The organism is uncultured Brachyspira sp., from assembly GCF_944393015.1.
In the GTDB taxonomy this organism is placed as follows: Bacteria; Spirochaetota; Brachyspiria; order Brachyspirales; family Brachyspiraceae; genus Brachyspira.
Genome location: NZ_CALXYQ010000022.1, coordinates 1 through 51,500, shown reverse-complemented (window position 1 = coordinate 51,500; position 51,500 = coordinate 1). Strand labels below are relative to the sequence as shown.

General features: G+C 27.1%; 60 protein-coding genes and 1 CRISPR repeat array. Of the genes, 15 read left to right on the top strand and 45 right to left on the bottom strand.

All coding sequences use genetic code 11. From position 1 onward, the window contains the following. Nucleotides 1-183: 183 nt before the first annotated feature. From Q0K19_RS08835 to priA, 7 genes are all read left to right on the top strand, one after another. On the top strand, nucleotides 184-645 hold the full coding sequence (locus Q0K19_RS08835; RefSeq protein WP_297247306.1) for a hypothetical protein: 462 nt from the start codon (nucleotides 184-186) through the stop codon (nucleotides 643-645). A gap of 3 nt (nucleotides 646-648) precedes the next feature. After that, nucleotides 649-1,485 (top strand): pantoate--beta-alanine ligase, encoded by an 837-nt coding sequence (panC, locus tag Q0K19_RS08830; protein ID WP_297247304.1) that lies wholly within the window; start codon nucleotides 649-651, stop codon nucleotides 1,483-1,485. An 89-nt stretch (nucleotides 1,486-1,574) separates the two neighbouring features. After that, complete coding sequence (locus tag Q0K19_RS08825; RefSeq protein ID WP_297247302.1) at nucleotides 1,575-1,748, top strand: hypothetical protein; 174 nt, start codon at nucleotides 1,575-1,577, stop codon at nucleotides 1,746-1,748. A 230-nt stretch (nucleotides 1,749-1,978) separates the two neighbouring features. After that, nucleotides 1,979-2,434, top strand: coding sequence for a 50S ribosomal protein L13 (rplM, locus tag Q0K19_RS08820; protein ID WP_020064479.1), 456 nt, complete (start codon nucleotides 1,979-1,981; stop codon nucleotides 2,432-2,434). A 13-nt stretch (nucleotides 2,435-2,447) separates the two neighbouring features. Beyond that, nucleotides 2,448-2,846 (top strand): 30S ribosomal protein S9, encoded by a 399-nt coding sequence (gene rpsI / locus Q0K19_RS08815; protein WP_008723492.1) that lies wholly within the window; start codon nucleotides 2,448-2,450, stop codon nucleotides 2,844-2,846. Between the two features lie 44 nt (nucleotides 2,847-2,890). Continuing rightward, a complete protein-coding gene (locus Q0K19_RS08810) occupies nucleotides 2,891-3,256 on the top strand; it encodes a TraR/DksA C4-type zinc finger protein (RefSeq protein ID WP_014488908.1) in 366 nt (121 codons plus the stop codon). 2 nt (nucleotides 3,257-3,258) lie between these two features. Further along, nucleotides 3,259-5,244, top strand: coding sequence for a primosomal protein N' (priA, locus tag Q0K19_RS08805; protein ID WP_297247299.1), 1,986 nt, complete (start codon nucleotides 3,259-3,261; stop codon nucleotides 5,242-5,244). A 7-nt stretch (nucleotides 5,245-5,251) separates the two neighbouring features. Here priA and Q0K19_RS08800 read toward each other — a convergent pair whose 3' ends face one another. After that, nucleotides 5,252-5,860, bottom strand: coding sequence for a response regulator (locus tag Q0K19_RS08800; protein ID WP_048593403.1), 609 nt, complete (start codon nucleotides 5,858-5,860; stop codon nucleotides 5,252-5,254). 288 nt (nucleotides 5,861-6,148) lie between these two features. Between Q0K19_RS08800 and Q0K19_RS08795 the strand changes: the two genes are divergently transcribed. Continuing rightward, complete coding sequence (locus tag Q0K19_RS08795; RefSeq protein ID WP_297247296.1) at nucleotides 6,149-7,213, top strand: mannose-1-phosphate guanylyltransferase; 1,065 nt, start codon at nucleotides 6,149-6,151, stop codon at nucleotides 7,211-7,213. A 3-nt stretch (nucleotides 7,214-7,216) separates the two neighbouring features. Here Q0K19_RS08795 and Q0K19_RS08790 read toward each other — a convergent pair whose 3' ends face one another. From Q0K19_RS08790 to Q0K19_RS08740, 11 genes are all read right to left on the bottom strand, one after another. Then, entirely contained in the window at nucleotides 7,217-8,062 is an 846-nt protein-coding gene (locus Q0K19_RS08790) for a hypothetical protein (RefSeq protein ID WP_297247294.1), read from the bottom strand. A gap of 12 nt (nucleotides 8,063-8,074) precedes the next feature. Continuing rightward, nucleotides 8,075-9,070: a hypothetical protein gene (locus Q0K19_RS08785; protein WP_297247293.1), complete on the bottom strand. Its 996-nt coding sequence runs from the start codon at nucleotides 9,068-9,070 to the stop codon at nucleotides 8,075-8,077. A gap of 81 nt (nucleotides 9,071-9,151) precedes the next feature. Beyond that, nucleotides 9,152-10,006 carry a 4-(cytidine 5'-diphospho)-2-C-methyl-D-erythritol kinase gene (gene ispE, locus Q0K19_RS08780; RefSeq protein ID WP_297247291.1) on the bottom strand — a complete coding sequence of 285 codons (855 nt, stop codon included), beginning with the start codon at nucleotides 10,004-10,006 and terminating at the stop codon, nucleotides 9,152-9,154. A 294-nt stretch (nucleotides 10,007-10,300) separates the two neighbouring features. Continuing rightward, nucleotides 10,301-10,711, bottom strand: a complete 411-nt coding sequence (locus tag Q0K19_RS08775) for a hypothetical protein (protein ID WP_297247289.1) — start codon at nucleotides 10,709-10,711, stop codon at nucleotides 10,301-10,303. 15 nt (nucleotides 10,712-10,726) lie between these two features. Then, entirely contained in the window at nucleotides 10,727-11,212 is a 486-nt protein-coding gene (locus Q0K19_RS08770; protein ID WP_297247287.1) for a hypothetical protein, read from the bottom strand. After that, nucleotides 11,209-12,378 carry a chemotaxis protein CheB gene (locus Q0K19_RS08765; protein ID WP_297247285.1) on the bottom strand — a complete coding sequence of 390 codons (1,170 nt, stop codon included), beginning with the start codon at nucleotides 12,376-12,378 and terminating at the stop codon, nucleotides 11,209-11,211. The genes Q0K19_RS08770 and Q0K19_RS08765 overlap by 4 nt, the downstream gene beginning before the upstream one ends. 25 nt (nucleotides 12,379-12,403) lie before the next feature. Further along, a complete protein-coding gene (gene lnt / locus Q0K19_RS08760; protein ID WP_297247283.1) occupies nucleotides 12,404-14,749 on the bottom strand; it encodes an apolipoprotein N-acyltransferase in 2,346 nt (781 codons plus the stop codon). A 100-nt stretch (nucleotides 14,750-14,849) separates the two neighbouring features. Next, on the bottom strand, nucleotides 14,850-15,308 hold the full coding sequence (locus tag Q0K19_RS08755; RefSeq protein WP_200859219.1) for a bacteriohemerythrin: 459 nt from the start codon (nucleotides 15,306-15,308) through the stop codon (nucleotides 14,850-14,852). An 80-nt stretch (nucleotides 15,309-15,388) separates the two neighbouring features. After that, entirely contained in the window at nucleotides 15,389-16,750 is a 1,362-nt protein-coding gene (gene hslU, locus Q0K19_RS08750) for an ATP-dependent protease ATPase subunit HslU (protein WP_297247278.1), read from the bottom strand. Between the two features lies 1 nt (nucleotide 16,751). Beyond that, nucleotides 16,752-17,282 carry an ATP-dependent protease subunit HslV gene (hslV, locus tag Q0K19_RS08745; protein WP_020064472.1) on the bottom strand — a complete coding sequence of 177 codons (531 nt, stop codon included), beginning with the start codon at nucleotides 17,280-17,282 and terminating at the stop codon, nucleotides 16,752-16,754. A gap of 223 nt (nucleotides 17,283-17,505) precedes the next feature. Then, complete coding sequence (locus tag Q0K19_RS08740; RefSeq protein WP_297247276.1) at nucleotides 17,506-19,569, bottom strand: ankyrin repeat domain-containing protein; 2,064 nt, start codon at nucleotides 19,567-19,569, stop codon at nucleotides 17,506-17,508. 218 nt (nucleotides 19,570-19,787) lie between these two features. Here Q0K19_RS08740 and Q0K19_RS08735 point away from each other — a divergent pair, with 218 nt between their 5' ends. Genes Q0K19_RS08735 through cas2 form a run of 3 tightly spaced genes read left to right on the top strand, consistent with a single transcriptional unit; the run spans nucleotide 19,788 to nucleotide 22,256 of the window. Next, nucleotides 19,788-20,975, top strand: a complete 1,188-nt coding sequence (locus Q0K19_RS08735; protein WP_297247274.1) for an iron-containing alcohol dehydrogenase — start codon at nucleotides 19,788-19,790, stop codon at nucleotides 20,973-20,975. Then, nucleotides 20,975-21,970 (top strand): CRISPR-associated endonuclease Cas1, encoded by a 996-nt coding sequence (gene cas1, locus Q0K19_RS08730; protein WP_297247272.1) that lies wholly within the window; start codon nucleotides 20,975-20,977, stop codon nucleotides 21,968-21,970. Before Q0K19_RS08735 ends, cas1 begins: the two co-directional genes overlap by 1 nt. A gap of 7 nt (nucleotides 21,971-21,977) precedes the next feature. Then, nucleotides 21,978-22,256 (top strand): CRISPR-associated endonuclease Cas2, encoded by a 279-nt coding sequence (cas2, locus tag Q0K19_RS08725; RefSeq protein ID WP_297247270.1) that lies wholly within the window; start codon nucleotides 21,978-21,980, stop codon nucleotides 22,254-22,256. 268 nt (nucleotides 22,257-22,524) lie between these two features. Continuing rightward, nucleotides 22,525-23,025: direct repeats of the CRISPR family, unit length 35 nt; unit sequence GTTTTTAAACTCATTCCCCGAAAGGGGACGAAAAC. Nucleotides 23,026-23,626: 601 nt separating this feature from the next. Here cas2 and Q0K19_RS08720 read toward each other — a convergent pair. From Q0K19_RS08720 to cas10, 13 genes are all read right to left on the bottom strand, one after another. Beyond that, the gene (locus Q0K19_RS08720; RefSeq protein WP_297247268.1) at nucleotides 23,627-24,103 is read right to left on the bottom strand and encodes a hypothetical protein; all 477 of its coding nucleotides are present in this window, start codon (nucleotides 24,101-24,103) and stop codon (nucleotides 23,627-23,629) included. Between the two features lie 18 nt (nucleotides 24,104-24,121). Further along, nucleotides 24,122-25,462, bottom strand: coding sequence for a hypothetical protein (locus Q0K19_RS08715; protein ID WP_297247266.1), 1,341 nt, complete (start codon nucleotides 25,460-25,462; stop codon nucleotides 24,122-24,124). A 485-nt stretch (nucleotides 25,463-25,947) separates the two neighbouring features. Continuing rightward, a complete protein-coding gene (locus Q0K19_RS08710; RefSeq protein ID WP_297247264.1) occupies nucleotides 25,948-26,169 on the bottom strand; it encodes a hypothetical protein in 222 nt (73 codons plus the stop codon). 562 nt (nucleotides 26,170-26,731) lie between these two features. Continuing rightward, the gene (locus Q0K19_RS08705) at nucleotides 26,732-28,099 is read right to left on the bottom strand and encodes a hypothetical protein (protein WP_297247262.1); all 1,368 of its coding nucleotides are present in this window, start codon (nucleotides 28,097-28,099) and stop codon (nucleotides 26,732-26,734) included. Between the two features lie 2 nt (nucleotides 28,100-28,101). Further along, on the bottom strand, nucleotides 28,102-29,004 hold the full coding sequence (locus Q0K19_RS08700; protein ID WP_297247260.1) for a hypothetical protein: 903 nt from the start codon (nucleotides 29,002-29,004) through the stop codon (nucleotides 28,102-28,104). 74 nt (nucleotides 29,005-29,078) lie between these two features. Continuing rightward, complete coding sequence (locus Q0K19_RS08695; RefSeq protein WP_297247308.1) at nucleotides 29,079-29,510, bottom strand: hypothetical protein; 432 nt, start codon at nucleotides 29,508-29,510, stop codon at nucleotides 29,079-29,081. A 41-nt stretch (nucleotides 29,511-29,551) separates the two neighbouring features. Further along, the gene (locus Q0K19_RS08690; protein ID WP_297247258.1) at nucleotides 29,552-29,902 is read right to left on the bottom strand and encodes a hypothetical protein; all 351 of its coding nucleotides are present in this window, start codon (nucleotides 29,900-29,902) and stop codon (nucleotides 29,552-29,554) included. 8 nt (nucleotides 29,903-29,910) lie between these two features. Then, a complete protein-coding gene (cas6, locus tag Q0K19_RS08685; protein ID WP_297247256.1) occupies nucleotides 29,911-30,684 on the bottom strand; it encodes a CRISPR system precrRNA processing endoribonuclease RAMP protein Cas6 in 774 nt (257 codons plus the stop codon). A gap of 1 nt (nucleotide 30,685) precedes the next feature. After that, nucleotides 30,686-31,966: a type III-A CRISPR-associated RAMP protein Csm5 gene (gene csm5, locus Q0K19_RS08680; RefSeq protein WP_297247254.1), complete on the bottom strand. Its 1,281-nt coding sequence runs from the start codon at nucleotides 31,964-31,966 to the stop codon at nucleotides 30,686-30,688. After that, nucleotides 31,967-33,010 carry a type III-A CRISPR-associated RAMP protein Csm4 gene (gene csm4, locus Q0K19_RS08675; protein WP_297247252.1) on the bottom strand — a complete coding sequence of 348 codons (1,044 nt, stop codon included), beginning with the start codon at nucleotides 33,008-33,010 and terminating at the stop codon, nucleotides 31,967-31,969. A gap of 14 nt (nucleotides 33,011-33,024) precedes the next feature. After that, the gene (gene csm3, locus Q0K19_RS08670; RefSeq protein ID WP_297247250.1) at nucleotides 33,025-33,783 is read right to left on the bottom strand and encodes a type III-A CRISPR-associated RAMP protein Csm3; all 759 of its coding nucleotides are present in this window, start codon (nucleotides 33,781-33,783) and stop codon (nucleotides 33,025-33,027) included. 3 nt (nucleotides 33,784-33,786) lie between these two features. Then, nucleotides 33,787-34,344 (bottom strand): type III-A CRISPR-associated protein Csm2, encoded by a 558-nt coding sequence (gene csm2 / locus Q0K19_RS08665; RefSeq protein WP_297247248.1) that lies wholly within the window; start codon nucleotides 34,342-34,344, stop codon nucleotides 33,787-33,789. A gap of 25 nt (nucleotides 34,345-34,369) precedes the next feature. Next, entirely contained in the window at nucleotides 34,370-36,865 is a 2,496-nt protein-coding gene (gene cas10 / locus Q0K19_RS08660; RefSeq protein ID WP_297247246.1) for a type III-A CRISPR-associated protein Cas10/Csm1, read from the bottom strand. A 227-nt stretch (nucleotides 36,866-37,092) separates the two neighbouring features. On the opposite strand from cas10, the gene fabZ reads away from it, so the two are divergent. The 4 genes from fabZ to Q0K19_RS08640 are packed head-to-tail and all read left to right on the top strand — an operon-like array spanning nucleotide 37,093 to nucleotide 40,325. Continuing rightward, entirely contained in the window at nucleotides 37,093-37,557 is a 465-nt protein-coding gene (gene fabZ / locus Q0K19_RS08655) for a 3-hydroxyacyl-ACP dehydratase FabZ (protein WP_297247244.1), read from the top strand. Nucleotides 37,558-37,584: 27 nt separating this feature from the next. After that, nucleotides 37,585-38,379 (top strand): acyl-ACP--UDP-N-acetylglucosamine O-acyltransferase, encoded by a 795-nt coding sequence (gene lpxA / locus Q0K19_RS08650; RefSeq protein ID WP_297247242.1) that lies wholly within the window; start codon nucleotides 37,585-37,587, stop codon nucleotides 38,377-38,379. A 9-nt stretch (nucleotides 38,380-38,388) separates the two neighbouring features. Continuing rightward, on the top strand, nucleotides 38,389-39,519 hold the full coding sequence (lpxB, locus tag Q0K19_RS08645) for a lipid-A-disaccharide synthase (protein WP_297247240.1): 1,131 nt from the start codon (nucleotides 38,389-38,391) through the stop codon (nucleotides 39,517-39,519). Further along, nucleotides 39,516-40,325, top strand: a complete 810-nt coding sequence (locus Q0K19_RS08640; RefSeq protein ID WP_297247238.1) for a hypothetical protein — start codon at nucleotides 39,516-39,518, stop codon at nucleotides 40,323-40,325. Before lpxB ends, Q0K19_RS08640 begins: the two co-directional genes overlap by 4 nt. A 354-nt stretch (nucleotides 40,326-40,679) precedes the next feature. On the opposite strand, the gene Q0K19_RS08635 is transcribed toward Q0K19_RS08640, so the two are convergent. The 20 genes from Q0K19_RS08635 to rplN all read right to left on the bottom strand — a co-directional run. Next, on the bottom strand, nucleotides 40,680-41,261 hold the full coding sequence (locus Q0K19_RS08635) for a Smr/MutS family protein (protein ID WP_297247236.1): 582 nt from the start codon (nucleotides 41,259-41,261) through the stop codon (nucleotides 40,680-40,682). A gap of 22 nt (nucleotides 41,262-41,283) precedes the next feature. Next, the gene (gene rho, locus Q0K19_RS08630) at nucleotides 41,284-42,783 is read right to left on the bottom strand and encodes a transcription termination factor Rho (protein ID WP_297247234.1); all 1,500 of its coding nucleotides are present in this window, start codon (nucleotides 42,781-42,783) and stop codon (nucleotides 41,284-41,286) included. A gap of 126 nt (nucleotides 42,784-42,909) precedes the next feature. After that, the gene (gene rplQ / locus Q0K19_RS08625; RefSeq protein ID WP_297247233.1) at nucleotides 42,910-43,296 is read right to left on the bottom strand and encodes a 50S ribosomal protein L17; all 387 of its coding nucleotides are present in this window, start codon (nucleotides 43,294-43,296) and stop codon (nucleotides 42,910-42,912) included. 41 nt (nucleotides 43,297-43,337) lie between these two features. Further along, nucleotides 43,338-44,312 (bottom strand): DNA-directed RNA polymerase subunit alpha, encoded by a 975-nt coding sequence (locus tag Q0K19_RS08620; protein WP_012671639.1) that lies wholly within the window; start codon nucleotides 44,310-44,312, stop codon nucleotides 43,338-43,340. Between the two features lie 30 nt (nucleotides 44,313-44,342). Continuing rightward, nucleotides 44,343-44,969 (bottom strand): 30S ribosomal protein S4, encoded by a 627-nt coding sequence (gene rpsD / locus Q0K19_RS08615; protein WP_297247231.1) that lies wholly within the window; start codon nucleotides 44,967-44,969, stop codon nucleotides 44,343-44,345. Nucleotides 44,970-45,011: 42 nt separating this feature from the next. Continuing rightward, on the bottom strand, nucleotides 45,012-45,380 hold the full coding sequence (gene rpsK / locus Q0K19_RS08610) for a 30S ribosomal protein S11 (RefSeq protein WP_047117487.1): 369 nt from the start codon (nucleotides 45,378-45,380) through the stop codon (nucleotides 45,012-45,014). A 58-nt stretch (nucleotides 45,381-45,438) separates the two neighbouring features. After that, nucleotides 45,439-45,828 carry a 30S ribosomal protein S13 gene (gene rpsM, locus Q0K19_RS08605; protein WP_008723417.1) on the bottom strand — a complete coding sequence of 130 codons (390 nt, stop codon included), beginning with the start codon at nucleotides 45,826-45,828 and terminating at the stop codon, nucleotides 45,439-45,441. A 22-nt stretch (nucleotides 45,829-45,850) separates the two neighbouring features. Further along, the gene (gene rpmJ, locus Q0K19_RS08600; RefSeq protein WP_008723415.1) at nucleotides 45,851-45,967 is read right to left on the bottom strand and encodes a 50S ribosomal protein L36; all 117 of its coding nucleotides are present in this window, start codon (nucleotides 45,965-45,967) and stop codon (nucleotides 45,851-45,853) included. Between the two features lie 24 nt (nucleotides 45,968-45,991). Then, complete coding sequence (gene infA, locus Q0K19_RS08595) at nucleotides 45,992-46,210, bottom strand: translation initiation factor IF-1 (protein WP_014488934.1); 219 nt, start codon at nucleotides 46,208-46,210, stop codon at nucleotides 45,992-45,994. A gap of 6 nt (nucleotides 46,211-46,216) precedes the next feature. Continuing rightward, nucleotides 46,217-47,557, bottom strand: a complete 1,341-nt coding sequence (secY, locus tag Q0K19_RS08590) for a preprotein translocase subunit SecY (RefSeq protein ID WP_297247228.1) — start codon at nucleotides 47,555-47,557, stop codon at nucleotides 46,217-46,219. Nucleotides 47,558-47,568: 11 nt separating this feature from the next. Further along, complete coding sequence (rplO, locus tag Q0K19_RS08585; RefSeq protein WP_012671634.1) at nucleotides 47,569-48,060, bottom strand: 50S ribosomal protein L15; 492 nt, start codon at nucleotides 48,058-48,060, stop codon at nucleotides 47,569-47,571. Nucleotides 48,061-48,071: 11 nt separating this feature from the next. Beyond that, nucleotides 48,072-48,251, bottom strand: coding sequence for a 50S ribosomal protein L30 (gene rpmD, locus Q0K19_RS08580; protein WP_014488935.1), 180 nt, complete (start codon nucleotides 48,249-48,251; stop codon nucleotides 48,072-48,074). After that, nucleotides 48,251-48,733 carry a 30S ribosomal protein S5 gene (gene rpsE / locus Q0K19_RS08575; protein ID WP_014488936.1) on the bottom strand — a complete coding sequence of 161 codons (483 nt, stop codon included), beginning with the start codon at nucleotides 48,731-48,733 and terminating at the stop codon, nucleotides 48,251-48,253. Before rpsE ends, rpmD begins: the two co-directional genes overlap by 1 nt. 47 nt (nucleotides 48,734-48,780) lie before the next feature. Further along, entirely contained in the window at nucleotides 48,781-49,137 is a 357-nt protein-coding gene (gene rplR / locus Q0K19_RS08570; RefSeq protein ID WP_048593376.1) for a 50S ribosomal protein L18, read from the bottom strand. A gap of 10 nt (nucleotides 49,138-49,147) precedes the next feature. Further along, nucleotides 49,148-49,720 (bottom strand): 50S ribosomal protein L6, encoded by a 573-nt coding sequence (gene rplF / locus Q0K19_RS08565; RefSeq protein WP_014488938.1) that lies wholly within the window; start codon nucleotides 49,718-49,720, stop codon nucleotides 49,148-49,150. 24 nt (nucleotides 49,721-49,744) lie between these two features. Then, entirely contained in the window at nucleotides 49,745-50,146 is a 402-nt protein-coding gene (rpsH, locus tag Q0K19_RS08560) for a 30S ribosomal protein S8 (RefSeq protein WP_012671629.1), read from the bottom strand. A gap of 16 nt (nucleotides 50,147-50,162) precedes the next feature. Next, complete coding sequence (locus tag Q0K19_RS08555; RefSeq protein ID WP_008723403.1) at nucleotides 50,163-50,348, bottom strand: type Z 30S ribosomal protein S14; 186 nt, start codon at nucleotides 50,346-50,348, stop codon at nucleotides 50,163-50,165. Further along, on the bottom strand, nucleotides 50,348-50,911 hold the full coding sequence (rplE, locus tag Q0K19_RS08550; protein ID WP_012671628.1) for a 50S ribosomal protein L5: 564 nt from the start codon (nucleotides 50,909-50,911) through the stop codon (nucleotides 50,348-50,350). The genes Q0K19_RS08555 and rplE overlap by 1 nt, the downstream gene beginning before the upstream one ends. A 17-nt stretch (nucleotides 50,912-50,928) precedes the next feature. Next, the gene (gene rplX, locus Q0K19_RS08545) at nucleotides 50,929-51,270 is read right to left on the bottom strand and encodes a 50S ribosomal protein L24 (RefSeq protein ID WP_008723393.1); all 342 of its coding nucleotides are present in this window, start codon (nucleotides 51,268-51,270) and stop codon (nucleotides 50,929-50,931) included. A gap of 2 nt (nucleotides 51,271-51,272) precedes the next feature. Beyond that, a partial coding sequence (gene rplN / locus Q0K19_RS08540) for a 50S ribosomal protein L14 (protein WP_297247219.1) occupies nucleotides 51,273-51,500 on the bottom strand: 228 nt, incomplete at its 5' end.

The following is a 51,500-nucleotide window of genomic DNA, read 5'->3' as shown; positions in this document are numbered from 1 at the left end:
TTCTAGCAATTTAAATTATAAGGGATACCTACTTTTTTTAAACTAAAAGTGTGCAATATCTGTGGCTCTTAAACATTTTTAATTTATTATAATAGTTGACAATTTTACAATTTATAAATATGATTATTTTTTAAACAATAGTTACGATAATATTGACAATAAAGAAGGAGCTATTCTAGAACTATGGCTAAAACTATTAAATGTAAATCTTGTAAAACGGTGAATGATAAATACGCTAAACAGTGCAGATCATGCGGAACTTTACTTTATCCTGAAATTTCACATAAAAAAGCTGAACTTATTACAATTATATTAGATGCAATATTTGCTTTTATATATTTGTTTGGTATATATCTTTTTATAGTTAATTGCAATAATAATGAAACACCTAAATATATTACTATATTACCAGCACCAAATACATTGCCTTATTTTTTAATAATATTACTGTTTGCGGCATTTGCTGCTAGTAAAATACTTTATATAGTGAATGTATTTGCACTTAAAAAAGATATTATATACACTATAAGAAGATTTAGTATGTTTATTGAAGCTATTATAATGTTTCCGCTTCAGACTATACTGGCATTATATTTTTATGAGCCTGCAACAAATCAGGATAAAATGAATAAAAAAATGGATTAATATATGTATTTAACTATATTAAAAAATATAAAAAGTGCATATAAATTTATTAATGATAATAAGGATAAATCTATAGCTTTAATTCCCACTATGGGAGCTTTACATGAAGGACATGCGGCTTTAATAAAAAAAGCAAAAAAAGAATGTGATATTGTAATCGTGAGTATATTTCTTAATCCTCTTCAATTTATGAAAGTAGAAGATATAGAAAAATACCCTCAAGATTTAGATAAAGATAAAAAACTTTTAGAAGAATGTCAGGCAGACGTATTATTTTTACCATCTGTAGAAGAGATGATACCCGATGATTATTCTATTCATATAAATATAGAAAATAGTAAATTTAATATTATTTCAAGACCTATATATTATAAAGGCATAATAATAACAGTATTAAAACTCTTTAATATAATATCGCCTACAAATGTATATTTTATTGAATATGATTATCAGGAAGTATTTATAATAAAAAAAATAATAAAAGATTTGAATTATAATATAGCATTAAAAACTATTCCTATAGTAAGAGATGAAAATATGCTCTCTTTAAGCGGTTTAAATACTTTATTAAGCGATAGAGAAAAAGAAGAAGCTACTATAATATATAAACTTCTTAAAGAGGCAAGAGAAGAGTTTAAAAAAGGCGGTACCAAATCATCATACTTAATAGATATAATAAAGAATAATTTGAAATCTCATAAAATGCTTAAGCTAGAATATGTTTATATAGCAGACAAAGAAACACTAACTAATGTAGAAACAGCAAATAAAAATTCAATAATACTCATATCCTGCTACTGCGGCTCTACTAGATTATTAGATAACATTTATTTAAAATAATACCTAATACAGCATTAAAAAATATATTTATATTGAAATAAACACTATTATATATTACAATATAAAAAAATATATAAAGGCTTATAAATATGTTTAATAAGACTAAAGATAATATTAGTAATATAATTAATATTATGAATATAATAGGAAAAGATAGATTAATAGAAATTATCAAACTAATAAAAATTAAAGACATATCTAAAATAATTGATATAAACAACAATATAAAAGATAAAAAATATCTTGATTTATTAAAAAAATAGATAAAAACGATCTGGAGAAAATTATAAAAATAGTAAATATAGTTGGTTTTGATGATATATTAAAAATAATTAAAAATACAAAAAAATAATCAAATTAAATATAAGAATATATTTAATTTATAAATTAAATTTGACTTTACAGTATATTCATGTTATAATTACGCACCGTTACATTTTTAAGATAAAAACTACCAAATTTTTTTTAAACGTTAAATCAAGGTGTGTATGTTATGGATAAAAAAACATTAAAAACAAAAAACAGTACTTACGTTTTATCACAAAAAGATATAAAGCAAAATTGGCTAATAATAGATGCCAAAGGTAAGTCATTAGGAAGAGTAGCAAGCAGAGCAGCTTATATGCTTAAAGGAAAACATAAAGTAGACTATGCATACAACTTAGACAATGGTGATTATGTTATCATCATCAATGCTAAAGACATAGTTTTAACAGGAAATAAAAAGAAGGGAAAAATTCACTATAGACATACAGGTTATCCAGGCGGTATAAAAGCTATAAGCTACGGCGAATTATTAGAAAAAAATCCTGAAAGAATGGTAAAAATAGCTGTAAAAGGCATGCTTTCGCATAATCCATTAGGAAGACTTCATCTTAAGAAGTTAAAAGTATATGCAGGAAGCGAGCATCCGCATGAAGCTAATAAACCTACTGTAGTAAATATATAATTAGGAGATAAAAATGGCAGCTAAACAATTAACTATTTTTACTGGAAAAAGAAAAACAGCTAATGCAAGAGTTCGTATAACTTTAGGCAGCGGCAAAATTTTAATAAATGGAAAAAATTATGCTGAATACTTCTGCAATAGAGCAGCTCTTCTTAAAGTAGTAGAAGATGCTTTAAAAGTAACAGGTAATTTTGGAAAATATGATGTATTTGCTAATGTTCATGGCGGCGGTGTTTCTGCTCAGGCTGATGCAGTAAGACATGGTATCGCTAAGGCTTTAGTAGGTGAAAGTCAGGATTTCAGAACTACTTTAAAAAGAAATGGATTCCTTACTAGAGATTCTCGTGTAGTTGAACGTAAAAAATACGGAAGATCTGGTGCTAGAAAACGTTTCCAATTCTCAAAACGTTAAGATATCTTTTTATTGGGTTACTATATTGCTTAAAGGTTGGTATAATGACTGCTAAGAAGTTAAAAAAATTTAAAGATTTATTGTTAGAAGAAAAGAGAAAAACTTTAGATGAATTATTAAGCGGAAATGAAACCTATGAGGCTCTTAAAGATGATTCTCATGGTGATATGGTGGATATAGCATTTCAGGCTTATGAGAAACAAACTCTAATGAATTTCTCACAAAAAGAAAAAGATAAATTAGATATGCTTAATAATGCACTTAAAAGAATAGAAGACGGTACCTATGGTAAATGTATTGACTGTAAAGAAGAAATCAATGAAGAGAGATTAACTGCTTTACCTTATACTTTAAGATGCGTAAATTGTATGTCTAAATATGAAGATAAAAAACGTCGCGAAAAAATGTAATAATGTATGTTAAAGTTGTTTTCAATCTGCCTATAGACAGAATACTTACATACAGAAAACCAGATGAGATTAATGATAGCTTGGTAGGATGTAGAGTTGTTGCTCCTATTAAAGGTAAAAATAATAAGGGTATTGTTGTAGAAGAAGTTGAAACTATAGACGGTAACTATAAAGTATATCCTATCAAAGCTAGAATTGATCTTGAACCTATTTGTTCAGATAAAGAATTCAAATTAGCAAAATGGATGAGTAATTATTATCATTCATCTTTCGGAGAGGCATTATTTGCCGCACTTCCTGTAGGTACTCCGGCCAAAAAAGAAAAAAAAGCTAAACCAATACCTGCAAAACAAAAACCATATTTAAAACTTAATGAAGAACAAGAAGCCGTATTAAAAAAAATAAATGAAAGTATAGAATCAAATAATCCAAAAACTTTTCTCCTTCATGGCGTAACAGGAAGCGGAAAAACAGAAGTATATTTGCAGGCTATAAAGAAAGTTGTTGATATGGGTAAGCAGGCAATAGTGATACTTCCTGAAATATCTTTAACACCTCAAACTATAAAAAGATTTGCTGAAAGATTTGAAGGAAAAATAGCAGTACTTCATAGTAAATTATCACCTAATTCTAAATACAGATATTGGCAGATGATAAAAAAAGATGAGATAAAAATTGTTATAGGGGCTAGAAGTGCCATATTCTCCCCTACCCCAAATTTGGGTATAATAGTTATAGATGAAGAGCATGAAACCAGTTATAAGGCAGGAGATACTCCAAGATATCATGCAAGACAGGTTGCTTTTTATAGAAAATCTCATGAGAATGCCACATTGCTTTTAGGAAGTGCCACTCCTTCTATAGAAAGTTTTTATTATGCCTCAATAGGAAAAATAGAGCTTCTAAGCCTAAAGAAAAGAGCAGCTTCTGTTAATATGCCTGAAGTAAGAATATTAGATTTGAAAAAGGAAAAAAGAGCAGATGCTTTTCCTATGATTACTCAAAAATTGGCAGAAGAAATAAATAGAAAATTAGAAAAAAAAGAACAAATTATATTATTTCTTAATCGTAAAGGTTATGCTCCTGTAGTTACTTGTTCATATTGTCAGAGAGTTTTGGAATGCCCTAATTGTTCGGTATCTCTTACTTATCATAAAAAGAAAAATGTTGTTATGTGTCATTACTGCGGATATACTCAATATTTAGATGAGCTTTGCGATGAATGTAAAATAGGACATTTTGAGAGAATAGGAAGCGGTACTGAAAAAGTAGAAGAGCATTTAAATATACTTTTTCCAAATGCTGTAGTAGAGAGAATGGATCAGGATACAGTAGGCGGAACAAAAAACTATGAAAAAATATTCAAAAGATTTTCTGACGGAGAAATAGATATATTAGTCGGCACTCAAATGATAGCTAAAGGACTTGATTTTCCTAATGTTACTCTAGTAGGTGTTTTATTTGCCGATATGTCGCTTCATATTCCAGATTTTAGAAGTGCTGAAAGAACATTCAATCTCATTACTCAAGTTGCAGGAAGAAGCGGAAGAGGAGAAAAAAACGGTATAGTATATATTCAAACTTATTCTCCAAATCATTATAGTATAGAATGTGCTAAAAATCATGATTATATATCATTTTATAATAAAGAAATAGAAAATAGAAAAGCACCTTTAAATTATCCTCCATTTTCAAGATTAATAAGATTAGTAATAAGAGGAATAGACGAAAAAAAAGTAGAAGACGATGCCAATAAAATAGCAGATATGCTCAGAATGGAAACTTATAATGATTCTGATAAAATAATAATCCTAGGAGCTACAGCATGTGCTATGAGCAAATTAAATAAATATTACAGATGGAATATTCTTATAAAAACACCATCGCATTCACTGCTAAAAAATTTCTTTGATAAACTAAATAGTAGTTTTACAGCAGATAAAGGCAATTATATAGAAATAGACATAGACCCTATAAATATGCTTTAATAATTATTTACACATCGACATAAAATCTAATAGCATTTTTAATTCTTGCTTTAAGTTCATTTTGTCCTACAGGTTTTTTTACATAATCGCAAGCACCTTTTTCAAGCCCATTTACAACATCATCTTCATTATATCTCTTTGTAATAATAATAATTAATGATGTTCTTAAAGAAATTTCTTTCTTGATTTCATCTATTAGATAAAAATAATCCTTGTCATCTGATAAGTTAATATCCATTAGAATGATATCAGGCGAAATCTTTTTTAATTCTTTTAAAGGTGCAGCCAAATTAGATATGCAAGTAACATCATAATCATCTTTAAGCCATTCAAGATAATTTTTTCTTGTAATTTCCATAGGCTCGATTATGGCAAGCTTATATTTGGACTGTTTTCTTTTTAATTTGATTCTTTTTTCTTTTTTGTTGAAAGCCAAAAAAGCTTTTAAATCAGCATAACGAATTTTATATCTCTTACCAGGTGTAACATCAGCCTTTAAGCCATAATGTCTCACCCAATAGTTTACAGTAGTTCTTGATACTCCAACTATTTTCGCCGCATCTATAGGCGACAGCATATCATCGTCATCGTATATTAGCTCTTCAGTATTATTCATATAACCTCTCAAATTTTAAAAATTTAAAGAAAAATAAAAAATCTCCCATTACACGATAAAAGATAATACATAATGAAATTTTTGTCAAATAAAAATATTGAAATTATATTTAATATTAATGAGTTTATATTTATTAATACTATCTAAGAACTACATTTTTTACAAAAAATATATTTTTTTTATTTTAATCTATGAAATGTAAATACTTTTTTTACAATATCATTGTTTTTTATTTAATTATATATATAATAAGGTACTATAAAATAACTTTTATTAAAAGGCTTTAATATGAAAAAATCAATACTTATAATGGCGGGCGGTATAGGTGAAAGACTATGGCCTCTAAGCATGGAAAGCAAACCAAAACAATTTTTAAGTATCATAGAAAATAAATCTCTTATTGAACAGACAATAGACAGAGCATTAAAAATTACTAGCGAAGATAATATTTTTATAATCACAGGTAAAAGATATAAAGATGTATTTGCTAAATATATGCCTTCCTTTAAAAACATCATATATGAGCCAATGGGAAGAGATACAGCAGCTGCTATTGCTTTAGGTGCCATTTCTATAAAAGAAAAGATAGGAAATGCTATGATTGCAGTGCTTCCAGCAGACCCTATAATAAAAAGTGAAGACTTATTCATAAAGTCTATTGAAAATGCCATTGAAGTAAGTGAAAATACCAATGAAGTTGTAGTGGTGGGAATTAAGCCTAACAGAGCAGAAACAGGATACGGATATATAAAAATAAAAGATAATATTAAAGATGATGTATATAATGTTGATAGATTCGTAGAAAAGCCTAATTATGAAAATGCCTGCAAATTCTTAGAAGATGGTAATTATCTATGGAACAGCGGTATGTTTATATGGTCTATAGATAATATACTTAATTCAATAAAGGAATTAATGCCTGATACATACAACAAAACTATACAAACATTAGAAGCGAAAGATGATACTCAAAAAGAAGAAATATTCAAAACTATAATTAAAATATCTTTCGACTTTGGTATAATGGAAAAAATAAAAAATATCAAATGTATAAAATCTAGCTTCTTCTGGGACGATTTAGGCTCATTTTCAGCACTTGGAAGAATATATGATAAAGATGATAATAATAATGTTATAATTGGAAATGTATATGCAAAAGAAGCAAAAAGCAATATTATAATAAATGATGATAAAGATACTTTTATAGCTATAGACGGAGTTGATGATTTAACTATAGTAAAATCAAACGGAGTGCTTTTAATTTATCCGAATAATAAAGATTCAAAAATTAAAGATATATTAAAAGATATAAGAGAAAAAGATGAATTAAAAGACAAAAGAAATTTACTTTAACATCTATTTTCTTTTAGAGTATTTATTATTAAGCAAAGTTTCTTTGTACATTTTATCCTTTGCCTCTTTGATTTTTTCTAATTGAGATTCTTTTTTCTCTTTTTCTTTTCTCTCTTTTTGATTGTCATCTATAACTTTGCCGTTTATTAAAACATTTACGAATTCTATTTTTTCATTATCAACAATTTCATAAGGTATAGTTCTGCCCTTTATTTCTACATTTTCAAATTTCAATGATTTATAAAATACCATATTCCTGAAATCCGCATCACCCTCTATGATAATATTTTCAAGACTGGATTCTCCCTGCAAACTCGCATTGAGCATACTGAAATTATTTTTAAAATGAATATGATTAAATGAGAGTTTATCTATTATATCAGAATTGGCAATGGCGAAATTACATTCTGCTGTTATATTATCAATATCAATGGACTGCAAATTCGACAAGGACATATCAAAATCCATATTTATTTTAGAGTTTTTCATGATTATTTCTTTATAAACATTGGACATTGTAATAAAAAATCCGCTTTCAAAATTACTGTCTGTGAAATCTAAAGAGCCGAATAAATTAAAATTCCTCATTTGAAAAGGTCCATAAAATGAAGAATTGGTAAAAAGCATATTAGCATTTTTTTCGATTTTTAATCCATCAAAATTAAATCCGTCATAGCTTATCATATAAGAGAAATTATAAAATCCTCTATAAATATCATCTCTTATTATTCTTCTGAAAAGTCCTTCAGGTTTATCATTGCTGTTATGATGAATAATGCATAAACCGTCTTTGTACTCTTCTCTCGGACAATTTTCTGTATTAGATATTTTTTGTTTACAAATAGCCATAAAAAACCTAAATTAAAAAACAAAACTCATGCCTATATCATGAGAAATATTATCCTTACTGAAATTATCAAAACTAATAGCATAGTCAAGTCTGAATAAGTCCAAATAAATAGATAAACCCAAAGAAACACCTTTATTGCCTACTCCTAATCTAGCTAGAATACCGCTTGGAAGCTGTTGTGAAAGCCTTTTTTGTACGAAATCCGGAGCATCTAATATGCTTTCAGGCAAATCATCATACCATGCTGTTTTTTTCTTAAATAATCCCAATTTATTAAAATCTATGATCATAGCTTCAAGTCCAACAGAGAATTCATGACTTACAGAAGGTACTGATATTGTATACTGTCCTGATACAGCAAAACTTCCATCGCTTTTAGCGTATGCTACAGAAGCTGTTATATCAGTATCTGTTTTAGCAAATACATTATCATAAAATCCGAAATTTCTAACTCCAACGCCTAGCTTAAAATTAGGTGTAAATAAAGACTGCATATATGATATATCAAAAAACATACCAAAATTATTATCTTTTCCGCTATTATTAACTACGCTTTTAACATTTGCCCCTATAAAAGAACTTTCATTAATAGCATAAGCAGCACCTACATTGATTAAATAAAGTCCGTTATATATATCATTTTTTTTATTGCCTAAACTATCATAAGAATAAACTTTATTTATATCCCCTGCAAAACCAACTCCTACAGCATAAGAACCGCCTATATGAGCGTATGATGCATTGAATATATAATCATTTTGCGGATTAGATGTAAAAGTATAATTCAAATTAACACTATCTCTAAGCACTCCCATCAAAGATGAAGAGTTTTTAAATAAGGCAGATGAATCATTTCCTATCAAAAAATCTGCTCCCATCATACCTTTTGATCTTGTACTGCTTGTTTCCAAAACTGATAGTGAATGTTTTGATGATAAAGATGATAAATCAGCTGCAAAAAATACAGAAGAATAAACAAATAATATAATAAATATCTTTTTTAGCATTTTTTATAATGTTCTCTTTAATTTTTAAATATTTAATTTTTATAATAATCAGAATTATAACATAAAAAACATTAAATACAATTAAATCAAACTCAATTTATATATATCCATATTAAGTTCATTTTTTAATTTTTGAAAATCATTTTCTATCTTCTTATCATCATTATTATATAAAGCAAAAAGCGAAGAACCAGAACCGCTCATAGTTACTTTTCTATTAATTATACTTTCAGTTTTATTTTTTATTTCTTCTATTCTTTTTTCTAAATTAAAAACATTCTTCTCAAATACATTATATGTTTTTGAAACTATTCTTTCAAAATTAATATCTTTATTATCAAGCATATTCTTTATATAAAACAAATCTGATTTATTAAAATCTTCAGGAGTAAACTTTGAATAAGCTAATTTTGTGGAAACATGTATATTCGGATACATTAAAATAACATTATAAGGAAGCGTAAAATCATAATTTTGTATCTTCTCTCCAATGCCTGAAACCCAAGCACAGCCGCCTCTAATAAAAAAAGGAATATCCGCACCAAATGAAGAAAAAGATTCTATTAAATCATCATTGATATCGATATTTAATTCAGACAAAAAAAACTTAATAATATTAGCAGCATCAGATGATCCGCCTCCAAGTCCTGCCCCTGTAGGAATATTTTTTTCTATATGTATATTGTAATCATTATTAAGATTCATATTGTTTTTAAAATGATTAAATATTTTAGTTACAATATTTTCTTCTTTATCATCTTCTAAAGCATACTTACCGCTTGTTGTAATATTATATTTATCAGCTTTTTCAATATTTATGACATCATATAAATTAACTGTATGAAATAAAGATTCTATCAAATGATATCCGTCTTTTCTTTTTGAAGTTATATCAAGAGAAATATTTATTTTGCATGGTGCTTTTATTATAGGCATAATAACTTCCTTAAAATAAAACTTAATTATTTTATTTTAATATATACTAAAAATTTTTAACTTTGTCAAGCACGAGCTGTGCCACCACACCGCACGGTATAGTTTATTCTTATCTAATGTCAACTATGTGTGCGGCTGATTACCCATTACTGTACAAAAAATAAGAATTTATCTTATATATAAAACATATTTAAGCAATATGAAATAATATTTTATATTATAGAAAAATATTATTTTACATTCATAAATAACTAAAAATTGACAAAATATATTTGTTTAGGTGTATTTAATATTTTACTTTAATGGAAGTTTATCTATTGACTCTATTTTCCATTTATTTGAATTGTTCACAAGTCTTATATAATAATAAGTAGGTGAAAATTCTGTGTTTCTAACAATATAATATCCGCTTGCAGGATTAGTATTATCACCTATTGTATAATTTATAGTTACAGAATACTCTTTATTTGAAGAAGACATTAATTTTTTTAGAGAATCGGTATTATCTAATACAATATTTTTAATGTTTTCTATATTTTCTAAATCAGAATTTTTTTCTATCCAATTTATATTATCACTTAATATTTCTGTTTTCATGTCATCATAAAATGCAAATAAAGATTTTTTTCTCACGCTGTCTAAATCTTCTAAACATGATACCAATACAAATAATATCACAATCAATGTAATTAAAATTTTTCTCATTAAAAAATCCTATTTTTAAATATTCAAAAAGTTAATAGTGATTAAATTCCATTTATCATTTAAATATACCGCAACAAATTCAATAGAGTTTTCAGATATTTTATTAAAAGAAGGATATTCAATCTGAGCTATCATAATATCTTTATATTTTCTATAAGTTACATTAACATCATAATATCCTCCGTCTTTAGGAAGATAATTACAAAGAGAATCATCATTATCTGAAAATATTCTCTGATATAATGAACCTCTATTTTTTATTGACTCTATAATATTAACAGGAGTACGTTCATATATTAAACTCATCTCATTCAAAACATTGATTGTATTTTCATCTAAATTCTGAATGAAATTAGAAGTAAATTCCAATGTATCTTTATTTGCTATAAGTTTAGATATATATTTTTCATATTCATATAGGCTATATTCAGCACCATATTCCTTTTTACAAGAAGATGCAAAAGCAATTAATACAATAGTTAAAATAAAAATATTTTTCATTTAAGTTTTCCTCTCAAATACTGCACTAAAAATTCGGCAATATCATAAAGTGATAATACCACATGTGCAACCTTATTTTCTATAACACTTCTAGGCATACCATATACTGTGCAGCTTAATTTATCTTGAGCAATAGTTAAATTATTATCATTATATAATCTAGTCATACCGCTAGTACCATCATTACCCATACCAGTCATAACAATAGCAATGGCTTTATCTTTTAAAACATCATCAATAGTATTAAATAAATAATCAACACAAGGAGTATAAACAAATTTTTTATCAGGATCAGGATAAAATTTAATTCTTAATTTTCCTTTGCTGTCCATATATATCCCCATATTCTTATCACCCGGAGAAATATATACAATTGAAGGCAATATCTCCTCATCTACCTGAGCCTCTTTAATTCTAATACTAGAAATATCCTGCAGACTAGAAATAAGAGAAGATGAAAATTCCTTAGGTATATGCTGCGATATCAGTATAGGCAAAGGAAAATCTTTAGGCAAACTAGGAAGCATTATTCTAAGAGCTCTGGGACCTCCTGTAGATATACCTATTGCAACTAAAAGAGGAGTTTTAAAATCTTTTCTAAAAGATATACTCAAAGCTGTTGCAACATGTTTTTGATCATAAGGCATTATTTTTACATTATCATCAAATTTATCCATATATGTTTTTTCTTCATCTTCAATGACTTCTTTCATACTGCAGCTGTTTAATATAGCTGAATTATAATCGAAAGCTGAATCGGATTTTATAGGATTTGTTTTTATAGTTTCTAATATTACATTAAGTATATTATCTTTAACAAAATCCGCATTTATATTTCTAGGTTTATATATTATATCCAAAGCACCTAAATCTAAAGCCCTAGATGATAAATCCTTATTCTGTGCCAAAGAACTCATAATTAAAATATTAGTTTGTATATTCTCTTTTTTTAATAATTTTAATAATTCTATACCACCCATTAAAGGTAAATCTATATTCATAACAACAAAATCCGGCTTTATTGATACTATAGATTTATAGGCATCTATACCATTGTTCACAATACTTACAACTTCTAATCTATAATGATTGGCTAATACATTATTTAATAATGCACTAGTAGTTTTAGAATCTTCTGCTATAAGTATTCTGATAGCTCCCAACATATATAAATACCTTAATCCCCTTTTATTACATCTTATTCTTTTTTATATCTTTATTATTAAGGCTTTCCTCATTTTCTTCTATAATGCCTGTTAAAGCAGAAGATATCTCTGATGTATATTTATCTTTTTCAAAGATACTATAACTCTCTGAATTATTTATTATATCAGACATCTCTTTAGAATAATTTACAGTATCATCAGAAAATAAATCTATTTTTTTATTACTATCAAGTTTCTTATCTTCCTTATTTTTATTGACATTTTCTAAAGCATCAGTTTTTTTATTCACAATTATTCTTTTATTATCTGATTCTATATAAGGAGATTCTTTTTTTTCTTTTATTACTGCAATTTTATCTGCTTTATTTTCTTTAATAATATTTTCTTTAATAATATGCTCTTTAACCGTTTTAGATTCCGCTTCTTTTTTACTTACAAGATCATCTAAATCATCTAAACTAGGTAAATCATGATTATCATCATTATCAATATATTCATCAACTTTCTTTGCTGAAGGTGCGGAAGTTAATTCTACATGCTCTAATTTTTTAGCAAAGAAACGTTTTTTTACTATCTCTTTTAATTCAAATAATGTTTTAGTTGTAGCTGATAATGTAAACACTATTATAGCTATAATACAAAGATATACAAACCATTCTCCAAATCTAGTATATATAGTGATTTTATCATTAAGTGCCACATTGGCAATCAAATAATCCGGTCTCCAAAAAGGAAGTGTTGAAATAATTTTTCCTGTACTTGATATATGACCTGTAACTCCTGAATTACCATTATGCACAATATCTCTTCTATTTTCTATAGCTCTGAATACAGACATATAGAAATGCTGAAGTAGTGATTCATCGCTATAAGACCAAGCATCTTCTGTAATAACCGCTAAAGTTTGTGCCCCATTATAGACAAATTTTCTAACAAAATTACCAAAAGCACTTTCAAAACATATAACACCTGAAAAAGTATAACCATTAGGATGATTAAATACGGTAATACTCTTTCCTCTATTCCATCTATTAGCACCAGCCTTGTCAAATTGAGAATACATAAAATTAATTATATTTTTGAAAGGGAAAGTATTAAGTAAAAACTCATTATCTTGAAAAGGATAAGATTCCCCTCCTGGCACAAGTTTTATTTTAGAATACTCATCTATTACATTGCCCCTATCATTAATGAATTCCATACCATTATAATATTTATATGGGTTATAAGCATCTTTATTTGTATCTTCTTTTATTATAGTTGTTCCTAATAAATGATAAGTTTGTGTATATCTAATCATATCATAAAGTATATATGTATTATATACACCAGGATGCATATAATTAGAAGCTAAGCCATAATCAAACATATCTCTATATTCATTTATATAAAAACCATAGGAATCTAAAGTAACAGACTCTGGATACACTATTAAAGACGGTTTTGAAAGGGCTGCATCTTTTGCAAGATTCGCTATTCTTTTTACAGATATTGTACCGTTTTGAGTAACTCCGTCTGGTTTTTCTTCGCTTTTAAATTTATCAGACTTTAATAAAAATTTTTCTGCGAAACCTTGTATACCCTTAGAATTTCTATGATAAGGTTCACCTGTATATATACTGTTCCAATAAATATTAGGATCAAAAGATTTTTGTATTAATGCTATTTTAGTTTTAGGCGACAATGTTCTTTTTGATTCTTCAAGATTTATTTTAATAGCACCATAAGCAATGATCAAAACGAATGATGATATAAAAATCAAAGCAGGAATATATGGTTTTTTATATTTAATTTTATCTTTCTCAGCATATAATAACAAATAATGAGTAATAACAGAATTACAAAAATAAATAAAAAAACTAATTCCTAATACACCGAATATATCTGCTGATTGTATGAATATAGGAAAATTCCACTGCGAATATCCAATAATACCCCAAGGAAAACCAAGATATCCTACATTTCTCATATACTCCATAAATGTAAATACAACTGGTATAATAATAAAGCGAAAATCAGGTAATTTTTTAGAAAGAAATCCGCTTAGAAGCATTGCGGGAAAATAAAATAAAAATATTATTAAAAATAATATAGTAAATAAAGTTAAAAAAGAAACTATAGCTTCCGTTTCTTTTAGCATAAATGCGGTAATCCACATTAAAAGCATACCGAAAAAAAGCAGTACAAATATAGAAGATGATATCACATAATATCTAATTTTATCTGCTTTAAATATAATAATATTAAGAGGTACTAAAGCTATAAAAGACATAGGAAATAAGTTAAGCGGCGGAAAAGCCAAAAATAGAAGTATAGCACTAATAATACTTAATATAATTACACCAATTATGTATGAGTTACTTTTCGACACTTAACAAAATCCTATATTTTTTATACAATACTATTCTAAATTGATAATAACAAATTATAATAAACATTAAGATGTTTATAAATATATTAAAATAATGCTTTTATTGATTAGCTTCTTTCTTTTTTAAAGCTTCTTTAATTTCATTTACAAATTTTTTATCTTGGAAACCAATATGTTCCAAAAGCCAATCTTTTAAGAACTTAATAAACTTATTAGCTACAAAAGGCTGACCTTCTTCATATTTTCTTATCTGATCAACTATTTCAAGATAAAAACTTTTATGCATAGCTTTATGATTCTCAGCATCTGAATAATTGATTAAATCCATTATTTTTTCTTCTGTTTTGAAGTGATACTGAGTATAGTCTATACATTTCTTTATAGCTTTAATAAAAGCTTCATTTGTATTAGCATTATTATCAACAGTTGCTAAATAAAGCTCATTAACAATATTAACGAGTTCTTTATGCTGACTGTCTATAAGTTTATGCCTTGTCTCATATAGAGGCACCCATTTAATAAATACTGTACTTTCTTGTTGTTCATTGTTATTATCCATCATAAACTCCATTTTTTTTGATTATATTTACTATATTATAAAAAATAATAAAAAAATCTACTATTACTTATAAAAAAATGCTACAATATATATCTGCTTATATCGCGGTTATCCTCGATATCTTTCATAGACTCTTTTATATTATCGGCATTAATTTTTATAAATTCACCTTTATGTTCATCAGCACTAAAAGAAATTTCCTCAAAAACTTTTTCCATAATAGTGTAAAGTCTTCTTGCTCCTATGTTTTCTACATTAGTGTTGATATTATAAGCTATATCTGCTATAGCCGATAAAGCCTCTTCCTCGAATTCTATAGTTACACCCTCTGTTTTCAATAGCTCCTGATACTGTTTTGTTATGGCATTTTTAGGATTAACTAATATATCTTTGAAATCTTCCTTAGATAAAGCCTTTAACTCAACTCTTATAGGGAATCTACCCTGAAGCTCTGGAATTAAATCAGAAGGTTTATTTATATGGAAAGCTCCTGCCGCTATAAACAATATATGGTCTGTCTTTATAGGGCCATATCTTGTATTAACAGTAGTACCTTCAACTATAGGAAGTAAATCTCTCTGAACACCATGACGGGCAACATCGGCACTATCTGTTTTGTTACCGCTTGCAATTTTATCTATCTCATCTAAAAATATTATACCCATATTCTCTGTAAGACTTAAAGCATCTGATGTGATTTTATCCATATCTATAAGAGATTCTGAAGCCTCATTGATTAAATACTTTTTAGCCTCTTTAACTCTCAAACGTTTATGCTTCTTATTTGTAGGCATAATGCTTCCTACCATAGACTGGATCATATCACTTTCTTCAAAGCCCATACCAGGAATTATACCAAACATTCTATTATTTCCTGATGATATTTTGATTTCCACATAACTTTCATCAAAATCGCCATTCTGTATACGTTTTTTTATCTGTTCTTTGGCATTTTTCTTCTTTTCTGCCTCTTCTTCAGACATATTTTCATCATTTTCTTTTTTAACAGAAGGAAGAAGTAATTTAGCTAATTTATCCAAAGCTATTTCTGTAGCCTCTTTTTCTACCTCTTTCATCATAGCTGTTTTAAGATCGAATATAGCAACATTTACTAAATCTCTTACCATACTCTCAACATCACGTCCTACATAACCTACTTCTGTATATTTAGTAGCCTCAACTTTAATAAAAGGAGCATTTACTAATTTAGCAAGTCTTCTAGCTATCTCGGTTTTACCAACACCTGTAGGCCCTATAAGGATTATATTTTTAGGAGCAACCTCATCTCTCAAGTCATCAGGTAAATGTCTTCTTCTATATCTATTTCTCAAAGCTATAGCAACAGAACGTTTAGCCTCTGTCTGTCCTATTATATACTGATCTAATGCCTCTACTATTTTTCTAGGCGTAAGTTCGCTTTCTAATTTCGCATCAAATGACATCTTATTCTATTACCTCCAAAGAAATATTACTGTTAGTGTATATACATATTTTAGAAGCTATTTCAAGCGATTTTCTAGCTATTTCTTTAGCGGAAAGATCTGTATTTTCACTTAATGCCATTGCTGCTGCTTTAGCATACTGTCCTCCGCTACCTATAGCTAATATATTGTTCTCACTTTCTATAACATCACCGTTACCTGAAAGTAAAAGCATTTTTTCTTTGCTCGCAACTATAATAAGTGCCTGTAAATTTCTAAGCATCTTATCAGTTCTCCATTCGCGTGCAAGCTCAACCGCTGCTCTGGTTAAATCACCTGAAAATTCCTGAAGTCTTTTCTCAAATTTCTCAAATAATGTAAATGCATCGGCAGTTGATCCGGCAAAACCTGATATCACTTTACCGCCGTATAATTTTCTTAATTTAACTGCATTAGGCTTCATAACAGTTTCACCCAATGTAACCTGTCCATCTCCAGCTATCGCTGTAACACCATCTCTGCATACTGCACATATTGTAGTGCCTTTAAACATATTCTTAATTCCTCTCAATTAATATATTATCTTATATTGTATTATATATTTATTTCTATTGCAAATTTTATTGTACTATTTTTAAATATTATTGAGTAATAAAATAAATGTATAACAATATTAAAAAATATAAATTCTCATAAATTCATAAAAAACAATACAATAAAGGCTTGAAATTCCTAAAAATTCCAAGCCTTTCAATCACAATTATAATAAAATTAAATTACCACCATTTTTTATCCAAATTTGGCTTTTTATTGTACTCAGGAAGTATTAATTCTTGTCTATCACCTGTATTATCTTGAGTATTATTATCAGGTATATAAGCAGCACCTCTTAAATAATTAGCTATATTATTATAACCATTATCTGAAGCTAAATCAGCAGCCATATAACCATCATTATCTTTCAATGTTTTATCAGCATAGCATTTTTCTACTAATGCCACAACACTATCCATATTACCATAAGCAGCGGCATAATGTAAAGCTGTATCATTATTAGAATCTTTTATATTGACATCCGCCTTTCCATTCTGAACTAATGCTACCAAAGCATCAGTATTGTTTTCTAAAGCAGCATAATGTATAGGATACATATTTTCATTATTAGCCATATTAACGCTTGATTTACCAGAAGCAACTATATTTTTTACAACATCAGAAGATGCATACATTGCAGCATAATGTAAAGCTGTATTTCCATCAGAATTTTGTATTTTTGTATCAGCACCATATTTCAAAAGTACATTAATTGTAGAAGGTTTATTCTTCATAGCAGCCCAATGTAATGGAGTATCATTTCCATTTTTATCAGCTTCATTTACTAATGTTTTATCTTTTTCTAATAGCAATATAACTGCATCATCATTTCCATTTGCTGAAGCTACATGTATAGGCATAGCACCGTCTATGTCATCTCTGGCTCTTATATCGCAGCCTGCCTCTAGTAAAGTATAAACTATATCAGCATTACCTACATAAGAAGCAACTATTAAAGGAGTAGCACCGCCTAAGTACCAATTATTTAAAGTAGCTTTATAAGGAAGTTTTGCCTCTTTATTTATATCTTTATATTTAAGCAAAGCCTCTACTGTATCTAAATTGCTATTTATAACAGCTAAATGTAAAGGAGTATATCCGTTTTCATCTATAAAATTAGGATTAACACCTTCTTTTATTAAAGTATTTAAAGCTATTATATCATTATTTTTAACAGCAACTAAAAGTTCTAACTGCTTAACATCTAAATCAACGGCATTTATAGTATTATCAACATATACTTCTTCAGTTTGCTCTTCTACAACTTCTTCCTCATTTTCTGCTGTAACTTCTTCCTCTGCAGTATCATTTTGAGCATATTCTTCATTTTCTGCTGCAACTTCTTCTTCTGCTGCTGTTTCTTCCTCATTATTCATAGCTTCTTCTGTATTATTATTTTCATCTGCTGTATTATTATCAGCAACAACAGTTTCATCTCCTTCCAAATTATCTTCAGGAGTACCTTCTCTTGCTATATTATCATTTCCTGCTAAATAATTTTTAACATCATCGCCTCTTGCATAATATATAGGCTCATTTCCGTCTTTAGTTTTGCTCATTTTATCAGCACCTAAATCAACAAGAGTCTGTACTGTTTGAAGAGAAGAGAAAGCAGCAGCATAATGTAAAGGTGTCCATCCGTCTGCATCTTTAGATTCTATATCTGCTCCATTTTCCATTAATAATTTAACAGTTTCAGGCTTATCTTTCATAGCTGCCCAATGTAATGGAGTATTTCCTCTATTATCTACATCATTTATAGTAGTAGGATCTTTATCAAGAAGTATCATTACTACATCATTATTGCCGTTAGCAGAAGCCATATGTATAGCCATACTTCCATCAACATCATCTTGAGCCTTAATATCAGCATTATTCTCAAGTAAAACTGAAACAATATTAGTATCACCTATATATGAAGCTAATATTAATGGAGTTGCACCTCCTAAATACCAGCCTTCTATACTTACTTTCATATCTAATTTAGAGTTTATATCTATACTTTCATTTTCTAATAGAACATTCAGAGTATTCAAATCTTTATTTAAAACTGCTCTATGTAAAGGAGTATATCCTTCATCGTCTAGAACGTTTATATCTATATCTGTAGAATTATTCAATATATTTGATACATTATCCGAATTTTTTTCATTAATTGCATTAAATAAATTAGTTTCATTTGCAGTTAATGCGAATACAGAATAACTAAAAGTCAATAGTATAATCAAAAATCTAATATGTTTCACCTTTATACTCCAATCTCAAAATAAGTAATATTTATAAGTATATTAGATAATAAATAAATATCAAGTACAATAAAAAATTTATATTTAAAAAAATTTATTAAAAATAAAAATATTTTTTTAGTATTTTTATTTTTATATTGTATTATAAATTAATAATCATTATAATATTGTTTTAGTAAAAAATATAATAATATTTTATTTATATAAAGGAAAGGAATATGCAAAGTTTCATATATAACAATCCAACAAAAGTAATATTTGGAAAAAATTCTGAAGAAAACACAGCAAAAGAAATAAAAAACTTCGGCGGTAAAAGAGTATTTGTAGTTTATGGTACAAAAAGTGTAAAAGAAAGCGGATTATTAGAAAAGATAGAAAATATAATAAAAAATGAAAATATAGAATATGAGCTATTCGGAGGGGTAAGAGCTAACCCTACACTATCATATGCAAGAGAAGGAGTAAAAAAAGCAATAGATTTCAAAGCTGATTTTATACTTGGTATAGGAGGAGGAAGTGCTATTGATACTGCTAAAGCCATAGCTCATGGTGCTGCCAATCCTGATACTGATATATGGGAATTCTGGACAAAAACAAAAAATTTAGAAAAAAGTCTTCCTATAGGATGCATACTTACAATATCTGCTGCTGGAAGTGAGACAAGTAATTCTTCTGTACTTACTAATGAAGAAACTCTTGATAAAAGAGGCTTTCCTACAGAATTTAACCGTCCTAAATTTGCAATAATGAATCCTTGCTTAACTTTTACATTACCATATTATCAAGTAGCCTGCGGAATAGTTGACATGCTTATGCATACTTTTGACAGATATTTCGGCGATAGTAATAACTCAGTTAATGGAGACAATAATCAAACTACAGATGCTATTGCTGAGGCTATATTAAGAACAATTTTCAAAAACGGATTAATAGCTATGAAAGATAAAAATAATTATGATGCTATGAGCGAGCTTATGTGGTGCGGAAGTTTATCTCATAATACTTTAACAGGACTAGGACTTACTTTTGATTTTATAGTTCATAAATTCGGACATGAATTGAGTGCAAAATTTGACTGTGCACATGGAGCAAGTCTTTCTGTGATGTGGGGGCCTTGGGCTAAATACTGTTTAAAAGACAAAAAAGAAAGATTCATTCAGTACTCAAAAAATGTTTGGAATATAGATGATGATACAGGACTTAAAGGAATAGAAAAAACTATAGAATATTTTAAACAAATCAATATGCCTACCAACTTTACAGAATTAGGAGTGGGAATACAAAGCGAAGAAGTTTTGCAGGATTTAACAAGAAGATGCATAAAAGATGGTAAATTAGAGTTTAAACATTTCAGAGCTTTGAATAAAGAAGATGTTTATAATATTTTTAAAATGGCTAATATATAATGATTTTATATATAACAAATAAAAATTATAAATTAGCAAAAAAACATAATACTTTAGAAATAACAGATAAAGAAAATAATATAAAAACCATACCTATAGAAAAAATTAATAAGATCATTATTTATGGAAAAAAAGCTATAAGCTCTCAATTGATATTTGAATTATTAATAAAAAATATTTCTTTGGTATGGTTTTCTAAATACGGTAATTTTCTCGGAGTATTGAATTCAAATAAAAAAATAAAAATAAATATATTAAAAAAACAATTTACTCTAAATAAAGATTATAATTTTTGTCTAAATATTTCAAAGATATTCATAACATCTAAAATCAAAAATTGCAGAACATTGCTTTATAAATATAATAGAAAAAATAATAATAAATTTGTTGAAGAAAGTATAAAAACATTAAATTCATATATAGATAAAATTAATATTTCAGATAATATAGAAAGTATAATGGGATATGAAGGCAATAGTGCAAAAATATATTTTAAATGTATTAATTATTTTTTGCCTGAAGATTTTAACTTTCAAAATAGAAATAAAAAACCTCCTAAGGATGCATTTAATTCTCTTCTTAGTTTCGGCTATACACTTTTATTTTATGAGATATATAATAATTTAGAATATTTCGGCATTAATACTCATATAGGATTTATGCATAAATTAAGAAATGATCACCCTTCTTTAGTAAGTGATTTAATGGAAGAATTCAGAAGTCCTATTATAGACAGCATTATTATTGCAGCAGTAAGAAAAAAAATTTTTATAAAAGATGATTTTGAATATTCTAATAAAAACGGAGGAGTTTATTTAAAGAATAAATCTATAAAAAAATTAATTACAATTTTTGAAAATAAAATGAATAAAGAATACAAGTATTTAAATCATAAAAAAACATTCAGAGAAATATTATTACATCAATCTTACTCTTTGTATAAATCAATAAAAGAAAAAAATCCTGAACTTTATAAAGGCTTCATAATAAGGTAGTAAAATTATGAAAAAAGAATATACTATTTTAGTAATATATGATATATCAAATGATAAAATTCGAAATAAAGTATTTAATATTTTGCTGGGCTATGGTCATAATATACAAAAATCTTCATTTTTATGCCTATTAAATAACAGACTGTATAAAAAGATGCTTTTTGATTTATCCCAAATAAAAATAGATGAAAATGATTCAATTATAAGTTATAAGATGTATAATTTTAAAAGAAATGTAATAGGTAAAAAACATAATATACTTGATAAAAATTATTTAATTCTATGAAATAGTTGAAAAGAGTAGAAAAATGTACTATAATATATGCATCAGCTCTTTGACATATCAATTTCGCACGAGAGTGTGATTTTTTGTAAATTACATAGAAAACGGCTTGATAATTACATACCCGGGCGAAAGTAAAGTGAATTTACAAAGAGGATTGATAATTACATAATGGGTTTAAAAACATATATAAGAAGAAACTAGTTTAAAAATCTCGTATTGTAAAGAAAGATTACTAAATTTTTACAAAAAATTTAAGAAAAAATTACGGGTTTTTAAACTCATTCCCCGAAAGGGGACGAAAACTATTTTCCATATTTTTAATCCTTTGATTTTTATTTAGATACTTGTTTTTAAACTCATTCCCCGAAAGGGGACGAAAACTTGTATTTCAAACAAGATTTAACCACCGATATTGTGGCCTGGGTGTTTTTAAACTCATTCCCCGAAAGGGGACGAAAACATACTCCAAGATAGTAATTGATTTTACGTCCTATAGCTCCACGTTTTTAAACTCATTCCCCGAAAGGGGACGAAAACTTGTATTTCAAACAAGATTTAACCACCGATATTGTGGCCTGGGTGTTTTTAAACTCATTCCCCGAAAGGGGACGAAAACATACTCCAAGATAGTAATTGATTTTACGTCCTATAGCTCCACGTTTTTAAACTCATTCCCCGAAAGGGGACGAAAACTTGTAATGCCATAGTACCAGTTTCTTGTCATATTTCAGACAGTTTTTAAACTCATTCCCAAAATATTGAAGGATAATTTTTTCAGTATATAAAGTTTGGGTAATTAGCAGGTAATAAACCGCACCTATAGTTGACTGTCTCAAATGTTTGGTTATGCGGTGCGGGAAGCCACGCGGCGAGCGTTTTTAAACTCATTCCCCGTGACCGAGTAGGCTCCTTTCAGTCGGGAGACGAAAACATAGTTGAGTAAATGTTTCATACGGTTTTGTATATTCTTCTCGTTTTTAAACTCATTCCCCGAACCAAGTAGGCACTTCGCTACGCTTGTGGGGGACGAAAACAATTCGTTTTTTGTTTTGTACGAATTATCAAGAATAGCAAGTTTTTAAACTCATTCCATACAGATGAAAGGAATATCTGTTGATATGTAATGAAATGTAATCAGCCGCACGTATAGCAGACTGTATATAAGGTTGGCAATTCCGTGCGGGTTGCCACTACGACAAGTAGTCAGCCGCACCTATAGTTGACTGTCTCAAATGTTTGGTTATGCGGTGCGGGAAGCCACGCGGCGAGCGTAACTCATTCCCACTAACTGTTTTTTACAGTTTGAGGGACGTTAAACAAAAAAGAGGTGCCTCAATATTGAAGCACCTCTTTCTTAATTAACAATATAATTAAAGTATATCTCTATAAAAATCTAAATTATCAAACTTTATCTCATCACTATAAAGCGGATTACTAGGATAAACTCCTACAGAATTACATAAAACTTTTCCGCCTACTAACAATGACAATATTGAAATTATTTGCGGTGTTGATGATACCATATTAACGTACAATTCTCCTTCTATATTTTTGGTACTATTATTTATCTCTTCAATATATTCTTTCATCTTATTATAAACTGCTCTTGGATTAGTAGGATCTTCTATCTTTGTATAAATGCCTATTACATTACTATTAGAAATTTCCTTATATCTTTCAATCATATTCAAATCATTAACTTTATTTTCCAAACCTAAAGTTATAAATACATAAACATTATCAAACTCATATTTATGCAGTATTTGCTCAACTGCTCCATTATACTCTTTATTTTCATGTGTTCTTATATCAGTTAATCCTATAAATGTTAATAAATTCTTTTTCATAATATACTCCTAAATAATTTATTTTGTTTCCTGAATTAAATTGATTATCTCTTTATTTATACTATCATAAATAAAATAATTTACTTGATAATCAAAAATCATTCTAAGCAAAGTTTCGCAATTCTTTATTAAATCATCAGAGGACTTATTTAAATTGCTTTTCACAAAATCTTCATCTATATTTATCATAGTATGTGCTGCCTTATTTCTCTCTTTTTCTATCTTATCAAAATATTTAAAAGCTGCATAAGTGCCTTTATAACTATTATCATTTATCTGCTTATAATAAAAGAAAGCTATATCTATTAAAGTATTGAAATTCAAAAAAGTAGTTCTAAACTTAGATTTACCATACAGATTATCCAAAAATCCTAATAAAGCTTTATTATGCTTGTCTATAAGTGTTCTATCTATATAAGAAATAAAATTTGATTTTTTCGATATATATTTATTAATATCCAAATTATATTTATCATGTAAAAAATAGTATAATAATCTTGTAATAAAAGGTGTTATTCTAAGAAGAAAATCTGTTATTGCTCCCTTTGACTGCTTTATTTTCATGATATAAAAATATTCAAAAAACTCTCTTTTCACTTCATCTCCATTACTATAGTCTAAAATGTCTATACCATTATCTGAAAATAATTTAGCTGCCTCAGAAAATTGAGAGTTCATACGATAAATACAATGCTGCAAATATATTGGTAATTTATAATTAAACAAATCAGCTGCATTTTCATCTTCTTTAAACATTTGTAAAGCTGCACTATACTCATAATTATTTATCAAAGATTCTATTTGTGTTTGTATTTTGGAACGTTTAAAACTCAATACTTTAACTTTATCGCATCTTTTTTCTGAATTTTCTATATCTATATCTATTTTATCCAAATCTTCAGCTTTAAAATGATCCTCAAAATTTTTCTTTTTAGTGGGAGTACTCACTTGAATAGGTATCAATTTTATATTATTACTAATAACTTCAAGTATTAAACTGGATTTCATTTGAGGTGTACCTGATGCTATATTCAAAAGTATTTCATAACCTTTATGTTTATCATGTATTTCTTTAATGCACTTTTTAAAATCATTCATAAAAACATCATAATTATTAACATCATTCTCATCTATCTCGCTAAAAATATTCTCTACTTCACAGTTAGGAAAGAATTTTTTTATTGCATTTTTATATCTATCATCACCATAATTTAATTCTTTGCTTATATATAAATAAACAATACTAGGTTGATAATGTCTTATAATATGAAGCATAGAACCTTCTGATGGTCTTCCATCTACAATTATTCCTATAGGATCATGTGTACCTACTGGTGAAAATAAAACTCTTTTTTCCATAATAAAAACTCCTTAATAAAAATTATCTTCTGCCTATTATATTTTTAACTATATTTGAAATAATTACAATAACTGTTATATCTAGTTTCATAAAATCCTCCTAAAAATTATAAAACTTAATATCTGTCATTTATCTCTTTTAATAATCTCTCTATAGCAAAACTTATTAATACTGGAACTAAACCTATAACTATTTTCTTAAGCATATTACTCCCCTCCTTTATTTTCTTTATCTCTTAACTCAGACTCTATAACCTCAGCTAATGCCTTGATTATCCTTATTGCTAATATTGGTATATTCATAAAATCCTCCTAAAAACTATTAATAATATATAAAATTTATATTCTGCTATTTTTTATAAAGTAAACAATTACCCCTTTAGCTATACCTAAAATTAATCTAATCATAAGTTGTTTTGTCATAAAATACTCCTTAATCTTTTTATATTCCAATAATTCAATATAAAAACAAACCTAAAGCATTTTCAAAATAAACTTAAATTATACATTTTTTTCAGTATATTTTTTCTTATACATCTGTTTTTGTTCTCATGAGGCTTATTTGGTGATTTTGTTACGAAATTTCTAGTATACTTCTTTATTTTCACAATGTTCTTAGATACTCTTAAAATAGAGTTATCATGATCCAAATTTGATACCACAAAATAAATGTGATTAAGATTAGAAGAATATAAATAGTTCATCATAAAACCCTCCAAATATTTCTAATTTTTAATCATTTAAAAATCCATCAGGATTAATAAATTATTTTGTTTCTAAATTCTGAAGTTATAATTAACTACAACTTCATCAATATTCAGATTAGGTTAAAGAGCTATTTACATTAATAATTATAACCATATATTTTAAAAAGTCAATATATTTTTTTATAAAAAAATTAAAAAACATTAAAATATACGATTTATTATTTATAATATTAATATAATACAATAATGACAATAAGTCAATAGTATAACAATTATTTTTTGGAAAAAAGTTATTATTTTTTACTAAAGATACAATTATATTATAGAAATTAGTATAATTATTTAAAGAAATTGAAAAAGAATCAATATTCATATGATAACCTCTCCTAAATATGTATGTTTTATAAACATTTGAAGTATGAATACAAATTATGTTTAATAAAACTATTTTTAGTAATTAGTTATGACCGTATTGTATAACTTAAAAATATTTAGATTAGGTTAAAGAACGATATTTTACTGCTCCTAATATACCATTTATTTAAAATAAGTCAAATAAAAACTATAATTTTTCTAATATTCTTTTATTTATTTCGTCATAAACAAAATATTTTTCATCAAATTTTTTCATGAAAATTAATTTTAATAAAGCACTGCATTTATTAATTATATCTTTAGATGATATATTACATTTTTTTAAAATATCTTCTTCAGATACATTAACCATTTGATGTGCTGCCGTATTTCTTAATTTATTTTCTATTTTATTTAGAGAAGATATGAGTTTCTTATCTTTACAATATTTTATATTTTCAAGAAATGGAGTAAGCATTAATATAAAATCTGATAAATCTCCCTTTTTTTGTTTTAATTTCATTAGATAAAAATATTCTATCAATATCTTTTCTGCATTATCAAAAGAATTTAACTTATCTTGAAAGTATTTTAAACAATCAGCATCTAAATTAATATTTTCTTTCTTTAGCTCATCATCACTATACTTTAATTTTACTCTAAAATCCGCATATCTCAAAAGAATTAAAACATCTTGGAAATTTTCTTTAATGAAATCATTATCTTTGAATAATTCATAACATGTTTTGTATTCATATGATCTTTCAATCAAAGCTGCAATTTGGGATTTTATTCTATTTTGCACCAATATTGATAGTTTAGCAACAGAATATTTTTTATAATATATATCATCATTAATAATATTATTTTCTCTATATATAGTATAATCTTCATATTCATCCCATATAGTGTCAATCTTATCCAAACGATCTAAAATATTGCTTCTTACAGGTTCTTTATATTCTTCAGAAGAAGGAGCAAAATATTGGATAGCAGATGTTGATATTTTACTTCTTAAAGGATCAGATAAATATATTGGAATAATATTAAAATTAGTCTCAACACATTCTAAAGCAATTCTAGTTTTTATTTGTGCAGTAGAAGAAGTAATATTAACTAATATTTTATAATCTTCATAATCTCTTTTTAAATCATTTATCATATCATAAAAAGTTTCGCCTTCATTAGACATTATATCCGCATCAAAAGTATTATGATATTTTATTAATTTCTTTTCAACTATACATTCACTAGAACGCTTTGTTATCTCTTTTTCTAAGATATCAAAAATATTTACAGAATCTTTATTCTCTTTAATTATCATTTCAGGTGTAAATAATAATAAAACTTTCTTTGGCTTATATTTTCTAACTATTGAAAGTATAGTACCCTCTGTATTTATTTCAGAATTTACATTAAGATATTCCAACATTGACTTTATTTTATCATTATAAGCAGGTAAATTATTATTTTTTAAATCATAATTAAGTTTATTTTTAACTAAATCTATATTTAATTTATTTCCAACTGCATCATTAAAACCTACAGGTGAAAATAATACATATTTCTCTATCATTATTATTTCTCCAATGGATCTATTAACAAAGTTTCTATATCTTTATTTATAATACAGTTATAATCAAATTTTAATCTTCCATCTTCTCCAATGTCGGCAGGAGAAAGATCGTTTTTAAATATTAACTGAAATAATTCATCGCACTTATATAGTATTCTATCAGATGATAAACCTACATTATAGATTATATCATCTTCTGTAATGCTGATAAGATTATGTGCTATATTATTTCTAACTTTTGATTCTATATCTCTAAATTCTTTAAATAAATTATAAATACTCAAATAATTATTATTATAATATTTGAATATAATTAATAAATATTGTATAGTAGCATAATCATTTTTAGAAACATATTTATCAGCTATATCTAATATTTCCCGTTTACTTTTTATTTTGTTATATGAATTACATATATCATTAACTTCATCAGACTTATCTTTATATTTCATCAAATCTTTAATATTATCAATTATTTTATATTTATTAAATGTAGGATTCTTTATGCTACCATAAAGACTTGCTGCTATTTTAAATAAATCTTTAAAACCATTATTATCACTTTTTAATTTTAAAAATAATACCTCTATTTTTTTATATAAATCTTCTATCATAGTATCAATATTTTTAATATCCAAAGATAAATATTGAATATTTTTATATTTATTTTCCAATTTAGCATGTTTAATATAATTTCTTAATTTAGTATAAAAAATTTCATTTTTTAATGTATTATTTTTTATTTCAAAAACATTAATATAGCTTTCATTTTTATTTTTAATAAAAACATCTTTTAAATCTTTAATATTCAAATTAGATAAAAAATAATAGAAAAGTTCTGTAATAAAAGGTGTAATTCTAAGAATAAAATCAGACATCTCGCCTTTTATTTTCTTTATTTTCATAACAAAATAATATTCCCTAAATATATTCATATATTTTAATTTATCTTCTTCTATTTTTCTATTATTAGTATAATTTAAATTAACCCTCTCCTTTGCCTCTTCAATTTTTTTATCAAATCTTTTCTAATATGCCTATCATTTTTAAATAAATTATATGCCGTAATATAATTATACTTACCATTTTCGTCTATATCTCCAGATGCAATTAAAGAATGTATTTGAGACTTTATTTTTGGTTTTCTTATACTATATATATTGGGTTCTACACATCTTTTAATAATTTCTTCATAATCCGAATATACCTTAGAAAAATCTTTTTGAACATTTTTACCAGTATGTAAATCGTTAAGAGATACTAAAACTTGAACAGGAATCAACTTATAATTATTTAAAGTTTCCAAAGAAAGCTTTAAATTCATTTGAGGTGTAGAAGAAGTTATATTTACTAATATATTATGTTTACTGTATTTTTCTGGAATATTTTTTAATTTTTCATTAAAATCTATATTGTATTCCCAACTATATACATAATCTTTATTAAAATCTTCTATTTTAAAACTTCACATGATTTTGATAATTCTTTTATTTTTTCTGACAATACATTATATTTTATTTCTACTTCTTTAACAGTATTTGTAAAAACAAGAATAACACAATCTGGTTTATAATGTCTTACAATATGAAGTATTGCCCCTTCCATTAATATAGGTTCTTTATTTCTTTTTGATTCTATATAAGTTATTAATTTATCTGCTTTATCCTGACTGATTTTACCTTCAACAAGTTTTTTATTTATTTCTTCAATCATATCATCTTTATAATATTCATCGCCAACAGGATCATTTCCGCCAACTGGTGTAAATAGAACATATTTTGATTCGCTATTTTTTTCTAACATAAAATATCCTATTTCGTTTTAAAATAATTCCTTGAAATTAATACCCCTCCCATAGAAAGAGAAGTTTTTGCTCCTATTCCAGAATAATTTGCAAAATCAAGAAGGATATTATAAATATTTACAAGCATATTATTGCCATCACAATAAAGCTTAATAGAACCTATAAAAGAATCCAATTTTACTCCTTCCATAGAAAATTTAGTACTTTTTAAATTATATTGAACCATTCTTACACTGTTCACTATATCTTCCACTAATTTATTGTCTTTTAAAGATAAATCCTTGCTATAATAATTCCATTTATCATACAGACTAATAAACATATTACTCAAATAAGGAAAAATAGTATAATGTCCATGTACTTTATATGTAGTAGGAGTTAAAAATTTCATATCAGCTGTTCTTATGGTATTATTAGATAAAAAATATCTGTCTGAAATATCTTTATAACTGCATACATTAACTATTTCTTTAGATATAATATCTATTTTTAAATTATGATATGTTAAAGTAAAAGAGTTTACATCATCATCAAACATTTTATCGATAATTTTTTCTTTAGCTTCATCATTTAAAGTAGATATTTTCCATATATAGCAATTACTTTTACTGTCAAAATAAGAATACTGACTATAAGGATTAAGTCTTAGATGATGAAGTTTATCAACATAATGAGTATCCAATTTTGAATACATATAACCATGAAATAAACTGCCATAATCTTTTTTTATTACAGCATTATCATCTCTAGGCTTCATTTTTATAATTAAACTAGCTAGCATATTAGATTTTTATCTCTTCAATTTTTTCTATACTGCAAATACCTATATCATAAAAAATATCATCATACTTAGTAAATCTTAAAGTTCTAGGACATATTTCCTCATAACAATCTTCTTCATCTTTTCTTATATGTCTTTTTATTTTTTCAACTATATCTTTGATTTCTATACCTTCTTTATCTCCATGAAATTTAGCAATAGAATAAATAATATTTTTTGTAAAATATCCGTTATGTCCTCCAATAAATATATTAGCATTCTCAGAATTTCTATAAGCATGATATTGATTTTTTGTAATAGAAAGTGCATTTGGAAATAAATCAATTGTCTTTTTATATATATTAAAATATTTATTCAAACTATCAATTATATATTTGATATCAAAAACATTACTAAGCAATCTATCTATTGAAAGATTAAAAGTAAAAATAGTATCTGGTTTTAAAAATTCTAATTGTATTGACATAGCATTTATGTCTTTACTTTTTAATGAATAATCATATCTGCTTCCTATAAAAAAATTTGATGTTTCATTTTTTTCATCACAATAAATAGGTATTGGATTACTGTCTGAAACATGTATAGAATTAAATAATTTATTTTTATTAAATTTATCTTTTAATATATATTTCTTTATTATTTCATCTTCTAAATTTGACATTTGCCTTATACTTTTGTCTTTCATATAAAATTTTAGTTTATCTTTATTTTCTATGATAGCATTAGCAATAATTGCAGTTCTAATAGCACCTTTAATGCTTGAACCCGGTATATATGGAACATCGCAAGATTTTACAAAAGTATTAATAGAATTTAGACTATCTTTATTATTATTTATGATATTATTATCACGATATTCTAATGAATACTTAAAAATACTATCATCATAGTCAATTCCATTGAAAAAATCAGAAATACTAAAATTCTCTTTCATACAATCTTCTGAAAATTTTTCAAATAATTCTTTAGATTCTAAAAAACTATATAGTCTTTCTTTATGTATTATTGATACTTTATTTGTTTTATTATCATAAACATACATAGTTTTATTTAGTTCTTCTCCGCTTCCTATAAATATAGGAGTCAAAGTCTTTACTGTTATTTTATATTCATGAAAATTTTTTAATTTTAAATTATCCGGATCAAAATCAATTTTATTATTATATTTGTTATTATTATTATATCTATTGTTATTATTATTATATCTATTGTTATTGTTATATTTGTTATTATTATATCTATTATTATTGTTATAATATTTATTATTATTTTTATTCTGCATCTAATTTAACCCTATATATAAAACTTTTCCATATCTATAAACTTCATGGCTGCCATTATTTGATACATTTATTATATCACCTTTAAAAGATGTATTTTCAGACTCTTTTTTTAACATAAAACAAGAACCTTCTTTAAACATACATAAAGATTTTCTTTTTAATAGATTATCACTATATGTGAGAGAATATATAAAACCGCTTCTCTTAATTAAAGAATAATATGATTCTCTTAATTCAATATTATTTAATTCATCTATTATAGGATAATATAAAGATAGAAGCATTTTATAATTGTCTTTATTTTCATCTTCAAATTTAAATATTTTAATAATACTATCATCTTTAATCACTTCATAATTAAATAGACCATATCCTGAAGTTCTTTTTCCGCCTATACCTGAATACTGCAAACTTTTTAATATAGTTTCAAATAATTTTAAATTTTCATCATTCATATATGCAAGTATAAAATAAAGTCCGCAATCATTATAAAAACTATATCCTCCTACACTATAGAGATCATTATTATCATCATCATTATCTTTATTATCTCGGCTGCTTCTTAAACTTACTTTTTGAATTAAACTATATTCCGCAAAATCATTATAACCTTTTTCTTTATCAATTTTTTCTAAAAAACTATTATTTCCCTTATTTAAACTTTCCAAATAACATGACATATCATCAATTTTTAAATATGATATTTTTTTCATAGCTTTTCTATCATATTTATTATCTTCTAAATTATTTTCTTTAGCATCATTATTATTTTTATTTCTCACAAGAAAAGGCTTAGGAACATATAATTTATCTTTTTTATATGGAAAAAGCGAAGATATTAACAGATCTCCTTTTCTAAATAAGTCTATAAAGTTATTGTCCAAATTATCAGAACCATTTAATTTAATGTATTCCAAACATAATGCAGAAAATAACGTATCACTATGACAAATTAAATCAGCTTCTTCTAAGCTTGTACCTAAAATATCACTTCCGAAATGAACAGGTGATTGAAATTTCAATTTGTATATCTTATAATTCATATATCTTAAAAAACCTATGATTTAAGTCTATTAAATATTTCCATAAATTTATTTTCTATATTTTTTGCTTCATTATCTTTAATATTTTCATCATTAAATTCTATTTTCTCATCTTCTTTGTTAATTCTGCAGTTTTTTAATACAGTTTGTATATTAAAATCTTCAAATTTTACTCTTCCATAACCTCTACTACCGCTTCCGCCCAAATAATCAAACTCTAATGCCTTTATTGCATTATATAAAAGTTTAAAATTATTTTCATATTTAGTATCATCAGAAGTAAAATTATAAATAACCTTAAACTCAAATACAGCTCCAGCTGGTACCCTTTCTAATTGTCTAGGAGTAGCAGATAATTCATTTCTTTTTATTGTATTTTCAAATTTAATTTCAGTAAAGTCAAAATCTAATTCTTTATCTTTTATAAACTTGGCACTTTCTTTAGTCAAAAACAAATCATAAAATTGCAACTTAGATTCTTCATTCTGAGCTCCGAAAAGTTCTTTAATATATTCATTATCCTTATTATGATCAGGAAGTTTATTAACATTATCATAATTTTCAAATATCATTCTTGCCAAAAGAGTTCTAAGTTTTCCTTTTATTGAAGAACCAGGTATAATGGGCTGTTTTGTCAATGGATCTTTTATAACAGGACTGTCAATTGCACCTATTGGAGAAAAATCACTTGAACCTCCAATATGCATACCTGTTATAAGCTTAATTTTCGAAGTTATTAAAAATTTATACTTTAAAGTTTTTAAAGCTCCCATTTATCAATTTCCTCCATAAAATTTATGATAAGATACTATTGCTTCTATATATCTTGCTAATTCTTTAAAATCTTCCAATTTTCTCTCAGATATTATTAAATCTATTTTAGGTAAAATCCTTATATACAATGCCTCTATACCCTTTTTACAAAAAGAATGTTCACTATTATTAAAAGTTTTCTTATAAGATAATTTATTTAACATATCTTTACTCAAATACTCATTTAATTTACTATCTATTTCTTTACTGTAAACATCTTCATTATTATCTTTATTATCCCTGCTTCTACCTACTAAATATGCAAGTTGTGTTTTCATATATTTTATATCTCTAATAACATTTTCATTAATTTTTTTATCTTCTGCCATATCATCTTCTACTAAGAGTCCATTATTTATCCTATTTACAGCTGACAAAAATTTCCTTATCTGATTTGTACTAGCAAAAACATTTAATTTATTATTAAAATTTACAATTATATATTTTTGTACAAAATATTGTGCCTCCTCAATATCCAATGTCAAATCTTTATTAACAAATGTTTTGTTATCCGCACTCATAAATTATATCTCCTCCTGAATAATATTATTCTTTTCTAAATAAATATATTATAAAATCTAAGGCAATATTTAAATATTTAATTTCTTTATTAAGATATTTTGATTTTTTATCATTCTCATTTTTTTTATCTTCTTTTTCTTTATATCCTGCTGTAAACCAATTATATATTTTATCTTTAAATAAATTATAATTTTTATTATTTTCATTATTATAATTAATTCTTGCAAGAGAATAAGCAAGTCTAGCTATATTAATACCTCTATCTTTATCATATAATTCTATAAGCTGCTTTAACCTGTACATAAGAGAAACAGATAATAAAACTTTTTCTTTATCATAATCATCTTTAGAAAAATAACAAACAGAGAATAAAAAATCTATCTTCGATTTAATTTCTTTAAATTCATCCCAAGTAAATACATATTTAAAACTTTTATCTTCTTCTGTTTTATAACTATGAGGTATTCCAAATAAAGCAACAGAATCTTTTTTAATACATTTATTCTTTTCTGTATACTCATTTTTTTTAGCTAAATCCTCAAGTTCTCCTGTTTGAGAAGCCATTTTAGATATAGGATATTTAGTATGAAAAAAACCTATTCCAGCTGAAAAAGTAAGCTTATCATCTGTATATTTTCTAAATGATTCTCTCAAATCAAATGAAAAATTAATAACATCAAGCCAATGACCAACCAAAAATACATCATCTCCGCCTGAATAAACTATAACAATACGTTTTTCTTCTTTTCTATCAAAACTATTATTATGAAATGAATCACCAAATAATTTATAATTATCAATATTAATATTGCCTTCACATATAAAATTAATATAATATTTAAAAAACAAACTTAAATGCCTTGAAAATGATGAAGTTCTTAATATATCAGCATGCCCTATAAAACCATTCATAAAAGCATCACCCAAACTATCAACATCGCATCTTAAAACTGCAAGCCTATTTATACCAATTGTATTATTATTTTCTGTGCCTTTTACTAAAGTTTCAAAATCTATTAAATTTTTATCTTCTTTATCCTCTTTAAAATTATAATCACCCAAAAAAAGATTTACATACTTATTTTCTTTATTATTTTTAGAATAAGCTCTCACTAAATTACTACTGTTAATTTTTTCTTTTGTACCAAAATATAAATATCTATCAATTTCTTTATTTTCATTTTTACCGCATTCATAATACAGAGAAGGCAAACCTACCATTAGATTATTATCTAAACTCTCTTTACCATTATTATTAACTACAAATATACTTTCTTCTTTTGAGAGCATATATTTGCCTGCATTATATAAATTAAAGCAAGTATCACAAACATATCCTAAATTACTTTCTTTTGTCTTTTCATTTTTTATTATTCTTTCTCTTGTAATATGAAAGCCGCTATGACAAATTGTACATTCTCTGTATTTATTAACTTTTAAAGACAATAAATTATTTAATTGGCCATTATCAAATCCATAAATATATCTTCTTTGTTTCATTTGTGTGAGTTTACTAGAAAGTTTTTTAAATACTGATGAAAAATCTTTTAAGTTATTAAAATTAAATTTTTCTACTCCCATAGCTATATAAAGATCTATGTAAAAATTATCAATAAACCAATCGTTTAACCTTTGTATTATATTATTTATTATCTCCTCAATATTACTATAATTAGGAAGTATTAAATAAAAATGTCCTCCGCCTGTATAAAGTAAATTAGCTCTTGTTAAATTAAAATATTCTAAAATTTCATCTGCAATATGTTCAAGCATTATTTCAAGATAAAAAGATCTTGCCCTTAATGACTTTAACACCCCTTTAGAAATAGAAGATATTGTATATATAAACTTCTGTATTCCTGAAATATCACCTGAAAGCAAAACAAAATGCTCATACTCATCATCATTTAAAAAAGATTCATTTAATTCATTTCTTTCTTTTAGCAAATATAAACAGGAAGCCAATGCCGTATTAATCTTTAATTTATCATAAAAAGATATATCGCCTATACCATATTTCCCATCTTTAAAATATGGTACATAACAAAAAATATTTGATAATGTATTCAAAACAGAATTTATATCCTCAGAATCAACTATTTTTTCCCAATCTAAATTTTCTATATATTTTTCATAATCATCTGATGAATTATCTTTTATTTTATCAGGATATATTATTGAATTTTTTATTTCTGATAAAGGGTAATATCTTATATATTCACCATTTATAGTATATTCACCATTTGTAGTTTTATCTTTTTCTACATGTTTTTTAAATGTTGTAAATATAGATTTTAAAAATTTTTTATTTTCAGGTTCAGTAAATTTAAAACCATTATTATCTGATATAATATCTACAAGTTTTGATGAAACTTTATCCAATAATAATAAATTATTGTATTCTAATATTTTTTCTAAATCAGATAAATTTTTCCCAATTTTACTTTCAGAGCCAAAATATAAACTCAAATCATAAAAAATGGATTTTAATAAAAAATATTTATAATCTTGAACATTCATATCTTATGAGTATATAAAATTAAATTGAAAAGTCAATAATATATCATTAATTATTATTTTTTTTAATTATTTTATAGTCTATACAATATAGTTAATATACATTGATTAACTATAAGGAATATTTAAATAATTTTAAACCTATTTTTATACTTGTAACTTTAATATTATATGATATACTTATATTAATTAGTGTAATTTTTATTATATTTATAAGGATTTATTTGAAAATGGAAAAAATTAATATAAATAAAATAATGGAATTATTACCTCATAGATACCCTTTCTTACTAGTTGACAGAGTAGAAAGTGTTGAAGAAGGAAAAATACATGCTATAAAAAATGTAACTTTCAATGAACCTCAGTTTACAGGACATTTTCCGGAAAGCCCTATTATGCCAGGCGTTCTAATGATTGAAGCATTGGCTCAGACTTCAGGTATTTATTGCTACACTAAAATTTTAAAGCCTGATGAATACGGTAAAAAATTTATGTTCTTTGCTAAAATAGATAATGTTAAATTTAAAAATCCTGTAATACCTGGTGATATTATGGATATGTATGTTACTGTTGAAGCATTCAGTAATAATCTGCTTAAAACTCATGGTGAAGTTAAAGTTAATGATAAATTAGCTTGTTCCGGAGATTTAGGTTTATTTTTAGTTGATAAAGAAGCTATGAAAATAGATAAATAATTAGCTTAAATAAAATAAGGAAAATAAATGTCAAATAATATACATCCAACTGCCATAATTTCTGACTCTGCTAAGATTGCAGATACTGCCGAAATTGGGCCTTATGCTGTTATAGAAGGTGAAGTAAGTATAGGAGAAAACACAACTATCGGAGCACATTCTGTAATAAAAGAATATACAACAATAGGTAAAAATAATATAATACATGATCATGCTGTTATAGGAAATCTTCCGCAAGATATACATTTTGATAGAAAAACAGTGAGTTTTCTTGAAATAGGTGATGGAAATGAAATTAGAGAGTTTGCTAATCTTCATAGAGCATCTAAAGAAAATGCTAAGACTATTATAAAAAATAACTGCTATATAATGGCTACTGGGCATGTTGCTCATGACTGTGAAATAAATGATAATGTTATAATATGTAATGGTGCTTTAGTAGCAGGACATGTGAGAGTTGAAAAAGGTGCTTTCATATCTGGAAACTGTGTAGTACATCAATTCTGTGCTATAGGTCAGTATGCTATGATAAGCGGTATGTCTGCTGTAGGAAGAGATATACTCCCATTTGCATTAACTGCTCATGCAGGCGAAGCAATTATTTATAAGCTTAATTTGGTAGGTATGAGAAGAGCTGGATTTACTTCAGAACAGATTTCTCAAGCTGAAGAGGCTTATGATATGTGGTTTAATTGGAATAAAACAAAACAAGAATTTTTAGATACATATTTAAATGATACCTCACTAAATCCTATAGCTAGAGATATTGTAGAGTTTATATCCAAAGCTAGAAGAGGAATAACTCCTAGAAAAACAGTTTAAAAATAAATTATGAGAATATTTATAGCCACAGGAGAAGTTTCAGGCGACATTCAAGGTGCCTTATTAGCAAGAAAAATAAAAGAGTTGAATCCTGATATTATATTAGATGGTTTCGGCGGTGTTGAAATGCAAAAAGCTAATGTTAATATATTATCAGATATGTCTACCTTATCAACTATAGGAATATTTGAAGGTGCTAATCCTAAAGTTGCCTTCAAAAATCTTGGTGCTTTTAATAGATTAAAAGAGTATCTAAAAAGTAATAAAGTTGATATTATGCTTCTTGTAGATAATCAGGGTGTAAATTTATTATTAGCAAAATACTGTAAGGCTAATAATATACCATATATATATTATTTTCCTCCTCATGTTGGTATATGGGGTGCTTGGAATGCTAAAAGGCTTCTTTCTGCTAAAAAAATAATTACTCCTTTTGTATTCGATTATGAAGTATATAAAAAATTCGGATGCGATGTAATGTATAGCGGACATCCATTTGCAGATTTGGATTATAATAAAAATGTACCTGAATTAAATATGCCTAAAAAAGAATATACTGTAGGAGTTCTATTTGGAAGCAGAAATCAGGAAATAAAAAAGCTCGCTCCGGTATTTATAAAATCTATGAAGATGCTTAATGATATGCTTTCTTCAAATATAAGATTTGTAATACCAATAGCATATCCTGAATATAAAGAACCTATAGAAAAAATTTTAGATGCTCATAAAAATTTATTAGAAAATGTTTCGTATTCATTATTATGCGGTGATGATAAAGATTATGTTTATTCTTATTCTGATGCTTTAATAATGTCAAGCGGTACTGCTAGTCTTTTAGCTGCATGCTACGGAAAACCTATGGTTATATGCTATAAAATATCATTTATAACTTTTTTTCTTGGAAAATTGCTTACAAATATAAAATATGTTGGTATGCCTAATGTTTTACTTAATGAGGAAGCAGCTCCTGAACTTTTGCAAAATGACTGTAATCCTAATGCTATTACAAGTCATATTATAAAATATTTAACTGATAAAGAATATTATAAAAAAGTAAGTAATAATTTGCTTAGAGTGAGAGAAACTTTAGGTGAAAAAAATGTGCTAGAACGTATAGCAAAAGAGATTATAAATTCATGATAGATTCTAAAACAGATATAGAAGAAATAAATAAATATATTAAAAATCATAAAAAAGAGCCTATCAAATTTAATATCACTTGGCTTGATAATAATTCTAAACAAAAAATAAATTTTATTTTGGAAGAGATATTAAAAAAATATAATATAAGTAAATATACAAATGATGCACATTATATTATAATGGAGCTTATCTCAAATGCTATAAAAGCTAGATATCTTCATGCTATTACAATTAATACTTTAATAGAAAAATTTCCCCATTTTATAGAAAAAATAAAAAACGAAGAATATTTTGATGATTATGATATAATGAGTGAATATTCCAATATATTAAAAGATGAAGAAACTATAAAACAATTAAAAGAATTTATAAAATTAGAAAATAAACTTATAAAAGATATTGATAATAATATTGAAATAGATGAAAATAAATACTCAAAATTATTATTATGTAATAGCAAACTTACTATAACATTGGTAGTTAGATTTAATAAAAACAATATAGAATTCGAAATAATAAATGATGCTCCTCTTACAATGATTAGCAGAACAAGAATAGATTCTAAAAGATTAACATTTAAAGAATATTATAAAAATAATTTGGTAGAAAAATTCTTTAAGGAGCAATTAGATAATACAGAAAGTGCAGGATTCGGACTTGCTTTATGTGATTTAAGATTATTTAATCAAACTTTAGAGCCTCATAATCATTTAAAAATATACGATGAAAATCATAAAACCCATTCAAAATTAATACTGCCTATCAAAAAAGAATTTACTCTTGTTGTATACAATAAATATTAAAGTTTTAAAATTTATTTACATACCCCGCCCTTTATTTTTTATAACTTTTATTTGAATATAAAACTTCATTTTTCTTATTAATTTATTTAGAAAATAAAGCACCCGCCCAAGTTGTTTTTAAATTTAAAAATCTATTTAACGCACGGTTAGCTAAACTTAATAATATAATTAATTTCTAATTATTGATGCATCTATATTCATAACTTTACTCTGCGTGCGGTGATGAGATTAAAAATATAATTAAATTTTGGGTGGGAGCTATAATTTCAAAATAAATTAAAAGGAAAAATCAATTAAATATTCTAAATTAAACAAAAAATATATAGGGTGGGATTTAAAATAAAGCAAAAAATATTATATATCCAAATAAATTATTTTAGCACCGCTTCCTCCAAGGTTTATAGGAGCATCAGAATAATATTTAATATAATTTTTTCCTTCTGTTGCTAAATAATATTCAACTAGATTTTTTAAAACAGGTATTCTATTCTCACTTCCAAAACCTTTACCATGTATTATTAGTATTGGGCTTATTTTATTTTTTTTGCATTCATAAATAAAATGTTTAATTTCTATTAATGCCCTTTCACTTGTAAGTCCATGCAAATCCAATCTATCCTTTGGAACTGCATTCTTTATGTTAGGCTTGAATTTGGTATTAACCTTTCTATCATGAATAGATTTTTTAGAATGATTAGTGCAATCGAGATTTTCAATTGCACTTAAAAACATTTCTTCATCTTCTTTTGTATAGGCTAATTCTTCTTTTGAATCAATTTGAATTTCTTTATTAAGATTATTTTCTTTATCAATTTTATTTTTATTAAATTCTTTTTTTATATCTTCTTTTTTCTTATTAAACTCATCAGGAATATATCCATGATCTAAATAGAATTCAAATAGTCTTCTTTCTTCCTCTTCAGAATTTTTCGACATATTAATAAAATCCTAAAAAATATTATGAATTTAATAATTTTAAAAACTCAGCATTGTCTTTAGTAGAATTCATTTTATCAACAACAGTTTCTATTAATTGATCTTCATCTATACCCTGAGACTGCATATACTTTCTTAATGCCCACATTTTATTTTTCTCTTCTTCAGTAAGAAGCAAATCCTCTCTCCTAGTAGAAGAAGAATCAATATCAATAGCAGGGAAAAGTCTTCTATTAGCAAGTTTTCTGTCTAAATGAAGTTCCATATTACCAGTACCTTTGAACTCTTCATAAATATAATCGTCCATTTTACTTCCAGTATCAACTAAGGCAGAAGCAATTATAGTAAGAGAGCCTCCCTCTTCTATATTACGAGCAGCACCGAAGAATCTTTTTGGTTTATGTAAAGCATTTGAATCAACACCGCCTGTTAATACTTTACCGCTTGCAGGAACTACTAAGTTATAAGCTCTTGAAAGTCTTGTAATAGAATCTAATATAATAACAACATCATGTTTATTTTCAACTAATCTTTTTGCTTTTTCTAATACCATTTCAGAAACCTGACAATGTTTATCAGGAGTTTCATCAAAAGTAGATGCTATAACTTCAGCTTCCGGTACTTGTCTTTTCATATCAGTAACTTCTTCAGGACGTTCATCTATAAGAAGAATGAAAAGTTTAATATCAGGATAATTTTTACATATAGCATTAGCAATTTCCTGAAGCATCATAGTTTTACCAGCTTTAGGGGGTGCAACGATTAATCCTCTTTGACCTTTACCTATAGGAGAAACTAAATTTATAATACGAGTAGAAATTTTATTAGGAGCAAACTCTAAATCTATACGTTCATTAGGAAAAATTGGAGTTAATTTATCGAAATGAGGTCTTTTATAAAGATTATTAGGTTCTTCCCCATTAACAGTTTCTATTCTAAGTAAAGCGAAGAATTTCTCTCCGGCATTATCTTTAGGAGGTCTAACTTCTCCAGTAATTAAATCACCAGTTCTAAGTCCGAAAAGTCTTATTTGAGCAGGAGAAATATATATATCATCAGGTCCAACTAAATAATTACTATTTTTTGAGCGCAAGAATCCAAAACCATCTTGCAAAGTTTCTAAAGTGCCTTCAGCAACTATTTTTCCCTCTAAAGCAATCTGTGCCTTTAATATAGCATGCATAAGTTCCTGACGTCTTATATTATTACTAGTGTCTTTCTTTATACCATAGGACTCAGCAAATTCTAATAATTCCTCAAAAGTTAAAACACTTAATTTGCTAATATAAAGTATATCATGAGGTCTTTTTATTTCTTTCACTTCATCATTACTTTCTATTTCTTTATCAAATTCATCTTTTTCCTGTATAATTTCTGAATTATTTGTATTTTCTTCATTAGTTTCAGCGACAACCTGTTTTACAACTTTCTTTCTAACAACTTTTTTCACCTGAACAGGAGCTGTTTCAATTTCCTCATTTTCATTAGATACTTTCACACGTTTTTTGGTTGGAAAAGGCATAATAATTCCTTCGATAAACAATAATCATGCCAAGTTATAGCGAATACTCGCTATAACTACACGATATAATATTTATCTTAATTTGCTTATATTAGATTTATAAACTTGATTTAATTTATTTTTAATTTATTTATTTTCAGTTTTAGCAGAATTGCTATCAGATTCGCAAAGCATAACAACACACATGTCAGCAGCATCACCGAATCTCTTGTATGATAAAATTTTTCTTACATAACCGCCGTTTTTACCAGCATATCTAGGAGCTATATCTTTGAAGAGTTTAGCAAGTATTGTTTTATCTTTAACATACTTTGCTACAGTTCTTCTATTATGAACATTATCAACTTTAGCTCTATAAATTATTTTATCAGCTAATTGCTTAATAGCTCTACCCTTTTCTTTAGTAGTTTCTATTTTTTCATATTTAAAAAGAGAAGTAAGCATATTAGAAAGCATAGCTTTTTTATGTGCACTTGTTCTATTAAATTTTTTTACTGTAACTCTATGTCTCATTTTACTATCCTTGAAAGTTTATTAACTTTTATATTATTCTCTTATCCTCTCATACCAAGATGAGCATTATACTCAGCTAGCTTTTCTTTAATTTCTTCGATGATCATTTCATTAGCACCGATTAATCTTAATAAATCAGCATCAGTTTTAACAGCAACTTTATCTAAAGTTTTCAAATCAGAAGCCATTAAGAAATTAGCAGTTCTAACAGAGAATTCTACCTCTTCAATATGTTTGCCTTTAAGAGAATCAAGCACAGAATCTTTAGGAGTTTCTTCTATTTTTTCATCATCTCCATTAGCCTCTTCAGGATCCATAAAATGCTTTAAATTATCTCTTAAAATTTTAGCAGCTTGGGATAAAGCCTTATCAGGAGCTATATTACCCTTAGTTTCTATCTCAAGAGTAAGTTTACCATAATCTATACGCTGACCCACTCTGATAGGATCAACATTATATTTTACACTTACAATAGGAGAATAAATAGCATCTATAGCTATAGCATTAATATCTTCTAATAATTCAATATTCATTTCAGCAGGCACATAGCTGTATCCGCCTTCAATTTGAATATCCATCTCAAAAGTATATCCCTCAGCAATTGTAGCTATATAATAGTCAGGATTATGCACTTGAGCTTCAGTATCATCAGCCACCAAATCTCCAGCAGTGATAACACATGGACCTTCTTTTTTCATATGAATAGTTTTAGTATCCATATGGCTAGGAAGAGAAACCACAACATTTTTAAGATGCATAATCATAACAATTGTGTCCTCTTTCATTCCAGGAACATTTTCAAATTCATTACTAACACCATCAATTTTGATAGTAGTGATAGCATAACCAGGTATAGAAGATAATAGTACTCTTCTTAAAGCATTACCAACTGTTACCGCATATCCTCTCTCAAAAGGCTGAGCTATAAATTTACCATAAGTAGGAGTTAAATCCTTCTTTTCAAAAGTAACTCTATGAGGATGTCTAATAGATTCTAATATTTCTTTTAATGCCATTCTTAAAATACCCCTTATAAAAGAGTTCCATTACTTAGAATAATACTCAATGATGAGCTGTTCATTAATAGGATACTCTATATGCTCTCTTATAGGTAAAGTTACGATTTCACCTGTCTTATTAGAAAGATCTAAACTCAACCAAGCAGGAACATACTCACTTTTTAAACCTTCCACTATAGTTTTTACTTCAGCTACTGTATTACCTCTTTCAGTGATGGAAACTTTATCACCTACTTTAACACAATAAGAAGGAACTGTCATTCTTTTACCATTAACTGATATAAAACCATGAGCTACAAATTGTCTAGCTTGATTTCTGCTTTTAGCAAATCCAAGTCTGTAAACAACATTATCCAAACGAAGCTCTAATAATCTAAGTAAGTTTTCACCGGATACACCAGCTACACGAATAGCCTCATGATAATAATTTCTAAATTGTTTTTCTAAAACGCCGTAAATACGTTTAACTTTCTGTTTTTCTCTCATCTGAATACCATATTCTGATAACTGTTTCATTTTTCTGTTAGCAGGACCAGGTACATCTCTCTTTTTTGTTATAGCACATTTAGCAGTAAGACATCTATCGCCTTTCAACATAAGTTTCATTTTTTCTCGGCGACATAATCTGCAACTAGCATCTCTATATCTTGCCATAATTATTTATCTCCTATTATTAATACAATTCTTAATTAACTATTATATTCTTCTTCTTTTTCTAGGACGGCAGCCATTATGAGGCATTGGAGTAACGTCCTTGATAAGTTTAACTTTAAGACCTGAAGCTTCAACAGCTCTGATAGAGCTTTCTCTTCCCATTCCAGGACCTTTAACATAAACTTCTACTTCTCTTACACCCATTTCATAAGCTTTTTTAGATGCTTTTTCACTAGCAACTTGTGCTGCGAAAGGTGTAGATTTCTTACTACTTTTGTAATCTCCATCTAAACCTGCACTAGCCCATGATAGAGTGTCACCATTTCTATCAGTTATAGTAACTATTGTATTATTAAAGCTAGCCTTTATATGTACTATACCAAAAGCTTCAACTTTTCTATCTTTTTTAATTTTTTTATCTTTTAGAGTTTTTTTACCTTTTTGAGTAGCCACTATTCTCCCCCATTAATTATTTTTTACCTGGTGCTTTTTTCTTACCAGCAATAGCTTTTCTTGCACCGCCACCTCTAGCATTACGAGAGTTTGTACGAGTGCGTTGACCATGTACAGGAAGCCTCTTAATATGACGCATTCCGCGATATGAGTGAATGTCTTTCAAACGTTTTATATTATTATAAAGCTCTGTACGTAAATCACCTTCTACTTTAGTAGTGGCTTCTATAGCATCTCTTAAAGCAGTAATTTGTGCATCTGTTAAATCTTTAGCTTTAATAGAATAGTCTATATTAGCTTTATCACAAATAACATGAGCAAGAGTACGTCCTATACCATATATATCAGTAAGGGCTATTTCTATTCTTTTATTATTTCTTATTTCAACACCCATTAAGCGTGCCATATTAATTATCTCCTTAAATTAATTACTTCTGTTTTTGTTTATGTCTTGGGTTTTTCTTACATATAACTCTAACGACGCCTTTTCTCTTCACTATTTGGCAGTCATTACAACGTTTTTTTATAGAACTTTTTACTTTCATTGTAACTAATCTCCATTTAATTTATTACTTATAACGATAAATTATTCTACCCTTTGTCAAATCATAGGGAGACATTTCTATAGTTACTTTATCCCCAGGAAGTATGCGAATAAAATTCATACGCATTTTGCCTGATATATGAGCCAATATCCTATGACCATTTTCTAACTCTACTCTAAAAGTAGCATTTGGAAGAGGCTCTACTACAGTACCTTCTACCTCTATAGTTTCTCTTTCAGCCATATTTTATTACCTTCTCACCTTAGATTTCTTTAATATGCCGTCATAGTTATGCATTTGTAAATAGGACTCTATTTGTTTTAATAACTCAACAGTAACACTTACACTAATCATTACAGATGTTCCACCCATCAAATAAACAAGCGAATCATTTGTACCTCTAAAAGGAGCAAATATAGGAATCTTAGACATTAAATCCGGAAATACAGCTATTGCTGCTAAGAATATTGAACCGCCTATAGTTATTCTGCTTAATACAGTCTTTAAATATTCTGCAGTTTGAGTACCTGGTCTGTAACCTGGTATAAAACCGCCGGACTTTTTAAGATTCTCAGCTATATCATCAGGATTGAACTGTACTGATGTATAAACATAGGCAAACATTATAACTAATAAACAATAAAGAATTATGTATGCCCAACTTCCATAAGAGAAGAATCTAAGCAATGCATCAAGCCATCTCCATTGAACTCCTCTAGTTAAGCTAGCTATTTGAGCAGGAATTGCCATTAAAGCTGAAGCAAATATTATAGGAATTACACCGGATGGGTTGATTTTGAAAGGTATATGAGTTGATTGAGCTCCGAATACTTTTCTGCCTACAACTCTTTTAGCATACTGAACAGGAATTCTTCTTTGTCCGCTTTCTTCATAAACTACGCAGAATATTACTATTGCGAAAATTATAAAGAAAAGAACTATAACTAAAGAATTCAAATATTCACTTTCTCTCTTCTGTATAACATCATATACACCAGCAGGAATACGAGCAACAATACCGGCAAAAATTATAACAGATATACCGTTACCAAGGCCGCGTTCTGTGATCTGGTCACCTAGCCACATCAAGAACATGGTACCAGCAGTAGCTGTTACAACCACTAGAAGTATGAAACCTATACCAGGATTCATAAATATCATAGCACCTTCATTTATACTCTGAATCCAACTAGCCATAGCTGCAGATTGTACTATACAAAGAACAAGAGTTAGATATCTAACATACTGATTTATCTTTTTACGACCACTCTCACCTTCTTTTTGCATTCTTTCCAAAGCAGGAATAACTACACCAAGAAGCTGCATTATAATTGAAGCAGAAATATAAGGCATAATACCTAATGCTAATATAGAAAATCTAAATAAAGCACCGCCTGAAAATAAATCCATTATAGTTAAAAGTCCTCCTCCGCCTTGAGATGAGGACAAGAAACCTAACAATGCTGTAGGATCTATACCAGGTGTAGGAATATGACTACCTATTCTATAAACTAATATAGCAATAACAGTAAATAAGATTCTGCTTCTTAATTCTTGTACCCTAAATATATTAGCAAATGATTTCAACATTATAATTTACCTTAAGACTTTTTATCTTCTTTCTTTCTAATATATTTTTTGCGTTCATGTATTACAACTTTACCGCCAGATTTCTCTATTTTTTCTATAGCTTTTTTACTAGCCATATCAACTGTTATAGTAACAGCATTTTTTACTTCACCCATAGAAAGAAGTTTAATATAATCTCTCTTAGATGATAAGAAACCCATTTGAAGTAAAGTTTCTCTTGTGATTTCATTACCGCCTATAGAATCTAAATCACCAACATTTATAATATTTACACATTTTTTGAAAGCTGCATTAGTGAATCCGCTTTTTGGAATTCTTCTATGTAAAGGCATTTGTCCGCCTTCAAAACCAGCTCTTCTGCTGTAACCGGCACGAGACTGAGCACCTTTATCACCTCTGCCTGCAGTACAGCCCCAACCAGAACCTTGTCCGCGTCCTACTCTATGACGTTTTTTACTAGATCCCTTAGGAGCTCTTAATATTTTTGTATTTTCTTGTGCCATTTTTAAGAACCTCACTTATACTCTACTTTAAGAAGATGTGATATTTTGTTTATCATTCCATTTATTTGAGGAGTTGCTTCTTTTTCTACAACTCTTTTGCCCTTTTTGAAACCCAAAGCTACAACTGTATCTCTTTGAGATTTCTCATAGCCTATAGGAGATTTTACTAATGTTATTACAACTTTAGCCATTATTCTGCCCTCCCATAAATTTGATCTATACTTACACCTCTTTTATTAGCCATATACTCTACTGTTTTCAAAGATTTTAAACCTTCAAAAGTAGCTTTAGCTAGGTTCATAGAGTTGTTATTTCCTAAAGACTTAGAAAGAATGTTTTTAACTCCTGCTAATTCTAATACTGCACGAGCAGGACCTCCAGAAATAACTCCTGTACCTTTAGAAGCTGGTTTCATAACTATTCTGCTGCTTCTAAATACACCAACTGTATTATGAGGTATAGTTTCACCTTTTAAGTTAACTTCTATCATGTTTTTCTTAGCTTGCTCTATAGCTTTTCTTATAGCATCTGGTACTTCGTTTGCTTTACCGTAACCTAAACCAACATGACCATTTTTATCGCCTAAAACCATTAAAGCGGCAAATCTAAAACGTCTTCCGCCTTTCATAACTTTAGCTACTCTGTTTAAAGTTATTAGACGCTCTTCATACATACTTTTTTCTTCGTTGTTATTTATATCGTGTGCCAAGGTAATACTCCTTAAAATTTCAATCCTGCTTCACGAGCACCGTCAGCTAGGGATTTTATTTTTCCATGATATATATATCCGTTTCTGTCAAATACAACTTCACTTATATTTTTTTCTTTTGCTCTAGTAGCTAAAACTTTACCTATTTCTTTAGCTATATCCACATTCTTACCGCTTTTTAAATCTTTTTCTTGAGAAGATGCTGATGCTAAAGTGATACCTTTGCTATCATCTATTATTTGAGCAGATACATATTTAAGACTTTTATGAACTGTAAGTCTTGGACGCTCTGAGCTTCCTTCTATTTTTATACGTATACTTCTTTTTCTTCTTTCGCGTTGAGCTTTAATCTTTTCTCTTAAACTCATAAAAAACCCCTTACTTAGCAGCTTTTTTACTTTCTTTATATTTTACATGCTCGCCGTCAAATCTAACACCTTTACCTTTATAAGGCTCAACAGGTCTTTTCTTTTTGATATTCATAGCAAGCTCGCCTACTTGTTCTTTATCATTGCCTTCTATAGTGATTTTAGTATCTTTTTCAACTGTTACTTTAATACCTTCTGGTATTTTCATTTTTACATCACTAGAAAAACCTAATTGCAATGTTATAGTATCTCCTTGAACATTAGAACGATAACCTGTACCTTCTAATTGAAGAACTTTTTTATATCCGTTAGTAACGCCTTCTATCATATTAGAAATAAGCTTCCACACTAAACCTAATTGTGCAGAGTATTTAGCTTTATTTTCTTTAATAGCTTTCTCGTCAGTACTTTCAATCTTAGGAGGTTTAACCCAAAGAGAATTATTTTCGAGTTCAAATATTATATAATCAAAAAACTCTCTTGTCAACTCCCCTCTTTTACCTTTTACGATTACTTTATGTCCGTCTATCTTAACTTCAACGCCTTGAGGTATCGCTATAGGTTTATTTGCTAATCTACTCATTATTAATACCCTCTTAATAATTTATTACCAAACGTAGCATAAAACTTCGCCGCCAACTTTTTCTTTTCTAGCCTCTTTATCTGTCATTACACCTTTACTTGTAGATATTACAGATATACCGAAACCGTTTTTTACTTGAGGTATAGTATCTACTGATGTATAAACTCTTAAACCCGGAGTTGATACTCTTTGAATTCCTTCTATTACTGAACTTCCCTCATAATATTTCAAATCTATTTCTATGCGGAAGAAATTTTTATCTTTTACTTCTACTTTTTTGAAGTCATTAATATAACCTTCTTTCTTTAAAATTGCAAGTATATTTTCCATTTTTGTAGAAAAAGGTATAGTAACAGCCTCTTTTTTTGCTCTACAACCATTTCTTATTATAGTTAAAGCATCTGCTATTGGATCATGTACACTCATTCATATTCTCCTTAAATTACCAACTAGACTTAGTTACGCCCGGTATCAAACCTTTATTTGCTAAATCTCTAAAACATATTCTGCACATCTTGTACTGTCTTATATAAGCACGAGGTCTGCCGCATATTGGGCAACGATTATATTGTCTTGTTTTATATTTTTGTTTTTTTGTAGCTTTAACTTTAAGTGCCAATCTAGCCATTATTTATTCTCCTGACTTTTAGGTGCTGCACGGAATGGCAAACCAACTCTTTCTAATAAAGTGCGTGCCATATCGTCATTATCTGCAGTAGTTACTATTGTTATATTTAAGCCTTTTACGGCATCTGTTTTATCAAAACTTATTTCTGGGAATATAGTATGTTCTTTTATTCCTAAGTTATAGTTACCATTACCATCAAAACCTCTTCTAGGAATACCTTGGAAGTCTCTTACTCTTGGTAATGCTATGAATATTAATCTCTCTAAGAAGTCATACATTCTTTCGCCTCTTAAAGTTACTCTGCAGCCTATAGGCATACCTTGTCTTAATTTGAAGTTAGCTATAGACTTTTTAGCTCTTGTTACAACAGCTCTCTGTCCTGCTATTTGGCTTAGTTCTTCTACAGCAGAATCAACATATTTTTTGTCTGTTACAGCCTGAGTTACTCCCATATTGATTATGATTTTTTCTATTTTAGGGATAGCCATAGTAGAGCTTAAATTCATATCTTTTAGAAGAGACTGTTTAATCTCGTTTTCATACCTATCTTTCAATACTGACATAATTTATTTTCTCCTACTTACTTATCAAGAACTTCGCCTGATTTTTTGGCATATCTTTTTAGTTTACCGTCTACTTCTTTTCTTCCAACTCTAGTAGCTTTTCCTGCTTTGTTTACTACCATTACATTGGATATATGTATTGAAGCTTCTTTCTCAACTATTCCGCCTTTTTGATTCTCTTGGCTTTTAGGCATAGTTTTTTTAACCATATTGATGTTTTTTACTAAAACTCTGCCTCTTGTTCTATCTACAGACAATACCTCTCCGCGTTCTCCGCTTTGCTCTCCAGCTATTACCTCAACAGTATCGCCTTTTTTTACTTTGTATTTTGTCTTACTTAAATCTTGTTTCTTTATCATAATTATATTACCTCTGGTGCAAGTGATACTATCTTCATAAAGCCTCTGTCTCTAAGTTCACGAGCTACAGGTCCGAATATACGTTTACCGCGTGGCTCTTTCTTATCATCTACTATAACAGCAGCATTCTCGTCGAAACGAATATATGAACCGTCAGGGCGTCTAACTTCTTTTTTTACTCTTACTATTACAGCTTTTACTACTTTACCTTTTTCTATAGAGCAAGTAGG

Coding starts and splice junctions, on each gene's coding strand:
- Q0K19_RS08835 (WP_297247306.1), top strand. CDS start 184: ATGGCTAAAACTATTAAATGTAAATCTTGTAAAACGGTGAATGATAAA.
- panC (WP_297247304.1), top strand. CDS start 649: ATGTATTTAACTATATTAAAAAATATAAAAAGTGCATATAAATTTATT.
- Q0K19_RS08825 (WP_297247302.1), top strand. CDS start 1,575: ATGTTTAATAAGACTAAAGATAATATTAGTAATATAATTAATATTATG.
- rplM (WP_020064479.1), top strand. CDS start 1,979: ATGGATAAAAAAACATTAAAAACAAAAAACAGTACTTACGTTTTATCA.
- rpsI (WP_008723492.1), top strand. CDS start 2,448: ATGGCAGCTAAACAATTAACTATTTTTACTGGAAAAAGAAAAACAGCT.
- Q0K19_RS08810 (WP_014488908.1), top strand. CDS start 2,891: ATGACTGCTAAGAAGTTAAAAAAATTTAAAGATTTATTGTTAGAAGAA.
- priA (WP_297247299.1), top strand. CDS start 3,259: ATGTATGTTAAAGTTGTTTTCAATCTGCCTATAGACAGAATACTTACA.
- Q0K19_RS08800 (WP_048593403.1), bottom strand. CDS start 5,860: ATGAATAATACTGAAGAGCTAATATACGATGACGATGATATGCTGTCG.
- Q0K19_RS08795 (WP_297247296.1), top strand. CDS start 6,149: ATGAAAAAATCAATACTTATAATGGCGGGCGGTATAGGTGAAAGACTA.
- Q0K19_RS08790 (WP_297247294.1), bottom strand. CDS start 8,062: ATGGCTATTTGTAAACAAAAAATATCTAATACAGAAAATTGTCCGAGA.
- Q0K19_RS08785 (WP_297247293.1), bottom strand. CDS start 9,070: ATGCTAAAAAAGATATTTATTATATTATTTGTTTATTCTTCTGTATTT.
- ispE (WP_297247291.1), bottom strand. CDS start 10,006: ATGCCTATAATAAAAGCACCATGCAAAATAAATATTTCTCTTGATATA.
- Q0K19_RS08775 (WP_297247289.1), bottom strand. CDS start 10,711: ATGAGAAAAATTTTAATTACATTGATTGTGATATTATTTGTATTGGTA.
- Q0K19_RS08770 (WP_297247287.1), bottom strand. CDS start 11,212: ATGAAAAATATTTTTATTTTAACTATTGTATTAATTGCTTTTGCATCT.
- Q0K19_RS08765 (WP_297247285.1), bottom strand. CDS start 12,378: ATGTTGGGAGCTATCAGAATACTTATAGCAGAAGATTCTAAAACTACT.
- Q0K19_RS08755 (WP_200859219.1), bottom strand. CDS start 15,308: ATGGATAATAACAATGAACAACAAGAAAGTACAGTATTTATTAAATGG.
- hslU (WP_297247278.1), bottom strand. CDS start 16,750: ATGTCATTTGATGCGAAATTAGAAAGCGAACTTACGCCTAGAAAAATA.
- hslV (WP_020064472.1), bottom strand. CDS start 17,282: ATGTTTAAAGGCACTACAATATGTGCAGTATGCAGAGATGGTGTTACA.
- Q0K19_RS08735 (WP_297247274.1), top strand. CDS start 19,788: ATGCAAAGTTTCATATATAACAATCCAACAAAAGTAATATTTGGAAAA.
- cas1 (WP_297247272.1), top strand. CDS start 20,975: ATGATTTTATATATAACAAATAAAAATTATAAATTAGCAAAAAAACAT.
- cas2 (WP_297247270.1), top strand. CDS start 21,978: ATGAAAAAAGAATATACTATTTTAGTAATATATGATATATCAAATGAT.
- Q0K19_RS08720 (WP_297247268.1), bottom strand. CDS start 24,103: ATGAAAAAGAATTTATTAACATTTATAGGATTAACTGATATAAGAACA.
- Q0K19_RS08715 (WP_297247266.1), bottom strand. CDS start 25,462: ATGGAAAAAAGAGTTTTATTTTCACCAGTAGGTACACATGATCCTATA.
- Q0K19_RS08710 (WP_297247264.1), bottom strand. CDS start 26,169: ATGATGAACTATTTATATTCTTCTAATCTTAATCACATTTATTTTGTG.
- Q0K19_RS08705 (WP_297247262.1), bottom strand. CDS start 28,099: ATGATAGAGAAATATGTATTATTTTCACCTGTAGGTTTTAATGATGCA.
- Q0K19_RS08700 (WP_297247260.1), bottom strand. CDS start 29,004: ATGAAAATAAAGAAAATAAAAGGCGAGATGTCTGATTTTATTCTTAGA.
- Q0K19_RS08690 (WP_297247258.1), bottom strand. CDS start 29,902: ATGTTAGAAAAAAATAGCGAATCAAAATATGTTCTATTTACACCAGTT.
- cas6 (WP_297247256.1), bottom strand. CDS start 30,684: ATGCTAGCTAGTTTAATTATAAAAATGAAGCCTAGAGATGATAATGCT.
- csm5 (WP_297247254.1), bottom strand. CDS start 31,966: ATGCAGAATAAAAATAATAATAAATATTATAACAATAATAATAGATAT.
- csm4 (WP_297247252.1), bottom strand. CDS start 33,010: ATGAATTATAAGATATACAAATTGAAATTTCAATCACCTGTTCATTTC.
- csm3 (WP_297247250.1), bottom strand. CDS start 33,783: ATGGGAGCTTTAAAAACTTTAAAGTATAAATTTTTAATAACTTCGAAA.
- csm2 (WP_297247248.1), bottom strand. CDS start 34,344: ATGAGTGCGGATAACAAAACATTTGTTAATAAAGATTTGACATTGGAT.
- cas10 (WP_297247246.1), bottom strand. CDS start 36,865: ATGAATGTTCAAGATTATAAATATTTTTTATTAAAATCCATTTTTTAT.
- fabZ (WP_297247244.1), top strand. CDS start 37,093: ATGGAAAAAATTAATATAAATAAAATAATGGAATTATTACCTCATAGA.
- lpxA (WP_297247242.1), top strand. CDS start 37,585: ATGTCAAATAATATACATCCAACTGCCATAATTTCTGACTCTGCTAAG.
- lpxB (WP_297247240.1), top strand. CDS start 38,389: ATGAGAATATTTATAGCCACAGGAGAAGTTTCAGGCGACATTCAAGGT.
- Q0K19_RS08640 (WP_297247238.1), top strand. CDS start 39,516: ATGATAGATTCTAAAACAGATATAGAAGAAATAAATAAATATATTAAA.
- Q0K19_RS08635 (WP_297247236.1), bottom strand. CDS start 41,261: ATGTCGAAAAATTCTGAAGAGGAAGAAAGAAGACTATTTGAATTCTAT.
- rho (WP_297247234.1), bottom strand. CDS start 42,783: ATGCCTTTTCCAACCAAAAAACGTGTGAAAGTATCTAATGAAAATGAG.
- rplQ (WP_297247233.1), bottom strand. CDS start 43,296: ATGAGACATAGAGTTACAGTAAAAAAATTTAATAGAACAAGTGCACAT.
- Q0K19_RS08620 (WP_012671639.1), bottom strand. CDS start 44,312: ATGGCATTAAAAGAAATATTAGAATCTATTAGACATCCTCATAGAGTT.
- rpsD (WP_297247231.1), bottom strand. CDS start 44,969: ATGGCAAGATATAGAGATGCTAGTTGCAGATTATGTCGCCGAGAAAAA.
- rpsM (WP_008723417.1), bottom strand. CDS start 45,828: ATGGCACGCTTAATGGGTGTTGAAATAAGAAATAATAAAAGAATAGAA.
- rpmJ (WP_008723415.1), bottom strand. CDS start 45,967: ATGAAAGTAAAAAGTTCTATAAAAAAACGTTGTAATGACTGCCAAATA.
- infA (WP_014488934.1), bottom strand. CDS start 46,210: ATGGCTGAAAGAGAAACTATAGAGGTAGAAGGTACTGTAGTAGAGCCT.
- secY (WP_297247228.1), bottom strand. CDS start 47,557: ATGTTGAAATCATTTGCTAATATATTTAGGGTACAAGAATTAAGAAGC.
- rplO (WP_012671634.1), bottom strand. CDS start 48,060: ATGGCACAAGAAAATACAAAAATATTAAGAGCTCCTAAGGGATCTAGT.
- rpmD (WP_014488935.1), bottom strand. CDS start 48,251: ATGGCTAAAGTTGTAATAACATTAGTAAAATCTCCTATAGGCTATGAG.
- rpsE (WP_014488936.1), bottom strand. CDS start 48,733: ATGTATGAAGAGCGTCTAATAACTTTAAACAGAGTAGCTAAAGTTATG.
- rplR (WP_048593376.1), bottom strand. CDS start 49,137: ATGAGTTTAAGAGAAAAGATTAAAGCTCAACGCGAAAGAAGAAAAAGA.
- rplF (WP_014488938.1), bottom strand. CDS start 49,720: ATGAGTAGATTAGCAAATAAACCTATAGCGATACCTCAAGGCGTTGAA.
- rpsH (WP_012671629.1), bottom strand. CDS start 50,146: ATGAGTGTACATGATCCAATAGCAGATGCTTTAACTATAATAAGAAAT.
- Q0K19_RS08555 (WP_008723403.1), bottom strand. CDS start 50,348: ATGGCTAGATTGGCACTTAAAGTTAAAGCTACAAAAAAACAAAAATAT.
- rplE (WP_012671628.1), bottom strand. CDS start 50,911: ATGTCAGTATTGAAAGATAGGTATGAAAACGAGATTAAACAGTCTCTT.
- rplX (WP_008723393.1), bottom strand. CDS start 51,270: ATGATAAAGAAACAAGATTTAAGTAAGACAAAATACAAAGTAAAAAAA.